This is a genomic window from Edaphobacter lichenicola, from assembly GCF_014201315.1.
GTDB lineage: Bacteria > Acidobacteriota > Terriglobia > Terriglobales > Acidobacteriaceae > Edaphobacter > Edaphobacter lichenicola_B.
The window spans coordinates 1-55408 of record NZ_JACHDY010000009.1 but is presented as its reverse complement, the minus strand read 5'-3'; the positions used below and the strand labels follow the sequence as shown (position 1 = coordinate 55408).

General features: G+C 55.3%; 45 protein-coding genes and 2 pseudogenes. 16 read left to right on the top strand and 31 right to left on the bottom strand.

Annotated elements, in window-relative coordinates; genetic code table 11:
* Window positions 1-105: 105 nt before the first annotated feature.
* From HDF09_RS20250 to HDF09_RS21425, 4 genes and pseudogenes are all read right to left on the bottom strand, one after another.
* Window positions 106-378: a hypothetical protein gene (locus HDF09_RS20250; RefSeq protein ID WP_183769289.1), complete on the bottom strand. Its 273-nt coding sequence runs from the start codon at window positions 376-378 to the stop codon at window positions 106-108.
* 49 nt (window positions 379-427) lie between these two features.
* Window positions 428-1996, bottom strand: a complete 1569-nt coding sequence (locus tag HDF09_RS20245) for a ParB/RepB/Spo0J family partition protein (RefSeq protein ID WP_183769288.1) — start codon at window positions 1994-1996, stop codon at window positions 428-430.
* 497 nt (window positions 1997-2493) lie between these two features.
* Window positions 2494-2929: pseudogene (locus tag HDF09_RS21430) on the bottom strand (SOS response-associated peptidase).
* Window positions 2820-3122 carry an SOS response-associated peptidase family protein gene (locus HDF09_RS21425; RefSeq protein WP_406705163.1) on the bottom strand — a complete coding sequence of 101 codons (303 nt, stop codon included), beginning with the start codon at window positions 3120-3122 and terminating at the stop codon, window positions 2820-2822. The pseudogene HDF09_RS21430 and the gene HDF09_RS21425 overlap by 110 nt, the downstream one beginning before the upstream one ends.
* 129 nt (window positions 3123-3251) lie before the next feature.
* Here HDF09_RS21425 and HDF09_RS20225 point away from each other — a divergent pair, with 129 nt between their 5' ends.
* The 6 genes from HDF09_RS20225 (at window position 3252) to HDF09_RS20200 (ending at window position 13940) form a co-directional block, all read left to right on the top strand.
* A complete protein-coding gene (locus HDF09_RS20225; RefSeq protein ID WP_183769284.1) occupies window positions 3252-3677 on the top strand; it encodes a LexA family protein in 426 nt (141 codons plus the stop codon).
* A gap of 4 nt (window positions 3678-3681) precedes the next feature.
* On the top strand, window positions 3682-4956 hold the full coding sequence (locus HDF09_RS20220; protein WP_183769283.1) for a Y-family DNA polymerase: 1275 nt from the start codon (window positions 3682-3684) through the stop codon (window positions 4954-4956).
* A gap of 76 nt (window positions 4957-5032) precedes the next feature.
* Window positions 5033-7819: a class I SAM-dependent DNA methyltransferase gene (locus tag HDF09_RS20215; protein ID WP_183769282.1), complete on the top strand. Its 2787-nt coding sequence runs from the start codon at window positions 5033-5035 to the stop codon at window positions 7817-7819.
* Window positions 7816-9882: a DEAD/DEAH box helicase gene (locus HDF09_RS20210; RefSeq protein ID WP_183769281.1), complete on the top strand. Its 2067-nt coding sequence runs from the start codon at window positions 7816-7818 to the stop codon at window positions 9880-9882. Before HDF09_RS20215 ends, HDF09_RS20210 begins: the two co-directional genes overlap by 4 nt.
* Window positions 9879-11081: a GIY-YIG nuclease family protein gene (locus HDF09_RS20205; protein WP_183769280.1), complete on the top strand. Its 1203-nt coding sequence runs from the start codon at window positions 9879-9881 to the stop codon at window positions 11079-11081. Before HDF09_RS20210 ends, HDF09_RS20205 begins: the two co-directional genes overlap by 4 nt.
* A gap of 60 nt (window positions 11082-11141) precedes the next feature.
* On the top strand, window positions 11142-13940 hold the full coding sequence (locus HDF09_RS20200; protein ID WP_183769279.1) for a TrlF family AAA-like ATPase: 2799 nt from the start codon (window positions 11142-11144) through the stop codon (window positions 13938-13940).
* Here the strand turns inward: HDF09_RS20200 and HDF09_RS20195 are convergent.
* Window positions 13937-14758, bottom strand: a complete 822-nt coding sequence (locus HDF09_RS20195; protein WP_183769278.1) for a hypothetical protein — start codon at window positions 14756-14758, stop codon at window positions 13937-13939. The two genes, HDF09_RS20200 and HDF09_RS20195, sit on opposite strands and share 4 nt — an antisense overlap.
* A gap of 207 nt (window positions 14759-14965) precedes the next feature.
* Between HDF09_RS20195 and HDF09_RS20555 the strand changes: the two are divergent.
* From HDF09_RS20555 to HDF09_RS20180, 3 genes and pseudogenes are all read left to right on the top strand, one after another.
* Window positions 14966-15136, top strand: a pseudogene (locus HDF09_RS20555) (recombinase family protein); the annotation flags it as partial.
* 22 nt (window positions 15137-15158) lie between these two features.
* Window positions 15159-15503 carry a hypothetical protein gene (locus tag HDF09_RS20185; RefSeq protein WP_183769277.1) on the top strand — a complete coding sequence of 115 codons (345 nt, stop codon included), beginning with the start codon at window positions 15159-15161 and terminating at the stop codon, window positions 15501-15503.
* Window positions 15475-15963 (top strand): HNH endonuclease, encoded by a 489-nt coding sequence (locus HDF09_RS20180; RefSeq protein WP_260181856.1) that lies wholly within the window; start codon window positions 15475-15477, stop codon window positions 15961-15963. Before HDF09_RS20185 ends, HDF09_RS20180 begins: the two co-directional genes overlap by 29 nt.
* 284 nt (window positions 15964-16247) lie before the next feature.
* Here the strand turns inward: HDF09_RS20180 and HDF09_RS20175 are convergent, their stop codons facing one another.
* From HDF09_RS20175 to HDF09_RS20105, 15 genes are all read right to left on the bottom strand, one after another.
* Window positions 16248-16982, bottom strand: a complete 735-nt coding sequence (locus HDF09_RS20175; protein WP_183769276.1) for a hypothetical protein — start codon at window positions 16980-16982, stop codon at window positions 16248-16250.
* Between the two features lie 52 nt (window positions 16983-17034).
* Complete coding sequence (gene mobF / locus HDF09_RS20170) at window positions 17035-20631, bottom strand: MobF family relaxase (protein ID WP_183769275.1); 3597 nt, start codon at window positions 20629-20631, stop codon at window positions 17035-17037.
* A gap of 18 nt (window positions 20632-20649) precedes the next feature.
* Entirely contained in the window at window positions 20650-22671 is a 2022-nt protein-coding gene (locus tag HDF09_RS20165) for a type IV secretion system DNA-binding domain-containing protein (protein ID WP_183769274.1), read from the bottom strand.
* A 1-nt stretch (window position 22672) separates the two neighbouring features.
* The gene (locus tag HDF09_RS20160) at window positions 22673-23068 is read right to left on the bottom strand and encodes a plasmid mobilization protein (RefSeq protein ID WP_183769273.1); all 396 of its coding nucleotides are present in this window, start codon (window positions 23066-23068) and stop codon (window positions 22673-22675) included.
* Window positions 23069-23355: 287 nt separating this feature from the next.
* Window positions 23356-23637 carry a hypothetical protein gene (locus HDF09_RS20155; protein ID WP_183769272.1) on the bottom strand — a complete coding sequence of 94 codons (282 nt, stop codon included), beginning with the start codon at window positions 23635-23637 and terminating at the stop codon, window positions 23356-23358.
* Between the two features lie 79 nt (window positions 23638-23716).
* Window positions 23717-24712 carry a TadA family conjugal transfer-associated ATPase gene (locus tag HDF09_RS20150; RefSeq protein WP_183769271.1) on the bottom strand — a complete coding sequence of 332 codons (996 nt, stop codon included), beginning with the start codon at window positions 24710-24712 and terminating at the stop codon, window positions 23717-23719.
* On the bottom strand, window positions 24709-25488 hold the full coding sequence (locus HDF09_RS20145; RefSeq protein ID WP_183769270.1) for a VirB8/TrbF family protein: 780 nt from the start codon (window positions 25486-25488) through the stop codon (window positions 24709-24711). The genes HDF09_RS20150 and HDF09_RS20145 overlap by 4 nt, the downstream gene beginning before the upstream one ends.
* Window positions 25489-25658: 170 nt before the next feature.
* Window positions 25659-26468 (bottom strand): hypothetical protein, encoded by an 810-nt coding sequence (locus HDF09_RS20140; RefSeq protein ID WP_260181853.1) that lies wholly within the window; start codon window positions 26466-26468, stop codon window positions 25659-25661.
* Between the two features lie 83 nt (window positions 26469-26551).
* On the bottom strand, window positions 26552-26797 hold the full coding sequence (locus tag HDF09_RS20135; protein WP_183769268.1) for a hypothetical protein: 246 nt from the start codon (window positions 26795-26797) through the stop codon (window positions 26552-26554).
* Between the two features lie 8 nt (window positions 26798-26805).
* The gene (locus tag HDF09_RS20130; RefSeq protein ID WP_183769267.1) at window positions 26806-27708 is read right to left on the bottom strand and encodes a TrbJ/VirB5 family protein; all 903 of its coding nucleotides are present in this window, start codon (window positions 27706-27708) and stop codon (window positions 26806-26808) included.
* A gap of 9 nt (window positions 27709-27717) precedes the next feature.
* A complete protein-coding gene (locus tag HDF09_RS20125; protein ID WP_260181852.1) occupies window positions 27718-28926 on the bottom strand; it encodes a TrbI/VirB10 family protein in 1209 nt (402 codons plus the stop codon).
* 50 nt (window positions 28927-28976) lie between these two features.
* Window positions 28977-29813, bottom strand: a complete 837-nt coding sequence (locus HDF09_RS20120; RefSeq protein WP_183769265.1) for a TrbG/VirB9 family P-type conjugative transfer protein — start codon at window positions 29811-29813, stop codon at window positions 28977-28979.
* Window positions 29814-29948: 135 nt separating this feature from the next.
* Entirely contained in the window at window positions 29949-32300 is a 2352-nt protein-coding gene (locus tag HDF09_RS20115; RefSeq protein WP_183769264.1) for a VirB4 family type IV secretion system protein, read from the bottom strand.
* On the bottom strand, window positions 32281-32550 hold the full coding sequence (locus tag HDF09_RS20110) for a VirB3 family type IV secretion system protein (RefSeq protein ID WP_183769263.1): 270 nt from the start codon (window positions 32548-32550) through the stop codon (window positions 32281-32283). Before HDF09_RS20110 ends, HDF09_RS20115 begins: the two co-directional genes overlap by 20 nt.
* Before the next feature lie 2 nt (window positions 32551-32552).
* Window positions 32553-32954, bottom strand: a complete 402-nt coding sequence (locus tag HDF09_RS20105) for a hypothetical protein (protein WP_183769262.1) — start codon at window positions 32952-32954, stop codon at window positions 32553-32555.
* Window positions 32955-33415: 461 nt separating this feature from the next.
* Here HDF09_RS20105 and HDF09_RS20100 point away from each other — a divergent pair, with 461 nt between their 5' ends.
* The 4 genes from HDF09_RS20100 (at window position 33416) to HDF09_RS20085 (ending at window position 36682) form a co-directional block, all read left to right on the top strand.
* Window positions 33416-33709 carry a helix-turn-helix domain-containing protein gene (locus HDF09_RS20100; RefSeq protein WP_183769261.1) on the top strand — a complete coding sequence of 98 codons (294 nt, stop codon included), beginning with the start codon at window positions 33416-33418 and terminating at the stop codon, window positions 33707-33709.
* Window positions 33710-33996: 287 nt separating this feature from the next.
* Window positions 33997-34572: a sigma-70 family RNA polymerase sigma factor gene (locus HDF09_RS20095; RefSeq protein ID WP_183769260.1), complete on the top strand. Its 576-nt coding sequence runs from the start codon at window positions 33997-33999 to the stop codon at window positions 34570-34572.
* Between the two features lie 23 nt (window positions 34573-34595).
* Window positions 34596-35333: a hypothetical protein gene (locus tag HDF09_RS20090; protein WP_183769259.1), complete on the top strand. Its 738-nt coding sequence runs from the start codon at window positions 34596-34598 to the stop codon at window positions 35331-35333.
* Window positions 35334-35416: 83 nt separating this feature from the next.
* The gene (locus tag HDF09_RS20085; RefSeq protein WP_183769258.1) at window positions 35417-36682 is read left to right on the top strand and encodes a S41 family peptidase; all 1266 of its coding nucleotides are present in this window, start codon (window positions 35417-35419) and stop codon (window positions 36680-36682) included.
* A 6-nt stretch (window positions 36683-36688) separates the two neighbouring features.
* On the opposite strand, the gene HDF09_RS20080 is transcribed toward HDF09_RS20085, so the two are convergent.
* The 4 genes from HDF09_RS20080 to HDF09_RS20065 all read right to left on the bottom strand — a co-directional run bounded on the left by HDF09_RS20080 (window position 36689) and on the right by HDF09_RS20065 (window position 42751).
* Window positions 36689-39283, bottom strand: coding sequence for a CHAT domain-containing protein (locus HDF09_RS20080; protein WP_221270240.1), 2595 nt, complete (start codon window positions 39281-39283; stop codon window positions 36689-36691).
* Window positions 39284-39424: 141 nt separating this feature from the next.
* The gene (locus HDF09_RS20075) at window positions 39425-40768 is read right to left on the bottom strand and encodes a hypothetical protein (RefSeq protein WP_183769256.1); all 1344 of its coding nucleotides are present in this window, start codon (window positions 40766-40768) and stop codon (window positions 39425-39427) included.
* A 94-nt stretch (window positions 40769-40862) separates the two neighbouring features.
* On the bottom strand, window positions 40863-41624 hold the full coding sequence (locus HDF09_RS20070; RefSeq protein ID WP_183769255.1) for a ParA family protein: 762 nt from the start codon (window positions 41622-41624) through the stop codon (window positions 40863-40865).
* Between the two features lie 569 nt (window positions 41625-42193).
* Window positions 42194-42751, bottom strand: coding sequence for a hypothetical protein (locus tag HDF09_RS20065; protein ID WP_183769254.1), 558 nt, complete (start codon window positions 42749-42751; stop codon window positions 42194-42196).
* A gap of 277 nt (window positions 42752-43028) precedes the next feature.
* Between HDF09_RS20065 and HDF09_RS20060 the strand changes: the two genes are divergently transcribed.
* The 3 genes from HDF09_RS20060 (at window position 43029) to HDF09_RS20050 (ending at window position 46682) form a co-directional block, all read left to right on the top strand.
* Complete coding sequence (locus tag HDF09_RS20060; RefSeq protein WP_183769253.1) at window positions 43029-44102, top strand: PDDEXK nuclease domain-containing protein; 1074 nt, start codon at window positions 43029-43031, stop codon at window positions 44100-44102.
* Between the two features lie 142 nt (window positions 44103-44244).
* Complete coding sequence (locus tag HDF09_RS20055) at window positions 44245-45099, top strand: tyrosine-type recombinase/integrase (protein ID WP_260181849.1); 855 nt, start codon at window positions 44245-44247, stop codon at window positions 45097-45099.
* A gap of 428 nt (window positions 45100-45527) precedes the next feature.
* A complete protein-coding gene (locus HDF09_RS20050) occupies window positions 45528-46682 on the top strand; it encodes a serine hydrolase domain-containing protein (protein ID WP_183769251.1) in 1155 nt (384 codons plus the stop codon).
* Between the two features lie 54 nt (window positions 46683-46736).
* On the opposite strand, the gene HDF09_RS20045 is transcribed toward HDF09_RS20050, so the two are convergent.
* The 7 genes from HDF09_RS20045 to HDF09_RS20550 form a co-directional block, all read right to left on the bottom strand.
* The gene (locus HDF09_RS20045) at window positions 46737-47465 is read right to left on the bottom strand and encodes an SOS response-associated peptidase (protein ID WP_183769250.1); all 729 of its coding nucleotides are present in this window, start codon (window positions 47463-47465) and stop codon (window positions 46737-46739) included.
* Between the two features lie 142 nt (window positions 47466-47607).
* On the bottom strand, window positions 47608-49533 hold the full coding sequence (locus tag HDF09_RS20040) for a DUF3560 domain-containing protein (protein ID WP_221270239.1): 1926 nt from the start codon (window positions 49531-49533) through the stop codon (window positions 47608-47610).
* 372 nt (window positions 49534-49905) lie between these two features.
* Window positions 49906-51912, bottom strand: coding sequence for an ATP-binding protein (locus HDF09_RS20035; protein ID WP_183769249.1), 2007 nt, complete (start codon window positions 51910-51912; stop codon window positions 49906-49908).
* A gap of 370 nt (window positions 51913-52282) precedes the next feature.
* A complete protein-coding gene (locus tag HDF09_RS20030; RefSeq protein ID WP_183769248.1) occupies window positions 52283-52654 on the bottom strand; it encodes a single-stranded DNA-binding protein in 372 nt (123 codons plus the stop codon).
* Window positions 52655-53026: 372 nt separating this feature from the next.
* Window positions 53027-53881, bottom strand: a complete 855-nt coding sequence (locus HDF09_RS20025) for a RepB family DNA primase (protein WP_183769247.1) — start codon at window positions 53879-53881, stop codon at window positions 53027-53029.
* A gap of 133 nt (window positions 53882-54014) precedes the next feature.
* Window positions 54015-54878: an ArdC-like ssDNA-binding domain-containing protein gene (locus tag HDF09_RS20020; RefSeq protein ID WP_183769246.1), complete on the bottom strand. Its 864-nt coding sequence runs from the start codon at window positions 54876-54878 to the stop codon at window positions 54015-54017.
* Window positions 54879-55184: 306 nt separating this feature from the next.
* Window positions 55185-55408, bottom strand: a 224-nt coding sequence (locus tag HDF09_RS20550; protein ID WP_221270237.1) for a hypothetical protein, incomplete at its 5' end; no start/stop codon positions are given.

Sequence of the window (55408 nt, the reverse complement as noted above, 5' to 3'; positions counted from 1 at the left end):
CCGCGTCCGCAAGGCCGCGTGTCCATTCGTGACTGGATAACTTCCAACATTCCGCGCCCGCAAAAAGCAAAGAGGGGCTGAACGCGCAGCCCCTCTATCTCAGTTCTAAGGGTGCAAGGGAGGTTCCTCGGTTGCGTCGGCGGCTTTCCTCTTTCGGGGTTCGCGTTGCCGCGCCCACGGTCCGGCTCGGCGAACAAACTCGCGCTGTGCGGCGTCAAGGGCGATGCGGGCCTGGTGCAGGTCGTAGAGCGAGAAACAGGTAGAGCAGCCGCCACGGATACCGGCGCGGCCATCTTTCACAGGATTGTAGCGGGGATGGCGGCTGCATTTGGCCTTGACCCGCTCGGTGAGTTTCAGCTTGTAGGTGAATTGCAACATGGTCTCCTCCGTGTGGAACAGCGGGGCCATTGCTGGCCCCCTCTGCGGGTTAGGCTGCGAGTTTCTTGGTGGTCTTCTTCTTGGCGGTTTTGGTTTTGATTGGCGTGGGTTTCTTCGCGGCCTTCTTGGGTGTGGTCTTCTTCGCCTTAGCCTTTTTGGGCTGCGGTGGAGCGAAGACAGCTTCGGCCTCGGCCAGATGGTCGATCTCGTTCTCGCGGGGAATATCTGCGTGGCCGGTGAGGGCGAGACGGAGAGCGAAGCTGGAGAGTTTGTCGTCCTCCAGTCCGTCCACGACGGAGAGCAACACTTCCTCTCCGGTCTGCTGGTTGTTCTCGTCGTCGCTGACGAAGTGCGCGGCTACATCGTCGGCGAAGTCGTAGGAGTCGATGTGGATGAGGGCGCGGAGCAACACACGAAGCTGCGGCGCGGTGAAGGTGGTGGGTGCGCTATCGAGGATGCGATTGAAGGTTTCGGCGCGTTGCTTCATGAGCCGCTTGCGGCGGGCCTGTTCCTTTTCGTGCTGCTTCTGTCTCGCCTCGGCGTCGGGGTCGATGGGAGCGACACGGCGGGGATGGTGGACGGGGCAGTCTGGGTCAGTGCAGACGGTGCGGGTGGTTCCTGCGCCTTCGCCATAGACGACGATGGCCGTCTTCGACGCCTCGCAGGGCGTGACGGGTTCGGAGTCCTCGTTCTCATCCTTGGGTGCGTCCACTTCGGTGTACTCGTTGCGGGAGAGGGCTTCGGGCTGCCGCTCCTTGGGGTTGCGGAAGGCCGTCTCGATCTGCACCAACTCAGGCCGCGCCAGTACCTCGCGGCGGACGTGCTCGTTGAGCTTGATGTGGTAGCAATTCCCGTCTAGGCACTGGTCGCCGCCAGTTACGTCCGAAAAGAGTGAAGTGTTGTATCCGCTTCGACGAGGGCAGTTGGAGCAAGCTCCAGAGTCGGCGTTGAGGGTGGCATCTTCTCGGTCGAACGGAGACTCGTCCAGGGGAAGATAGACGTTGTTGGCGATCCATGAGGAGAGGTATTTGGCGGGGAGTAGATGGGCTTCTTTGTCCTGATAGTCCTTGCGCCAGCACTGCGCGAAAGCCTCGGCCTGTTTCTCCTGCGGAAGTCGTGCGATGAGGTTGGCGTGACTGGCCGTGATGCGCTCTGTTTGGAACGCCTCGGCTACTTCGGGTATGAGTTGCAGCAAAGCAAGGCGGGCGTAGATGTGGCTGTCGCTTTTGCCTGTCTTCTCGGCAAGCGTGGCAACGTCATAGCCGGGAAGGTCGAGAAGCCGTTGATAACCCTGCGCCTCCTCGTAAGGATGCACATCAACACGCTGACTGTTCTCGATTATTTGCCATTCAAGACTTTGCTCGTCGGACAGTTGCACGATGCGAACGGGCAACTCTGTCAATTCCGCAAGGTGCGCGGCACGGAAGCGCCTTGCTCCTGCGACGATCTCGTACCCGTCACTGTTGGGACGAACGGTGATGGGCTGGATTAGTCCTTGAGTGCGAAGGCTTGCTGCGAGCTCGGCCAGCTTGCTCTCATCGAAAATGCGGCGGGGGTTGGTGGTGGACTCGTGGATGCGGGTGAGTGCGATGGTCTGGAATCCTGCGTTGTTCTTCATGGGTGGTTCCTCCGTTTTTGAATGGCCGTGCTGTGTTTGCTAACAAACACGCCTTGGCCCTGGCCCACGCCAGCAGGGGCGGCAAGTGCAAGAGGTGGGGTTCCCCACCCGGAACGAAGTGGAGGGCGGCCGTAGGCCCGGTCTGCACAAGCGCAGCGCGGAAGATTGGGGTGCCTCTTGTGCGCGCCAGGGACGGAGTCCCTCAGGAAGGCTTGGTTACCTTGCCTGGCGCGTAGCGCATGAATGCTTTGGGGGCGTTGCGGGGTGTCCCCGCAGCGGGGGTGACGGAAGAGGGGGCCGGTTCCTTTCGCCGGCGCACTCTGTAGGCAGGGGGATACTTCCCCCTTCAACGTCTTTAGAATTGAATTGCGAGGGAAGAGCCGCTGCGATGTCGAAAAGTTACACTTGAGGTCGTGGTGAACAAAGATGACTCTGAGGTCTTTGTACAGGCGCTGAATGGTGCAATGGACCCTATCGCAGCTCCGACAATCTAAGGTCTACTGGCTGTTCAACATCTCCGGGCCTTGATTGCGAACATTGCCAACCTTCGGATGCGCGTTGTGAATGAACATTCCAAAGTCATCGAAAGGCCGCAAGAGATGAATGGGTGGTCTCTCTACTTCCTGCCGATCCAACCACTCCTCGTAATCTTTGGGGTGCAGAATCGCAGGCATCCGATTATGAATTGACTGAGACCGTGTTTGGGTCCGTCGCAATGATCGAAAAGCTTTGGAGCCATTCACCTTTGGGTGATTTCCATGCGTTCCATAGACCTGCGACGCCAAAGATCTGATCGTCGCCTACGGTAAATCGGAACGCTTGCTTATCGGACTTGCGCCACTCGTAATAGCCACTCATGGGAATAATGCAGCGTTGCCGATGAAGCGGGCGTTGCCAAAGGGAGCTGTTCTCCAGGCCCTCGGCCCGTGCCAAAACCGACTAAACCCCATCTCATCGGAACGAGCTCGCGGCCGAAGGTTTCGCGCTCCTGGCGGAGGACTGGTTGGGTCGTCGTCGGAGCGATGTTGTAACCGGGAGCGTACGCGAGCGGATCTCCGGTCGCCTGGGCGCGTAGCGCCTCGGCGATCTTTTGCTTGTCAAACGTCCGGTAGTAGCGTCCGCACATAGCGTAAAGAATAGAAGAAAAGCCTATGTCGGAATTCTTCGCCACGGCTCTAAGCGAAAGAACGGCCCTCTCCGATTGTATTCGCTTTTTGTTCGCTCATCCTGCTATACCTGAGCACGGGGGTAGGGAATGAGTCTGGAACTTGTGGAATGGTCAGCGACCTGGCCGCTCGTGTTGCCGTATTTTGACGGGCACGTACCGGCTGGCTTTCCAAGTCCCGCAGAGGACTATTTGGAAACCCCTCTCGATCTGACAGAGTTCCTGATCGAAAATAAGGCGGCCACCTTCCTGATGCGTGTGGAGGGGGACTCGATGAAAGACGCCGGGATTCACGACGGCGATCTCCTGGTCGTGGATCGATCTGCAAAGCCCGTCAACGGTAGCGTCGTTGTTGTCGCTGTCAATGGGGAATACACGGTCAAACGGCTGCGCCGCGGCCCTGATTGCGTGTGGCTCGATCCCGCCAACCCGCGCTACCAACCCCTGCGAGTCTCCGTAGGAGAAGATCTGCACGTCTTCGGAGTCGTAAAACATGCGATTCACACGATGAGGTGAGCACATGGCCGAAGTCTTTGGACTCATCGACTGCAACAATTTTTATGTCTCCTGCGAGCGCGTCTTTCGCCCTGATCTGGAAGGCGTTCCCGTGATCGTGCTCTCAAATAATGACGGCTGCGCCGTCGCCCGCTCGAACGAAGCCAAGGCTCTTGGGATCAAGATGGGCGACCCCGAGTTCAAACTTCGCGCTCTGATTCAGCGCGAAAAGATTCAGGTCTTCAGCTCAAACTACGCGCTCTACGGCGACCTCTCGCGAAGAGTGGGCGACTGCCTCGGGTCGATGGTTCCGACCGTCGAGACATACTCGATCGACGAAAGCTTCCTGCATCTGACCGAGTTCCGCGAAAGGGAAGTGGGGGACCTGGCGCGCGAGTTGCGCGATCGCGTCCTGCGCTGGACCGGTATACCGACCTGCGTTGGCATCGCTCCAACGAAGACACTCGCAAAGGTTGGAAATTTCATTGCGAAGAAACGCCCGCAATTCCGTGGCGTCTGCGACCTGCGCTCACCGGAGGTTCGTGCGGAGCTGCTGGCCACGGTGCCGGTCGATGAGGTATGGGGCATCGGCGGCGCGTCCGCAGCCAAGCTGGGGAAGATCGGCGTCGCGACGGCGGCGGACCTGGCCGCGCTCCAGCCGGACGATGCGCGCGCGCTGATGACCGTAACGGGCGGCCGCGTCGTCTATGAGCTGCGTGGCATCTCCTGCCTGCCGCTGGAGCTGATAGAGCCGACCAGGAAGGGAATTGCTGTCACTCGCAGCTTCGGGGCTCCGGTCACGTCCTGGCAGGAGATGCGGGAGGCCATCGCGAGCTACGCGACGCGAGCAGCGGAGAAGATGCGCCGGTACAAGGTGGCCGCCGAAAACATCTTCGTCTTCATGCACACGAACACCTTCAACAATGATCCGTTCTACTCGAACGGCGCGTCGGCCCGGTTCTCAGAGACGACCAACGACACCGGAGAGGTCGTCGCCCTGGCCGTTCGCCTGGGCGAACGGCTCTGGCGAGACGGCTTCCGCTACTCGAAAACGGGCGTCATGATTACGGAGCTGCTGCCCGAAACGATCCGGCAACCGGCCTTGTGGGGCGAGCTGGACCGCGAGAAGAGGGAAAGGGCCTGGAAAGCGATGGACAAGCTCAACACGACCCTCGGGCGCGATACCGTCCGCATCCTTGGGGCTGGGCCAACGGATGCGGCCTGGAAGCTCAGGGCGGAGCATCGTTCGCCACGGTGGACGACACGATGGGATGAACTGCCGCGAGTACGATCCTGTTGACGCATTCATAACAAAGGAATTCATTGGTTATCGGGAGAGTTAAACACCGCGGATATGGCTCTGCGATACTTAGCCTATGAACGCAGTTGAGATTGAAGCGGCGGTATCGGATCTTGCAGCGGAGCAGTTCGACGCTGCGGAGTTTCCATTCCAGTTTCTGGCTGCCTTCGATAAAAAGGAAACCACGCTCAAGAGGCTTCGTAAAGGTGACTCCAACAAGAGTGATGTAGTCGGCGGCGTGCTGCTGCAGTCCAACATCCACCTTGCTGTCAGCCCGGTAGGGGAGACGCGGCAAACGCTCGAGCGCCTGAAGGCCAGTCCAAAGACCGCAGCGGCTAAGGCTAAATTCGTCCTCGCCACCGATGGCACGGTGCTGGAAGCTGAGGAACTCTCCACGGGCGAGGCCATCGCATCGGAGTATCACCGCTTTGCGGAACACATCGGCTTCTTCTTGCCGCTTGCGGGCATCTCCACCGTCCGCGAGATCAAGGACAACCCGATCGACGTCCGTGCGACCGGGCGGCTGAACAAGCTCTACGTCGAGTTGCTGCGCCAAAATCCAGAATGGGGCACCGAGGCGCGCCGTCACGACATGAATCACTTCATGGCGCGGCTTATTTTCTGCTTCTTTGCCGAAGACACGGACATCTTCGAAAGTCGTAGTCTCTTCACCGGCACGGTAGAAGGATTCAGCGAGAGCGACGGCTCCAACACGCACCACGTCATTGAAGCTTGCTTCGCTGCAATGAATCTGAAGCAGGAGAAGCGCAACTCGGACAACACGCCCGGCTACGCGGTTACCTTTCCCTACGTGAACGGCGGCCTTTTCGCGGGCTCAACGAATGTGCCGCAGTTCACACGCATCGCCCGTAGCTACCTTCTGCAGGCGGGCAGCCTGGACTGGCAGTACATCAATCCCGACATCTTTGGCTCCATGATTCAGGCGGTGGCAGACGACGAAGAGCGCGGCGCCCTGGGTATGCATTACACCAGCGTGCCCAACATCCTCAAGGTGCTAAACCCGCTCTTCCTCGACGATCTGCGAGCTGCACTGGAGGCAGCGGGCGACAATTCCCGCACGCTGCTGAACCTGCGCCGCCGTCTCAGCCGCATCCGGATTTTCGACCCAGCCTGTGGGTCAGGCAACTTCCTGGTCATTGCCTACAAGGAAATGCGTAGGATCGAGGCTGAGATCAACGCCCGTCGCGGCGAACACCTACGAGCCACTGAGATCAGCAAGAGGAATTTCCGTGGCATTGAGATCCGTGACTTTGCAGCGGAAATAGCGAGGTTGGCGCTGGTCATCGCGGAATACCAGTGCGACGTGTTGCACCGCGGTCCCCTGGCCGCGAAAGCGGAGTTCCTGCCGCTCGATGAAATGAACTGGATTGTTCGTGACAATGCTCTACGTGTGGACTGGTTGAAAGCTTGCCCGCCAGAGGACACCGAAGTCCGGGTGCGCGAGGATCGCCGGTTGCAATTCGAAGCGAGCTCCTCCGTCGAGATCGATTTTGAGAATCCAGGCGGCGAGACATACATCTGTGGCAATCCTCCATATCTTGGTGGGAAAAAGCAGAGTTCAGAACAAAAAGAGGAGATGAAAGGGATTTTTGGTCGAAACGAGCAACATAAGAACCTGGACTATATCTGTGGGTTCATAGTGAAAGCTTGTGAGTACCTGCAATATGGCACCAAGGCTGCGCTCGTCACCACAAACTCGGTCGCCCAGGGAACGCACGTGCCAGTGCTTTGGCCTATAGTTTATCGGCTCGGCTGCCAAGTTGAGTTTGCATATGAATCGTTCAAGTGGGCGAACAATGCTCAAGGTAACGCAGGCGTTATTTGTACGATCTTAGGGCTGACGAGCAAACCCGTTGCCGCGAAATATATCTATGACGAATCGTCTCGCCGTCAGGTAGCTAATATCAACCCGTATTTAGTAGATGGCGCGAACATCATCGTCGAAAGTAGGTCTACGAACACGAACTCACTGTCCCCGATGATCACCGGCAACGCACCGTACGATGGTGGCCACCTGTTTCTAGGACCCGAAGAGGCACGTAGGCTTCTCCGTGAGGAACCTGGGCTCAAGGGTAAGGTTCGGCGGGCTACAGGAACAAGCGAGTTTATAAATGGTTCCGCTCGATACTGTCTTTGGTTCGATGACTCTGACTTGCCCTACGCAAAAAGTCTTCCCGCTGTTTCATCTCGCATAGAAGCCGTTCTTGAATATAGGCGCGGCGGCGGCGAAGTAGCGTCTACTCTGACTGCTCGACCACATCAGTTTCGGTATCGCAATACGTGCACCTTCTCGCAATTGCTCGTTCCGCAGACTTGTTCTGAACGACGAGAGTATCTGCCTGCGGGACTGCTAAGCAAAGATTTCATCATCACTCACGCTGCCCATGCTATATACGATCCAACCTTGGTAGACCTAGCCGTGTTGATCTCAAGGCTGCATCTGGTTTGGGCTGCCACTATTTGCGGCAAGCTCAAGAGCGACATCAGATACTCCAGCAATCTCGGCTGGAACACCTTTCCGCTCCCGACGCTGACGGAGCAGAACAAAGCTGACCTTACGCGCTGCGCCGCAGACATACTGCTGGCTCGCGAGGCGCACTTTCCCGCCACGATAGCCGATCTCTACGATCCCGAGACTATGCCTGCCAATCTGCGTACGGCGCATGATGCCAACGATGAAACACTGGAGCGCATCTACATTGGCCGCTGCTTTCGGAATGACACAGAGCGGCTGGAGAAGCTATTCGAGATGTACGCGAAGGCGCAGGGTGCAGCGTCCAGGGCCCAGGGGCCAGCGAAGAAGACAAGAGTGAGCCGGAAGACGGCGGAGGTGGGTAAGTGAGCGCTGTTAAGATTCCCTCGGTCTCGATAGCGACCGGGCATACTGGCCGGTCAACGCATGTGAACGAGATGGGAATGCGCCCCATGCAGGAGCAGGTATACCAGCGTCGCGGTGAGCAGTTCCTCTTGCTCAAGTCTCCACCGGCCAGCGGCAAGAGCCGCGCCCTGATGTACGTCGCGCTAGACAAGGTGCGCCATCAGGGTGTGAAGCAGGCGTTGATTGTGGTGCCGGAGCGTTCGATCGGCTCGAGCTTCAGCGACGAACACCTAAGCCAGAGCGGGTTCGAGGCCGATTGGACGGTCAAACCACGCTGGAATCTATGCGCGATGCCGGGAGGCGAGGACGAGAAAGCGAGCAAGGGCAAGGTAAAGGCCGTCGGCGAGTTTCTGGCGAGCGACGACACCACGCTGGTCTGTACGCACGCGACATTTCGCTATGCCGTGGAGGCTCTTGGTATTGAAGCTTTCGACAACCGACTGATCGCGATTGACGAGTTCCACCACGTTTCCATCGACGAAACCAACGTGCTCGGAAAACAGCTCAAAGATTTATTGGCCCGCGAAAAAGTTCACGTCGTGGCCATGACGGGGTCGTACTTTCGTGGCGATGCGGCGGCGGTGCTGAGTCCGGAGGACGAGGCTCGTTTCGCCACCGTCACTTACACCTACTACGAGCAGCTGAATGGCTATCAGTATCTGAAGTCTCTAGATATTGGATACTGGTTCTACTCGGGAAGTTACCTGGAGGCGATCCACGAGGTGCTGGACCCGTCGCTGAAGACCATCGTTCACATCCCGAATGTGAACTCCAGCGCCAGCTCCACGGACAAGTACGCCGAGGTCAACGATATTATGGGCTCGCTCGGCGATTGGATTGAGCGAGACCCCGCAACAGACTTCCACCTGATTAGGGAGAAGGTAACCGGTCGCGTGTTGAAGGTCGCAGACTTGGTAGACGACTCGGACTTCAATCGCCGCAGCAAGGTGCTGGCTGCGTTACGCGATCCTGCGCATCGCAACAATCGGGACCACGTAGACGTCATCATTGCTCTGGGCATGGCCAAAGAAGGCTTCGATTGGATCTGGTGCGAGCATGCGCTGACGGTCGGCTACCGCAGTAGCCTGACTGAGATCGTGCAGATTATCGGTCGTGTGACGAGGGATGCACCAAACAAGGCGCGTGCTCGGTTCACCAATCTGATTGCCGAACCTAAGGCAGAGCAGAGTGATGTTGTGGAAGCGGTGAACGATACCCTGAAGGCCATCGCTGCCAGCTTGCTGATGGAACAGGTGATTGCACCACGGTTTGACTTCACGCCGAAGGACTCAGGACCGAAGGCTGGCTTCGATTACGGCCCAAACGGATATATAGAAGGGCAGACAAACGTCGGAGTGAATGAGGAGACCGGGACGGTCTCCGTCGAGATCAAGGGGCTGAAAGAGATGGGGCCTGAGGCCGCTCGCATCTGCCGCGAGGACCTGAACGACGTTATCGCGGCTGTTGTCCAAGATAAGGAGACCCTGACCCGAGCGCTCTTCGACACCGAGAACACCGTGCCGCAGGAAACGACGCAGCTGCGAATTCCCAAGATCATCCGAGACCGCTATCCGGACCTGACCGAAGACGACGTCGAGGCCGTTCGTCAACGAGCGGTTGCCGCGCTGACCTTGGTACAAACGGCGGTGAAGACCGAGGAGAAGGTGAACGCGAACCTAGGCCTCCTCCAGGGTGTGCGCAAGTTCGTTTTGCACGTTCGCGAACTGAGTGTGGACCTGATCGACTCCATTAATCCCTTTGGAGAAGCCTACGCCGTGCTTGCCCGAACTTTGAACGCGGACACGCTGCGCCAGATGCAGGAGAAGATCGCAGCGAAGAAGGTGAACATTCCAGAGGATGAGGCCTTGGCGTTGGCTCGGCGAGCGCTGGAGTGGAAGCAGGAGAGAGGTCGTGCTGCCCAGATCACTGCTGCCGACCCTTGGGAACGCCGGTTGGCGGAAGGCGTTGCGGCGTACACCCAGTACATGGCACGAAAGAAGGCCAAGGCCGCCGGAGGTGTGGCATGAAGAACGCACAAGAGCTGGAAGGCAACGATCTCCTCGATGCGCTCGAAATCGAAGTTGAGGAGCCGCTGATTGGGGGCTACACACCGCGGCAGGAGAGGCTCATCGCAGGCTTCGAGGACGTGCTGTCCTTTCGTGAAACGAACGGCACCGGCCCGGAACATGGGGTACACCGCGACATCTTCGAGCGCATCTACGCAGTGCGGCTCGATCAGCTGCGCAAGCAACCAGAGGATGATCTGGCTCTGCTGCGACCGTTGGACCGCTTTGATCTGCTGACGGTTCCTAACCCTAGTGCAGCGAGAGCCGTGGATACACTAAGCCCTGAGGAGCTGTTAGAAGCTCTTGCACAGGATGACCCCGGGGATATCGGCACGCTGGTTCATGTGCAGTCGGTAGAAGGAAGGCGCGAGGCGGCAGAGTACGTAGCTGACCGTGTGAAGTGCGAAGATTTTGACCTTTATCGATCTCTGTTCCAAGCGGCAGAAGCGGACCTAGCTGCTGGCCGGCGCTCAGCTAAACGCTTTGAAAAGGAAGTCAGTATTGAGGTAGGCGATTTCTTCATCCTGAGCGGACAGATGGTCTACGTAGCGGCGGTAGGCGAATCATTTCGAGCACCAAATGGCGGCCCAAACGCACGACTAAAGGCAATCTACTCGAATGGCACGGAGAGCAACCTGCTGCTCTGGTCTCTACAACGAGCGCTATACAGGGATGAAAACGGTCGGCGACTCACGAATCCAAGCCAAGGACCGCTCTTCGGAGACAGACTAGAGGATGGGGACGTAGCGAGCGCCACGATTTATGTTCTGAGAAGTCTCTCGAAAGATCCCAAAATCGTTGCGATGAGAGATGTTCTTCATAAGATTGGTGTGACTGGTGGCCGTGTCGAAGATAGGATCTGCAACGCCGAAAAAGACGCGACGTATTTGCTGGCTCCAGTCGAGATCGTCGCCACCTGGAAGCTAGCCAACATTCGCCACTTCAAGTTCGAGCAGACAATTCATCGCATCTTGGCGTCGGCCCAGCTGCAGCTTCATGTCCCTGACCGGTTTGGTATATCCGTAGAGCCAAAAGAGTGGTTTGTGGTTCCGCTTCCTGTCATCAACGAAATCATGGAGCGCATACAGAATGAGTCCATTACTGAGTTTGTGTACGACTCGTCGGCTGGTGGCTTACGTCGACTGGATGCGGCCCGCTAGAAGCGGATTACTACTCCAAACGGTTCATAGAACGTGCGGCCATCCGTCAATGCAAGAGAAATGCATTATCGTGGGTTAATGGATAACGGCGCACATTTCTTTGCTTGTGACTTCCAGGTACATAGTCCACGCGATCGCAATTGGATCGGTGCTTGCCCCGGTTCAGAAGAGGAAAGGGCGACATATGCTAAGAGTTTCATAGCGGCGTGTCGCACCAAGCAACTCGACGCTGTAGCTATCACTGACCATCACGACGTTGTCTTTGTCGAGTACATCCGAGCGGCCGCGCAGCAAGAAGTCGAAGCCAATGGCACTCCTGTCCCCGCTCACAAGCAAATAGTGGTGTTTCCCGGTGTCGAATTGACGCTAGCCACTCCTTGCCAGGCTATATTGCTGTTCGATCCGGAGTGTACGGCGGCAGAGCTTAATGCGGCTCTGACGATCCTCGGAGTAACACCATCCCCCGCTACTGAGCCGAAGACCTGCGAAACCAAGCGCCTCGATCCGAGCCTTACGTTAGGCGAAATATGTGAACGGCTATCGAACAACGCCCAGTTAAAAGGCCGCTTCATTTTGCTGCCCAATGTAAATGACGGCGGCGACGACACTCTCTTACGAACTGGATTTTTTCAGCACTATATCGATATGCCATGTGTTGGTGGCTATGTGGACGGCTCATTTGTTGGCCACAAGAAGAACCTCGTTGTTTCGGGAAAAGACACCCAGTGGGGATCGAAGAAAATAGGTGTTTTCCAGACCTCCGATAATCGTCAATCAGATCTTGTAAAGCTAGGGGAACATCGGACTTGGGTGAAGTGGTCACACCCCTCCGCTGAAGCTCTGCGACAAGCCTGCCTAGCTCCATCTTCGCGCCTTGGATATACCGAACCGTCGCTCCCGCAAAGCTGGATTAAGAGTATGAACGTCTCCGATTCCCAATATTTCGGTCCATTCAAAGTCGAGTTCAATTCGCAAACTAATATGGCGATCGGCGGCAGGGGAAGCGGCAAATCGACCCTGCTGGAATACCTACGTTGGGGCCTATGCGATCAACCGGTCAGCATCAATGAAGACGGATCTGAAGAGGTTCCGAACTACGAAAAGCGGCGGGGATCGTTGATCCGGTCAACCCTTCAGAAAAGTCACGGCACAGTAACAATCGAATACATGATCAGCGGCGTCAGCCATTTGATCAGACGAGATGCCGTTACAGAGAAAGTTTTTCTCGCGATCGAGGGCGAACCAGAACAAGAAGTGGCGCAAGCGGTCATCCAGGGACTCGCCCGCGTCCAGGGCTATAGCCAGAAGCAGTTGTCGAATGTCAGCGTTCGAAGCAGCGAGTTGCTGCGCTTGGTTACGTCACCCATCAAGGCAGATCTTGATTATTTGGCTGCCACCGAGCAAGAGTGCGCCTCAAAGCTTCGGTCGTGCTTTCAGAACAAGGTCGTGCATAAGGCTCTGACGGCGCAACGAGCTGCAACACTCACGGAGCTGACATCCAAACGCTCACAAGTCGATGCTCTCAACGCCGGCATCGGCGACCTACCCCCCGAACATAAGAGCGCCATCGAAGAACATGCAGCGTTTTTGACTGGGCAACGAACCGTCGAAAGCTATATCTCTACCCTCGATACCACTCTGAATGATGTTGGCGCTCTTTCTGAAACTTTAGAGGCGCATCGCCTTGGGCTTAAAGCGGTCGACGGTGCGCAGCCGGCCGACTTCGTAGCATCCTTGCGGCAGGAAGTCGCATCCGCTTTGGATGCTGCTAGGGCTGACATCCTGAAGGCAGGGGAGCGGGCAACAACTGCAAAAGCTGCAATGGCCGCCGTTCAGTTTCAAGCCAAAAACCTCTACGATCAACACGTAGTGCGTTATACCGCGGCGACTTCGCAAAACGCAGTAATTCAAGGCCGCTTGGATCAAATTCGCCAGACAACCACAGACGCCGATGCGTTGGTCGGTACGCTCGACAATCTCGACAAGCGCCTGGCCGATCTTGGCCCTGTCGAACTGGCGCTGACGAATGAACGATCCGCTTGGAAAGCTATCGGGGATAAAGAATTTGAGCTTCTTGCCGCTCAAGCAAGTGCTTTGACTGCCGCTTCAAAGGCTGAACTGAAGGTCGACGTCAGTAAGGGTAAAACGGTCGACCACCTCACCGATGCTCTTGCAGCCGCGATCCAGGGGGCAAACGTCACCCGAGAGAAGATTGCGGGATTGATCAAATCGGTTGGCAGCAGCGCAAGCCCGTTCGACGAGTGGATTGCGATCGTGGATGAGATTCTGTTGTTGGTTGAAGCGGAACAGGCCGGGACGCCCGCGATTACCCCAAAAATGGCCGCTGCCGGGTTCGGTACACCCGAGCTGAAGCGTGTCGCTAACAAGTTGACCGCAACGAGCGCTTTTGAGCTGTCCCTTCAACGTCCGACGACTCATCCATCATTTTCCTACCGGGTTGCAAATGCGAGCTACATTCCTTTTGAACAGGCTTCGCCAGGTCAACAGGCAAATGCTCTCCTATCGCTGCTTTTCGGTCAGGCCGTTGGGCCGTTGATCATCGATCAGCCCGAAGACGATCTCGACAATGCAACCGCCCTGCAAATAGCGGAAAGCATCTGGTCCGCTAAGGAAAAGCGTCAGCTAATCGTCGCATCGCATAACCCCAACCTGCTGGTCATAGGAGATGCAGAGCTGGTTTTACATTGCAGCCACTACAGCCCGCCGAAACCTGGGATACAGGTCGGGATTTCGGTGGAGGGTGGTTTGGATCGAAGTTCCGTACGTGACGTTGTCGCGAAGGTTATGGAAGGCGGAAAAGACGCCTTCCGACTCCGTATGAACAGATATGGCTTCTAATCTCGATCAGTATCGGTTGTAGTATCCAATGTCGAGCGTGAGGTCAAACGCGAAGCCTGCTCCTCAAATATGTGTGATCTCCAGACTTCTCGAAGTGCAGCTAGATCGGCGAGCGCCTTCGTCGATTTGCTTGAGAGAGCGCCTACATCTGTTTTAAGAAGAGACGCCCGCCGCCAAGATGGCTCTGAAAGAGAGCCATGTTGGAGCTGTTCATCGAGGTATTGCTCTACGCGGTTTGCTTCGCGAGCTACATCTTGAGATGTTCGGGGAAGCCACCCGACAACATCGCGGACCAGTTCACGGATTGACTCTGCGTCCTCCGGTGTGCCTGGATAATCGTCCACGGTCTGTCGATAGACTCGGGAGAATTCACTGTGAAGCAAGATGACCCAGAGGACCATCTTCTGGCCTTTCTCGTACCATTCGCTCTGTTTTGGTCCGAAGAATTCATGTTGGTAATGAAATGTTGAGTTTCTATAACGGCGCAAAGACGCGTAATAGCCTTCCTCATGAAAGAGCAGTGCGTCGATCTTGTCGTCAGAAAGAGATAATTCCCTCCAACCCTCTATCACAGGCATGAGGCTTGAGTGGTAGTAGGCAAACGCCGCATCCTTTTGCAGTCGGGCGCTTCGTTCAGAAGAGAGTAGTGGTGTGAAACGCGCAAAGGAACCTTCCTCTGCTAATTCGTCGGGCAGTTCAAGTGAGGCCTCGTACTGTTCACGAAGGATGTCCGCGAAGGCAAGATAACGTGCCCAAGACATGAAAGCCCAGAAAGTATCTCCAGTGAGAATGTCTGTGTTCGTTTTCAAGTTGTCCAAAACCCCCATCTCCTGCAGTTCGTTTGGGTATAGCCTAACTCAGCGGCACATACTCGTTTTCTTGAGGAAAACAGCTATAAGCGTTCTCTCTCTCCTGTGTGACATAAAGGTCTATGTCTTGCAAGCACGTGCTCCAGGCAGCTCGAAGTCGCTCGATCCCCCCGACCGAATGTGTCCGGTTCACTGAGATAGACGGGCCGCGCGCTTGCCGGGATGCTGGCCGTCTTCGCCGAGTTCGAACGCGAGATCCTACGAGAACGTGTAAAGGCCGGCATCGCTCAGGCCCGTGCAGACCGGTTTCGCGCGCGCGATGTCGCACTTGGGTATAGCTCAACGCTACGTCCGACACCAGGCGAAATTGGGTATATCTTTATTTAACTAGAGCAAGTGGAGATTGAGCATGATTCATCCAGGACTCGCGGCTTTAGAAAAGTGGGAGCCCCTCGAATATGCAGCCGGCTATCGGGCTCGCCTAGCTGCGATACCGGATTCAGAGATCGCACATCACTGTTGGCGTTGTGGCTGGGAGGACGCCGATACGGAAGCTCTTGAATTGGATCGGCACAAACTTGTCCTGGCCGATGGCGGGGAAGATGATTACGCAGAGACATGGGGCCTTCTGTTCGATGCCGGCGGCGATGCCCGGGCGAATGCAGTTCCGTTCGATGATGGCCGTACGCAACCATGGAAAGAAGGCTGGATCGCCGCGGACATCAATGTTGGGCTGGCAGGCATTGAAGACTAACCCTTCGAAGACCGAAGTACAGCGGGCGCTGCATTGCCGATGCGGACGCGAGAAGATTCTTGCACTCGGTCTTTGTGCAACCTGCTACACATTGAAACGGCAGGACGACGAATATTTTGGTGGGCTGCGAGAGCAGGTCCTGGAGCGAGATGGCTATTGCTGCCGTGTTTGCGGAGCTTCGGGGCGACGCAAACGCTCCATCGTTGTTCATCATCGCGTACCAGGAAAATCCTTACTCCATCTTATGATTTCGCTTTGCCCTGGGTGTCATGCGAAAGTGGGCCGCACAAAAGTCGTTCTTTCACAGATGCCGCCGCTTCTGCTCGAATTGTGGCGCGAACAACACCCGCACGGCCATGAGCAAACCGCATTGGACTTCAAGGCCAATTTCACAGCAGCTAAGAGCGCGCCTCTGTTCAGAGCTCCACAGGAAAGCCACCCCGACGAAGCCTTTCTCTAAAGCTCTGGAAAGCAATCTCATCGAAGTCTGATGATAATCAAATTCCTTTCGGTGACCAGCGAAGCGCAAGCATTGTGCGGTCATCGCTTGGTTGCGTACCATTGGTGAAGCCAATAATGCTGCGTTGGATTGTTTCCGCTGACACGCTCAACAATGCCGGAAGTGCTGTTCGCCAGTGATGGGTGAGTCACGGGCTATTCGAAAGTGACCCTCAGCGACCGGATTACTTCGTTCTGCCGACAATCTAGGGCTTCTTTACGAGTAGGTTTGCGATCTCTTTCGGTCTACTGAACGTCGGACACCTTAGAGTCTATGAAGACAATTTTCATGTCTTTATAGATGTAGACCTGCTTGGCTCCAAGATCCACGATCTTGTCCGGATTGCCGAGCGTCTTCTTAACTTCGTCCGTGCTCATGCCAAGTTTGACCGTTTTGCTCTCGACAGCAGACGCAACTGCTGGATCGGCGACAACCGTGTCGATCGTCTTTTTCACGTCTTCCGGCTTCATGCTATCCAGCCCTGGTAGCTTTACGTTTAGTTCAGCTCGGTAGCGGGTTCCCTGCCCATCCGCAAGCGTCGTAACGTCAACGGTGAGGAGTTCGAGCTGCACTGCATCGCGCTTCACAAGAACATCTGTGACGTAGACCTTCTCGTTGGGATTCAGCGTCCGTGACTTCCCTGTGTTGCTGCCGAAGGCCGCAGTAAAGCCCGTAGCCTGGCTCACTTGTCCGTTCGCAACATTCGTATTCACAATTGCGTCTTCGGTGTTTGCGACATCTGCATAAATACCAGGGACTCGGACCGCGAGAATGGCTCCGGGCTGTGTGATCCGGTTGTAATCGGTTCTGAACATGACGACACCCACCTTCGTGAGGGGGTAGTCCGCAACCAGAGCTTCTCGCAATGCTTTGCTATTCGGAGCACCGAAGGCAAGCAAAGGAATCGCTGACCACAACACTGAGGTGGCAAGCAGGATACGGGACGTGGAGGACGAACGGATCGAGGGGAGGATCGACATTTGAATTCCTTTCGGCTTCATTTGATATTGAATCATAAGAGTGTGAACCTGGTTATCGCCCGATGCTTCGCCGATGTTCAACGTGCATCGGTTCGGGTGCCACGACATTTGCGGGGGCTTCGCTCTGCTGTTGTTCAGGAAGAGCGATGGGGGCCTTTAGCGCCTGGTTAGAACCCGAGCCATCGGACGTGTAGAGACTCACCTCTCTTGCATTGCGAGAGAGTGAGGCAGGATCACCTTGGCCTTCGAGTGTTTCTTGCGTGATAAGAACCCGTTCAGGGGTTCCTGCTTTGAGGTTCTGAACGGCATAACCGTGCTCGATGTGGTGAGCTTGTTCCTTATTCAGTTGAACGCTCTTGCCTTTGTCGAGACGAATATCAAGATCGTTTGTGTCACTGATCGCAGTCACAGTGCCTAAATCTCCTTTGCGGATACCCTGCTTCGGATATGACTCGTTGATCTGGATGCGATCGCCTGAGGCAATCTCCCTCTGTTCTTCGCGGTAGACAGTGCTTTGCGCCGTCATATCTTTGGCGAGGTGCGGCCTGTATGTCACCTCATCGCCGGAAGAAGTCTGAACGGTCAACTGATTTGTTTTGGAATCAGTCGCGACAACAATAGCAACACTATCCTTGGCGATGCCCCCCAAGCTGAGACTGCCCAGTCGATACTGGATGCGGTCACCAGGTGTGTATTGTTCAGCGAGCCTCGGATTATTCAAGGTCTGTTCGATGTGCACAGTGAATGATTTGCTGTCCGGGGCTACTCGGCCTTGCGCCTGCAGATCCGCACGGATGAGCTGGTTTAGCTCCTGTCTCTCTGCTCGATCAGGAGCTATGATAACCGTGCTGTTGGGTCGTTCAGCATAGGCCGAAGCGACAGCGGCAATGCGATGGTTCGGGTCCGCATACTGGTTGATCGTTGGTTCTGATGCGTGGCGCTGAGTGTCGGGGCCGGGTTGACGGAAATCGACCGCGGCGGTCTTGCTGATGTCGGTCGCGAGTCGTGCTCCCAATGTCTCGGCGTTGTTCGTATAAATCCGGGCATCGTCAGAGGCTCGGGAAACGGCAACGTAGGCAAGCCGTGTATTGATAAGGCTGCGAGAGGATTCCGTGTCAATGTTGGCGATGACTCGGCCTTCTGTGAGTCCTTGCGAAACGTGCGAGGTCACTGCGTATCCATGATCGAAGTGTTGCATCTTGCCTGGATCGAAACTGACTGTGCGTTCGTCTTTTCCATCCAATCGAACGGTTATCTGGCCGGGCTCAAGCTTCGTAATGGTGCCCAGATCGCGATTGCTGACGCCCAGGTCTTTGTCTTTGGCAGTGAACTGGATGCGGTCGCCGGTCGCGAACTCTCGCGGGGCTTCTTGATAGGCGTTCACACCTCTTAGTCGGCGCGGGTCGTATGTGACGCTCTGGCCGTCTGCCCGTTCTACGGTAATGGTGTTGTCGCGGGCGTTTGTGGATAGCACCGTGGCAGAGCTGTCACGCTCGATCCCCTGAGTTTTACTGCCAGTTGTGTACTTCAACACGTCACCTGCTTTGTACCGCGCTGCCCACTCTCTGTCTGCGCCGGTCATGTCTGACCGGTGCGTCAGGGTGCGGAACTCGTGGCTGTCATTAGCCAGTGCGCCGCTCGCCTGCAACTCGACGCGAACGGCCTGATTGATGAGCTGCCGACTGCGGTTGTCGGGGGAAACGATAATGGTGTTCTCGGGCTGACCTGCGTAGTCCTTCGCTATGGCCTCAATGCGTTCCTTGGGGTTCGCCAGTTCTGTAATCCGGCCCTGCTCACCCAACATTCTGACCCCTTCGACGGTCTCTCCTTTTGCCAGATGCTGGACTGCTTTCAGCAGTTCGGGATCTCTTTGCCGCATGATCTGGTCAAGGCGAGAGGTACGCATCCCAGCGTCTTGCATTTGTTCAAAAGGACGGCCCGCGTCGACGCCTTGATGCTGCCGAGTATCCCCGATGACAAGCACTCGATCCTGCGGACCGATCTTGTCTAGGAACGCTCGCATCTGTTTCGTACTGGCAAGGCTCGACTCGTCGAGCATGTAGAGATGTTTGCTGTCAGGGTCGGGGGTTCCCTTCCCTTCCCCGCCCCGCGTAAGAAAGCTCTGTAGAGTCGTTGCGCTGATGCCCGACTCCCGAAGCTGGGCCGCCGCCCTTGATGTAGGAGCGAAACCTTCGACAACATAACCGCCATGCTCGGCCCCTTCACGGATGCTTGATAGGACCGTGGTCTTGCCGGTTCCTGCGAGTCCTTGCAGTCCGTGAATACGATCGGACGAAGTCAGTACATCCTCGATCGCCCCGCGTTGCGCTGTGTTCAGAAATGAGCGGCTGGTAGCCTGCGCGGTAGCCCGTTCGCGACTCATCATTGGCTCTACCGTGTCCTGTCCGCGCATGACATGAGCCACGTTAGCCCGCTCGTTAGCAATGGTCTCCGGGGTGGTAAAGCTGCGTCCGGTTGCGTGCTTGTCGCTTTCTACCAGGCGGAAATCGCCCCTCGTCCGTCGAGCATCAAACTCTGCTCGAACGTGGGCGAACGTCGTCTCTCCCATACCCCGCCGAAGAGCATCGCGGAAGAGAATACGCTCATCGTTGACTGCCTCTCGTTCAAAGTTACTGTTGCGGGCATAGGTAAGGGCCTCCTTCGCTTTCAACATCTCATCGGGTCCACGATCCTGGACTTGGGCGCGTGCGCGGGCCTCGGCTACGACCGTGGCAGGTTGATTTCCAAACGCAGTCGCCATCTCCCGATGGGCGGCTAGAACCTCCTCGGGCGAAAGGATTTGTTTGCTGTCGCGGGTCGCGTGAGCGGCAATCTGCGCAGCTTCGGCCCCGCTATAACCCGTCTTCTCAAGGTGCTCTTTGATCTGTTGAGACCGGGGACTGGATGCCTCTAGGTACTCCTGCGAGTACCCCTTGATCTCTGGAGCGCCACTCTTCCCTGCCTCGATCTCGTAACCGAGATTGCGAAGTTTATAGGTCAAGGCGGACTGGTAAACCGCCGTCGCATAGTTCTGGGATTCGAACATCCCGCGCTCCTGAAGGGCGCGGGTCGATCCGTCTGCCCTTTCCGTCACGTTGAAAATTACTGCGTGGGTGTGGAGCTGGGGTGCAGCGTACCCGTCCACCGGCCGGGCGGTATCGTGTTCGAATTTTGCCGCTATGAATTTGCCTGTGGTTTCGGCCGGATTATTCCCCCCGATTCGCGCCTGAGTGTACCGCTCCAGCTCAGTAAGAGCGGTCGCGACAGCGGCTCTATGGGCCTCCCGGACCCGCTCATCGCCGCCGACGAGTGCGGTCAACGAAACGGACTTCGGCGCTGAAAAAGTTGCATCCCATCCCGCCCGATGCTCTACGGCGTTGGTTGTCGTGCCGTTGGCGTTCGTATATTCCTGAGCCGCACGGTGCTTGACCATCTGCTCCTCAGTTTGCGGATGCCGCCCCTCGGAGAGTCGGGCGAAGTCCTCCGCACTCACTGCGCCGCTCAGTCCCATCTTCTCGGCAAGGCGACCCTGCCACTCGCCTTGCACTGCGCCGTCCTGCTTGTAATAGTTCTGCGTCTCGGAGGTGAATTCCAGCTTGTGATAGTTCTGCGCCTGGCTGGAGTTGAGGGCTTTGGAAATGCTGAGCATTGTTCGCCTTTCTCTGGGTTACAGGTCTGTGCTTGGATCAGTAATAGGGGTGAGATTGTTCGTTCCGAAGAGCGATCCGGTGATTGGTCGGGGCGAGGCGCCTGCCGGCGAGGAGGGCGAGGCAGATGGCAGGCGCGCCGCTGTTGGCGGGGAGTTCGCGGCGACACCAACAGACTCTTCGACTACCGGACTTTCGGGTTCTGGAGGAAGAGACCGAAGCCACATATCCTCTTCCGGGATATTTCGCGGAACGATCAACGGCGCGACAACCTTCCGGTCCATGTGGGGAAACGAGAACCGCGTGACGTAGTTCCCCAGCTTCATAAAGGCGTGCAGGTCGTCGAGACCCTCGATCTCCGACCCCATCACCAAAGGCTCGATCTGCCGATCCAGGGTGAAGCTCTTCCCTGCCCTCTTTCCATCGGCGACCGTCTCACGGACGCGCTCGATCTCGATCTCCCCAATCAGCTCGGAGGCCCACTTGGCGGCGGTCGGCTCAGAGGTCTTCATCACGATCTTGGTCGACGGCATGGACAACATGACCTCGGCCATGTGGCCATAGATCACTTCAAGCTGGGCCTTCCCCTGATAGCCGAAGATGATCGGGTTGTTGCTCTTCCGTCCTTTCGTAAGTGCGGTGTGGAACTGCGGAAGGCGCTGTAATGTTGCCAGCTCGTCGATGACGAACCATGCTCGCTTCTGGCCCTCCTTGGGAAGACTGAGGAGCCGAAGGATGAGTAGATCGAGCCAAAGAGAATGTAGGGGGCGCAGGGCTTCCTGCTGCGCCTCTTCGGCGGATGGGAGGAAGATCCAACCCTTGCGATCCTCGGCCCACTTCGTCGCGCTCCACTCTCTTCCCTTCGCCTGTTCCTTGGTCTTAAGGAGTCTCAAGCTGTCTGCGATGAGGCCCAACGAACCGAGAACGCCGTTCCGCTGATCGGGAGCATCCTTCGCGATCATGGACGCAATTTCAGTACCCTTCACGCGTCTGTCAATCTCCGCCGCGTTCGACATCCAATCGACCAAATCTTGCGGCGATGGCCGGTATTTCATCAGGTGAGCGAAGACCTTCTGCGGCGTGTCAGTGAAAAACTCACCCTTCTTGTTGTCGGTCGGCTGATACAGGGACGCGGCGATGGTTCGGGCCTCGGCGGGGTTGCGCAGCTCACTCGAAGGAGTCCAATAGGGCGACCGTTCATCGAAGGGGTTGAGGATGAAGTCGCCTCGTTTCTGGTTGTAGAACCGCTGCACGAACTCCCCTGCGGGGTCGTAAACGATGGCCGATTCCCCACGATCTTCGATCTGCTGAAGCATCTGTCTCAGCAGGGTTGACTTCCCTACCCCGGTGTCGCCCATGATCTGAATATGCTTCGGTTCGGAACTCAGCGGCAACCGAATGATGGTGCCCCTCTCGTCTGTTTCGAGGCCGAGGCCCTGGCCCTTCAGGCTCTTGTTGAACTCCTGCGGAGTCAGCATCTCCGGCCCTCTCAGGAGCCGCCCATACTTCAGACGTTTGCCGCGCTTGAAGTCCATCGGGACAGAAAAGCAGAGCATAAAAATCACGACGATGCCGGTCTCGATGAGCGCTGGCCCATAGCTGCTGAGGAGGCTATCGCCGCCGAAGACGGTCGACTGAAGCCAGAGATGGATCGTCGTATCGTCGAACTTCCGCCCGGGTCCCCGGAAGAGGGTCGTGTAACCCTGCGCCGTGGCTACCGGGGACAGCGCGACGCTGATCTCCTTCCCGCCTGGCAGCATCATAGAACCCGCTGTAAAGTCGTCCGGCACGGCTACCCGAGGAGCCCGCTTCCCTCCCGCGAGAAAGATGAGCCGGTAGGAACCGTGCATGTTGAACTCGGCTCCAGCAGTGGATTTGATGAACGCGCCGGTATAGTTCCGCGCCAGAAACGGCTTCATCATATACATCCCAAAGAACAGGGTAAGCGCGATTGGAATCGTCAGGATGAGCGTTCCGTAGGTGTAGATCGGCACTTGCGGCGGCCAGATAACCGTCTCTTTTCTTCCCCATTGACTCGCCATTTTAGTGCTCCTTTTGATCTACGGTTGAATACTGTTCCATCACATCCGTCGCCGCTTTGTGCTTCGTCGTCCGTACATTTGTGAGCACAGCGCTGAACGCTTCGGGTGTCATCACGTCGCCGCACGCGATGCTCTTGAGCACAAGGTTCAAGAGCATCCGTATTGCAACAATTTCTGTAAACTGTGCGTCCGCACGAGCGCTTCGCGCTTCGCTCAACAGCACCTCACGCGCCCACTCGCTCAGAGCTTTACCCTCTGACTTTGCTACCGCTGCAAGTTCTTCTTGCTCGGCCTGTGTGACCCTCGCATTCGCCATGCAATTCCGGCTAGAGCGTCCTTTAGAGCGCGTTAGGCGCTCCTCGAAATTGAGCGGCTTTGTCGGCTCAATGCTGTTCATTTCCCCTCCTGAAGGCCCGTAAACAGTTGCATACGAGCGGTATGCAACTGTTTACGTGGGCCTCTCAAGTGATTCATTCCATTGGCGTAGACAACTGTTTACGTCGAGCCTGTTCACACCACCCAAGAAGGGATGGAGTGTCATCGTTCTCCATGTGCGGAGCACATCCTGGGTTACAACCACTACTGCGATAGGACAACCAACCAATTCAAACCTGCTGATTATTCTTGTGTCGCGACATGTAACAGCCACGATTCATGCAAGGCGGATTGCTCCGCCTGAATGAATTAGTTTGCTGCAACGCTCGCAGGCTTCGGTCCCCGTCGCGCCCCTGTCGATACTGAAGCAGCCTTCTTCACACGCAGCGCAGAAGGAGCTTTCGGGTTCGTAGTGCGATATTTTTGGAACTCGGAATCCTTGCCAAACGCATACTGAAGTGCCGAGTTCACAACTTCATCAGGTGGTCTTTGCACGAATGCAGCGTACTGATCTACCTGAATCGCGGTTGACTCTTCAAGTGAGCAGATGACGGTGAGTTTCTTCGTTTCCTTGATGTCGAGCAGTGGCATTCTTGAGTTCCTCCCAGGACTGTTTCGGTTGCGTTGCGTTGATGGATAAGTGCTCGTTGTCGTTCTGAAACGCTAAGCGTCACAGATCCGGAGCAGGAATAATCTCCGCACGGTAGAGGTCCGCCGTGAGAAACGCTTGTGTTGCAAAGTCGTATCCAGTCACTTCGATCAATTCGCGAACTCTGCGTTTGCCGTTCTGTTCTCGCTCGCAATAAAGAACGAAATCGATTGCTTCTGCGGTCTCTGAACGGATGAAGCTGTGGTTGATATTTGGTCGTGCACTCAATGCCAGGTTCGACAGTCTACTGAGTGCGTCCCACGCTGATTTTGCGTGCAGTGTGGTGAGCGTGCCGCCGTGTCCTGTGTTCATCGCCTGGAGCAAATCATTCGCACATTCGTCGCGTATCTCGCCGAAGATGATGCGATCTGGACGATGACGAAGGGCAGCTGCTAGGAGTGCGCTCGGCAGGATCGCAACCTGTCCTGGGATGGCATCGACAGCTTCCCAACGAACCGCGTTCGGCTGAAGGATTCTCAGCTCAGCAACCTGCTCGATCACGATGAGCCGGTCGGTCAGCGGAACGTGATCCAGGATCGCCTTCATTAGCGTTGTCTTGCCTGATCCAGTTCCGCCGGCGATGATGCCGTTCTTCTTCTTGAGAAGAAAGGAAACTACCTGATCCCGCACCGTTAACGGCATACTTCCCGATTCAATCAACTCATCGGTGCTATACCAGCGGTTGAACTTTCGTATTGTGAGAGTGGGACCGCCAATTGCAGACGGTGCGCCTACAACAGCTACGCGTGATCCATCCGGCATCCGTGTATTGAGAATCGGATTCTGCAGCGTCAAGTCTTGCCCCATCATGCGGGCTACTCGCTGGATTGCTGCCTCAAGCCTCTCGACGCTGTATGAATTCCTGAGCGGAATATGCTCGACAACACCGCCTCTGTCTGCGTACACGCCCGTCGTCCCATTGATCATGAGGTCGCTAATTGTTGGATCGAGGATGAGTGCTTGCAGATCATCCTCGAAAAACGGCAACACTTTTTCCCATGCGTGCGCCGTGCTCATGGTCTTGTTTCCGCGTGGAATGTAGAACCGTCCGGAGTCTGGTCGACAGAGACACGATTTTCGTGAAATTCCGTGATCGTTACGCCGAGTGGATTGATGGTTTCGTACTGCGGATTGGTCTTCGCATGGTCGCTCACCTGAGCAGGGTTGATGTAGTACGTCACTGAGGCCATCCAGTGTTCTGTGCGGGGCTTCTGAGAGTTGCGGGACGAGTAGATAAGGTCGAATGTCATCAGAGCCGTTCCGCGCGAAACTACCGCGCCAGAGATCCGCTCCTGCGTCATTGATGTGATGGTGACGTTGTTTACCTGCACCTCACTCTGTTCGACCTGTCCGGCCATAACCTGAGTCGTGAGGTGGTTATTGTTGTCCGTATTGATGAGCTGGGAAGCCAGTTGAGAGGACAAGAAGTAGTAATTCATGGGGTACTTCTTCGCGATGGTTTCCCGGTTGATTGTGTGCCGGTAATTAGCCCAATCCGTGAGGTATGTGCGAATCTCACCCTCGCGTGGGCTGTAGTTCAAATCGCTGTATTGAATTGCCTGTGCTCGTCCCGCGTCGTCGATGCGAACGTAGCGAGTGAGAGCTGGGCGGCTGGAGACGTGAACGACCGTGGCCGTGAGTAGAAGTGAAACGCCGGCCAGTGTTCCGATTGCAATACGTGCGATGCGGCGCTCGCTGTAATGCGCTGCATATACCTCGTTAGCAATCTCGTCGGCTTGCACCCGCTGTTTTGGTGTGAGCTGGCTAGTGGGAAGTGCTACGTGTGTGGACATTCTTGTTCCTCTCCTGGATTGAGTGGGTTGCATCGAGTACGCGCACGATGGTTGCAATGAAGACGATTAGGAAGACCGCGAGCACAAGCAAGCGGATGAGGATCGGTGAGCGTCGATAGAGAAGCCAGAGATAGAGCATAGGGTCACTTTCTGTTGCGATAGATTTGAGATCACATCATGCTTAGGAAAGCAGCTCGTTCGGCAATTTCGGCAACCTTGCCCGACGCTCCTGCTCCCCCTCCAAAGATGATTTGAGTGATGGTCGGAACGAGGACCATGTTCAAGATGAAGGCTATGAAGATCGTCAGAAACGGGATCAGATTTGCAAGCCAGTTCGCGATGCTGTAATTGCCCTGGAAGGTCTGGTTGATAAAGCCAATTAGGAATTGGGACCAGACAAAGATGAACGCCGCGGCCACCGCGCGAATCATTGCGAAACTCGCCAGCACTTCGATGAAGTGGAGAAATTTTCCCCGGAAAGTCTCTGTCAAATAGAGGGGTATGAATAACGGACCAAACAGAGCAGTGACGGCATAGAAGATGAAAGAGCTGCAATTGAGCAGGAACAACACGCCCGACGCAATTCCGAGGAAGCCTTCAACGAAGAAGTAGCATATCGTTTCCATGGGCGCGAATACTGAAGGCATCGGCGTATTCTGACCCGCTGTATTGAGTAGCTGGGTCAACTGATTGAGCGAGTTCTGGTCAAGAATCTGTGCGATCGCGCCCGCCATGTAAGAGAACATGCGATTGAAACCGAAACTCGCACCCGGAAGATTGTTGACCCAGTAGTACTCGATCACAAGGCAGAACAGGAATCGGAACAGAAACACCTTCAGCTCATCCATGCTGATCGATCTGTGTCCGCCGAAGTGGGCTGACCACGAAGTCATCCGAACCGCAGCACCGATGAGCGTCATAGTCGCAATAAAGGTCAACAGAATCATGCCGAAGTTCGACAATGCGCCGCCGTTCTGCATAGTCAAGTCCGTAAGGCTCTGCGTGAATTGGCTGAGCCAGTCGATGGCTCCGGGTGTCGTGTTCATAGAGGGCTCTCGCTCGATTAGGGTGTGGGTTTCTTCAATGTGTCTGACTTGTTGACGGCGTCCGATTTGTTCGTTTTCTGTGCTTCTAGTTGCTTCCGGTACTCTTCATCGTCCTTCCGGATTTGCTCCTGGTCGTGAAGTCGTTTCGTCGCGATGGCAGTATCCAGTGTGTTGTGCTTCTCGATCTGGATAAGTACGGCGCTGAGTACCGTCAGCGCCGTAAGAATGGCTATCAGGAACTTCATGTGAACTGTGTTCGGCATCTCGTCCCCTAAAAATAGGTCGTCCACGTGTTCGACTCGTTACCTGCGTATGTTGGATTGCTGGCCTGTGCGGTGAGCTTGTAGGAAGCATCGTTGATGGTCAACGATGCAGCATTCCGCTTGTCCATGTTGTTGACGGCCGCTTGCGCGGCCAAGCACGCCTGAAGCTGTCCTTGTGCATGAGCCTCTTCCATCCGCTGTGAGTTGGAGATGTTAAGCAGGTTGAGCTGCTCCACCTCGCTATTGGTGGAGGTCGTCGTGTCGTAAATGGACGTGTTCAGAGCGCTATTCGCTGGCAGATTGGTTGTCCTGCTGGCGTTGTACGCTCCGACGGCACCGAGACATTGAGTCGAAGCCGCGTCCATCGCCTCGATGTGAGCAAGCGTTGAAAGCCTGTCACTAGCACCGACGATCTGGTTTCCCCAGAACGACGACGATGTGCCAGATATCGCGAGATTCATGATCTTCCAAACCGTACTCGCGTTTTGCGACTGACCATTCAACTGAGCCTGGAGGCCGCTCGTCTCGCCGTATGAATTCTGGACAGATGAATTCATGAGGGCGTTCTCTGCGGTTCTCCAAATCGACTTGGAATTGAAATACTTAAGGTTGTTGAAAATGGTGTTGTAGGTGGTGATGGACTGGTTGTAGATCTTCAACGCAGTCCCGGCCATCTGTATGTCCTGGATGAGCTGCTGGCTAAGCGTAAGGTTGGTCTGCGAGCCTTGCGCGATCCGGGTTGCTTGGTTGACGAGCCCCTTTGATTCGTTCGATATCTGGACTACGGCGTGGGCGGATTGAGTGGGGTCAAACACAACCCCACCGAACTGAGCATGGGCTGGGACGGCGCTTGCTAGGGCGATGAATCCGCCTGCAAGTGCGAGCCAACGTGCGGTCATTGCTGTTTTCATGATTTCTCCTTACAGCGTTGGGTTGACGCGGTGTTCCGCGTAGGAGGGAATGAGTATGTCTTTGCCGATGTAGACACGCGCACGGGAACCTTCCTTGAGCGTGATAATCGGTAGCTTGTTTAGGAAATGGTTGAGAATCTGTTCGCCCTCCATGCTGGTTTGCGAGGAGATGCCGTTGCGTATCTGGCTATTCGTTGTTAGGGCGCTCCCGTCGTTGCCGATCTGCGCGAGTCCTCCCAAACCCCCGACTGCGGCGGCGGCGGCAAATGCCTGGAGATAGCCGTGGTCAACCTTGGTTGCAAGCCCGGTCGTTCCGATCTGATCGAGACCCGCGTATTTGTCGATATCGAGCGAGAACCCATCTGGGCAAACGGCGCGATGGAATACTACCGCCATCTTGTGTTGCTGTTGGTTGTTGATGGCTTGAACCTGACCAATCAGCCGAGTGCCCTGGGGAAGCAAGAGCTGCTGATGGTCATGGGAGTAATAGTCCGTAGTGAGCATAATCAGGACCGGCCCGGACATCCCCGCATCAACGTGGTTGGTCACCACTCCCTCTAGGACGGTGCCCTCAAAGACGCGATACAGCTTGCCGCCGTATTCGTCGAAATCGTAGGCGGCCATCGGGTTCTTGTCCCGCTTGTCACCTGGTTTAGGCTCGTCCTCCTGATTTTCTGCAACATCCGTGATCCGCTGGTTAGCTACAACGCTTGGTCCTGAAACGCCTGGCCCTGAACTCGTTGGTGTACTTCCTGCTGGCTTTTCTTCATGCGTTTGGAAATCAACCGCGACGGTATCGCTATTGAGCGCGTCCAAGCGGCGTTTCTCCCGGTCCGCGGCCTTCTGCTTGGCTTGTGCCAGTGCTTCCGCCTGGCCGGAGGTCTGTCTTGGTGCGTTTGCGCTGCTTCCATAGATCGCCGCGCTCTGGGCAGCCGTCATCGGCATCGATGGATCTGCTTCGGGTGCCGGTATTCCCCGGTCCTGTGCTTGTAACGCTGCGATGGCTTGTTGCAACTGGGCTTGTTCAGCGTCGTTCTTTGCCATCAATTGCTGTTGCTTCTCGAAACCCGTTACCTGCTGTGGATCGGCGGTAGCAGGCCGCGTCTGGAGTGCGCTCTTCGCGGCCTCCTTCTTGCGGCTGCTGCCGGTCATGGCGTTGTACGCTGTCGAGATGCCAATGAGGAGTACAGCACCGAGGAGAACGAGCACAATGGGCATCGTCTTCCTAATCGGTGGCTTTGCGGTCGGCTGTTGGGGGACGGTTTCCATTAGTTGGCCTCCCCACGGTGAAACTCGACCTTTGCCTTACCGATCGCTACGTATCCGTTCTGGAGGAGCTTCGGAACTGTATAGAGCCCATTCGCGAAGTCAAAGTTGATAAGCGACCCCTTCTTGTCTTTCAGTTCGTAAACCACAGGCGGCTCTTCAAACTTGCCCTGGATGTATGTAAATTTCCCGTCATCCCAGATTTGCTTGACGCCAAGCGCTCGTGCTTTGCTTTGGTCCCAGCTATAGTCAAAGTGCAGATTGCTCGGATACGAGCTTGCATATTTTTCCTGAGCGTCTTGAGCTGCCTTCCGATCCGCGCTTGCTTTTGCCTGGGCATCGGCAACCTCCCTTTCTAGGCGGTTCTCCTTCTCCATCACCTCGGCAGCCGGCACGAAGACCGGCGCTTCGGCCATCTTCTTTTGAGCCTCTTTATCCGCAGGGATTAGGAATACGGTTGAGTCGAAGCTGGGGTTGGGGTCGCCGGACACCTCCTGCAATTCGAGGGTGTAATCGTTGCCGTGATCCGAGATGATGTGGACGTTGGTGCTGCTCTTTGCTGCTGCTGCTTTGGGCTTCACGCTGATGAAGCGGCTGGCAACATGACCGGCGTTGAAGATCCAGTCATCCGTGTTTCCGCCGAATACCGTCGCGACCTTTTCTTCGGCTGGAAGCTCCAAAAGGGTTGATTCGTTGAGGCTCGTGCGGATGATTGGCGGCTGAGAGGTCGTGCTCACTTCGACCGTTCGAGGGGCTTTTTGCTGCACTGTGGCCGGGGGCGCTGCGTGTGCGTTGACCGCAAGCAACGCACTTGCGGCGATGAGTAGAGGTGTTTTCATAGGTCGGTCTCCTAGTGAAGAATTTGCTTTAACTTCGTGCTGGTTCAAAGTTGTGAAGGTTGAAAAGCGAACACGGTGGAAAGCTTCGTGAATGTCGCGCAATCGCGTTTGCGGCAACGAGATCGCAGTTCAGCGTTATGCGTCTTCGCCGGAGACGAACTTCGTAATGCCCTCTTGCAGTCCCCACTTCGCAATCAGCCGCCCGCGCCTTGCTCGGTCTTTCGGCCGAGTTGAGAAGATGGCGTAACTGCGTGGATCGAGGTTTAGAGTCACAACCTTGGTGAGCCCGTCGCGGCGTAGGTAGAGAGCTTCGCGAGCTCCGAGACTCTCGAAGAGGTTCAACTGCTGATCCGTCATCTTGAAAAGCTCACCGTAGAATTTCCGGTTGAACGTTGCATCCGGGAGCAAAAGAATGGAGGTGCAGGAGTTGACGATGCTGTCGGCGTTCTCCCCGAGGTCGTTCGCCGACTGCCCAATCATCGTGACGCCACCAAGATTTTTACGGACCTGCTTGATGCTCGCAAGGGCGCCTTCGAGCAGTTGCTTGTTTTTCATGTTCGAGAAAATCTCCTCGATCACTACATGCTTCGGCACACCAAGATTTCTAGGGTCATACACAACGTCGTCGATCCTGCGTAGCAACCACACCATCAGAGGCTCGATGAGGTCCGAATAGTCCTTTGCCACTCCTGCGAAATCCCAGCACTGTATCCGGGAAAGGCTGAGCGAGTCCTCAACGTTGTCGAAGATCGCGTTGTAGACGCCTGTACCTACCCACTTAGCGAGATAGCGGTTGAGGTGCTTCGGCAGGAGCAGGTTGGAAAGCCTGCGGTTCTTCGGGTCTAAGAGGTACATACTCTGCACCTCTTTGAAGATCACGTCCTCGTCTTCAGGACTGAGGTCTGCGCCGCCGTTCGTGACCAGCAGCTTGACGAAGTTGTAAAGAAACTTGATGTTCTTTTCTGTCGGTTCGAGCGCAAAGGGATTCACTCGCGGCCCATCCAGGCCGATGCGGTCTACCCTCCCGCCGTACAGCTCGACCATGCTCTCGTAGCTGTTGCCGATATCGAAGATATATGTGAAGCCGTTGTATTTCCGCTCCAAGCCGAGCATTTGGTTGGTGTGTACGGACTTGCCTGTGCCTGGAGGTCCGATGATGAGCATGACCCGCACACCATTGACATAGACATCCTGAAAGAAGGGTGTTCCCTGCCTCGTCTCGAAGACGTTGAGGTATTCATTGTCGAGGTCATCCGACAAGGGATACCCGATATGCGGAGCGAACACAGGCGAAAGACGCGCATGATGGTCCTCGCCCAGCCACAGGGGGAACACGCTGAATTGGTTGTTGCCGGGAAACATCGCATAAAACGCCGATAGATTTCCGAGCGTCTCCTCGATGATGCTGGCCTGGGCATCAACGAAAATCCGATGCACCATCGGCGCGTTGTCTCTGAGCTCGTCGGCAGTCCGTGAGGAGAGGAGGAGTCGAGCGGTGTATTCTCCCTGCGCTTTTTTGCCAAGTTCCGTGACGACCAGACTGAGATCATCGACGCCTTCCGAAGCAGCCTTTGCTCCTGCGCCTTTGTCGAGCGCGGCGAAGTTTCTACCTGCCATCACCCGTTGGAAGATTCCGACTTTGAAGAAGTCGAGCCACTTCTCCTGAGCTCCAATCTCCTTACGTACCGAAGCTGCAGACTTGGGCCGCCATGTTGTGCATAGCACACTGTCACAGTTGAGGTTCGTGATGCCGCTGAATAAGCACGGCTGGGAGGCGACGGGCGTGCTCGTCATCGTGAACATCTGAACGTATCGCTTGCCTATACGAAGATGGTCAGATTCCCAAGAAACAGCGCTGCTGACAATCTGCTGATCCACGCCGGTATCGGCGATAAGCCTGGTCTCTCCCGCCCATTCCTCAAGGTTGAAGAGTTCGCAGAAGAATTGGAAAGTCTGCTCTTTCTCCAGAAGCTGGATACCGATGTGGGCATTCAGATGTGTTTCGAGAATCGACGCCGCTTTCTGCAAATCAGCTAAAAGCCTCGCGTTCTCGTTGGCCTTATCCTTCGGCTTCGCTGCGAACGGGTTGACCAGTTCCGGCTCAAATGTGAGACACCAATGGAGATCGATGCGCCGAAAATTGGCCGTCTTGTCGAGAAATGCGAGGCGATCTTCCACGAAAGACTGCGTGATGGGATCGTCATATTTGGCCTTGCGCGGAATGGCGAAGCCGGATGTGACTCGCATGTACTGATAGAGACATGCACCTTCCGGTAGCCCACGAAGCCCACCTTCGATCGCTCGTATCCTTGCATCAAGCTCCTGGTCTGTGAGACCTTCCTCGTCCACCCCGGTGACCGAAAATAGGCACCCATAACCACTGCTTTTAGTGGCAAAGACGGTCGGACTGACAAACCGTGCGATGGGCACGATACTATTCGCGGCCTTCGCGTCGGTGAACCATTGATTAGCGTTTACGCGGGTCATAGTAGCTCTTTTGCGTGAAGCTCAGGCCCCACAGTTGAAACATCTTTGGGTGTTTGCGAACGATCAACCAGCAGGCACCGGTGATCACAATGAAGATCGCGAGCGACAGTAGATAAAACCGAAGGAGGAGAACCAGGATCGACACAATCACGATGCCCATCCAGATAGGTAAGCTAAGCCCCAACTTTTCCCGAGGCTTATTGAGTGCTTGATTGATCGGTAACGGCTCTCCTCGCTTGGTCGTTTGCATGGTTAGGCCATCACCTTTGCAGCGTGCGTAACGACCATTGAAATGGTCTGTCCGGTGAGTGAGCTGACCCACTGGGGCGCGAAGCCGATGACGATGCCGGCAAACAGTCCGCCACCGATAGCCATGAATCCTCCAGCGATGTTCCGGCCCATGAACTGGAACACGCCGAAGACGATGCCGATGACGACAGCGATTGCGCCGCCGAGCATGGCTGTTTTCTCGACCGAGGACATTGCAGTCGTCACTCCGGTTAAATCCACCGTGCCCTGCGCATGAGCTGCGATAGGTGACACGGCCAGAGCGACAAGGATGGGTCCGAGCGTGCGACCAGCCATTCTCAGATGCTGCTTGGTGAAGGTTTTCGCGGCCATGGTCGCGAGGCGGGAAGTTATTTTCTGGCTCAAGGTTTGGCTCCTATGTTCTGCGTGGGTTAAGGTTCGAGTCGTGGCTCAGACTATGCAGCTTCAAGCATCGGTACTGGCCCAGGGGAGTGCAGTTAGGCGCTCAAACTGAGCGCGTTACACAACTACGTCGAACCACCCCCTTTCCAGATCAGCTCTCGCAACGTACACATATCTGTGTAGCATAGATATGTGATCTATATACACATCCTTATACTGCATAAATTCGTGCTTGTAAACACAATGCTGTAGGGCAGTGTTTTGTGTACCTGCTGCACATTTCGATGCCTCTGGAGGTTGTGAATGCACGAATCGGTGTGTAATGAAACGGGTTGGAACTAATCCATTGATAAAATTGCGGTGGAGAGTGCTCGACCAGGACGCTAGGATGGGGCTCTGACAAATCTCCAACAAAGAGGTTCGGCACAATCCGCATGCTCCGATACGATTACGACGAATTTCGCGTGGCGCTGGGAAAGCGGATAAAAGAGCTTCGCAAACAACGCGGTATGACGCATCGCGTGATGGTGAGCGACTATGGATTCCACCTGACCCAGATCGCGCGAATTGAACGAGGAGAATCTTTCTCCGTGCCGACGCTCCTTCGTTTAGCTGAGACATTTCAAGTGCCGGTCGGGGAGCTAATCTCCGGCATCGGTGAAATTGATGGGGACGAGCTGAAACCGAAAGCCGCCATTGACTCAAAGAGGTCAAAGGAAGTGAAGCCGCCCAAGGAAGCGAAAGCGTCAAAGAAATGACCTTGTCTGCTTGCAAAGAACTCCGGCGCGGATCTCGCTGGGGGGTATCTGCTCTGAATTTCGGCATCTACTAGCTAAGCGCGTTGACGGAGATGTTTTTTGACAGTCTGCTGACAATTTCTTTTCCACAGAGAGAATCACGGATGAATCAAACACAATTGCATTTCGTCCATGCACAAGGCCGATGTATTTCCTCCGCAGAGAGAGAACCTCGGGTGATACGAACGCAATTAAATGTCGTCGATGAAATGTGCAGTGCTGTGTCTCCAGCAGATCGAGAACATCGAATGAAACAAACGCAATTACATCTCGTCGATGCACAAGGCAGTGCAGTTTCCTCGACCGTGAAATCTGCCGTGGAAGTGGTATTTAGGTGGGTGCTTCGAGATTTTCCGCATGTTGATCCGGCGATGATTGCGGAGTGGGCAGAAGAAGTCGGCTGTGCAATGGAATCGAAAGGAAATCAAATCGTCGCGCACGAGCGATACGCCTACACAGCGTTGAAAGGCAAGGTACGTGACTGGCTACGGACAAAGACTGCCCAGGAAGAATCTGCCGGCATCGGTCAGGATTTAGAACGATTGGGGGGTGTCGATCGGTCATTTCAAAGGGAACTTGATCGAAAGTTGCTCTTTGAACAATTAAAGACAGCACTGAATGAGCGTGATCGTTATATTCTCGTTCTGCTCCTACAAGATGAAACGAGCCCAGCTGTCATTGCGACGGCCCTCGGCTTGAGCTATCCAGCCGCTGCTAAAGCTATTCAGCGGGTAAAGGAGCGTATTGCTGCATCACTAGTTGGTGTTTCCGGTAGGAATGATTTCGGCCACGGTTCACCACAATTCTGCGAGACGAAGGGTTAGGCCGTCACTTGGATTCCGAATTGATGAACGACTTTTTGCTTGAGGCATTCCCGAACCCGGAGCGGAAAGGCTGTCCTGATGAAAGCACTCTGAAGGCGCTCGCGGAGAACCGTTTGCCCCTCGAAGATCCGGCTGGACTCCATCTTGCTTCCTGCTCAGAGTGCTACGGAGAATATCGACATTACCGCTTGGACTGGAAGGAGGCCAAGGAAGCTGAATCGGCAAGCGTGACTTCTGTTTCAGGGTCGAACGATGCGAAATCTTCAGCCATTCATCTTGCTGCTAAGCGACCATCGTCTCGTTATAAGGGATCATTCCTTGCTGTTGCTGCATCTGTACTCGTCATTTGTGGTGCAGCGATTGCGTACAGATATCAGCATCAGACATCTACGGCTCCGGTGCAGATTGCATCTACCGCGCCTGTTGATGCCAAAGTGGATCTCTTCAATGCACCGACCTTGCGAGGTGTAGACGACGATGCTGCTCCTCTACAAGAAGTCTCTTTGCCTGCGGCAATTGTTCATCTGTCAGTAACTCTTCCACGTTTCAGCCAAAGCGGGCAGTACGAGGTTGTTGTATCGCAAGACCGCGGTGGGAGCCAGCGCGTCGCCAAGGGTTTTGGTACGGCGGTGGATTCGAACGGAAAAGTTGGCATGGACGTGACGCTTGATCTCAGAGCCGCGAAGGCCGGGTCCTATTTTCTCTCGACTGTTCGTGGCTCGGATAACGGTACGTACTACTACCCTCTTCAAGTCAAATAGAAATGGCTCTCGCGGTTCTTTCCGCTTCACCAGCAACGGCTTGACTGTCCTGAGTCGCAGGTCAAAGCATCATACGATTAGACATGACTACTTCCCCCGGCCAGGAAATGACCCTGACAAATAGCGCTAAGCGTGAAGTTCTTGAGCGAGTGCTCAAAGCTCTAGATTCGAAGTTTTACAAACCCGAACTGCTCGATGCAACGTGGCGGGATGCCATTGAAAGTCATCGTAAAGGGATTGAATCTGCTCCGACACAAGACGCCTTCGAGCTCGCAGTAACCGGTCTTCTACAGACTCTTAAAACCTCACATCTCGGGTTCTTTCATGGAACCGCGAAGAGAGCGTCAAGCCGTGCTGCTCTGAGCGCTACCTATCTTGCAGATGAAACCGCGAACGGATCGCGTTGGATTTTCCAAGACGTACATGACGGTGGTTCCGCAGCTCTCGCCGGCATTCAGCCAGGAAACATTCTCCTTCGCGTCGATGGTAAGGAGATCGTGCCGCCAGAACATCCGGTCTTCCCGATGGGTGCCAGTTCGACGATCGACTTCGTTGCGAACGATGGCCAGGAGCGGACGGCTTCTGTCGATGTGGCTCAGCCCAAAGGCAAGAAGCTACAGTTCGTTGAGCCTACCCTCGTGCAGTCCAAGTTGCTGAGCGAAGGTATCGGCTACCTCAAGGTCGCAATGTTTCCGGGGATGATAGGGGTCGAGGTCGCGAATTCGATGAGCAGTGCTATCGACGCGCTGGGCAACATTAGCCGTCTCATAATCGATCTTCGCGGGAATACAGGTGGAGGCGCAGGTGCACTGCGGCTTATGAGCCTCATGACGCCAAATCGGGCGCCAGTCGGCTTCTCTCCAGGTAAGCGATGGGCCAAACGTGACCTGGCTGCGGAGAAAACACGGTTTCCACGTCTTGGCAAAATCCCAGCTTCCAAAGGCGCTCTATGGTTACTCGGTCTTCAGTTCCTCCCGGCGCTAGTCACCAAGTCACCGATTGTGCTCGAAACGGAAGGTCTGGGAACTAAGCCCTATGACGGTAATATTGTGCTTCTGGTGGATCGCCACACGGCGAGCGCCGCCGAAATGGTCACAATCTTCGCGAAAGAAAACCATCTCGCTACGATTGTTGGGGAGAAGACGGCCGGTCGGCTTCTCTCAGCGACCTCCGTGAAAGTTGGACATGGCTTTCGTCTTGCGCTGCCAACAGGCGCGTACTTCACCTGGAACGGTACTGCGCTTGAGGGCAGTCCGATTGAACCCGATGTGATCGCCGATTTCGATTGGCAGGAACGCAGAAGTGGAGTGGATGCCCAGCTTCTGAAGGCGCTCAGTATCGCGGGTTAAATCAACTCAGAACGTGCCGTTTGGATCGCCGACAATCTGAAAGCTTGCCCAATAGTAAGGAGGTAAACCTCTATCTAACAGCTCCAATTGTGCTGTGCGAAGAGCTTCAACCTTGCGATTGTGGACGGCTAGTTTGGAATAAAACTGCGCCATCAGGTGCTCTGTTGTGTGATCTTCCAACTCCCACAGTGTCGAAACAACCGTATCAGCTCCTGCTTCAATGAAAGCATTGACCAGGTTAGCAACTCCGGCTTGTCCCACTGGGCCGACTCCCGTATTGCAGGCAGAGAGTGTAACCATCCTCGCTTTAAGATGGAGACCGCGAATCTCTCGAACCTGCAACAAGCCGTCTTCACCACTGCCTTGATCGGGCGCAAAGATCAATGCGGAGCGGTCCGGGTAGTCGATGTCGGCATATCCGTGTAGCGCCAGGTGAATCACATCGGTGCTTTCTGAGGAAAGCTTTTTGAAGCGAGACTCGGTGGCGTCCGCACCAAGCAAGATTGTGCTGGGATGTGGCAAGTCCTCTGCGATAGTCTCCACTTCCTGCTTGCTATCTGGAAGAGGAACGAGCTGGCTTCGTTGAGGACCGGTGATAGCCCGAACGATCGGATTCCGCGTGTCTGCTGGCTGGGTCCAAGCAGCAACACCGATGTAGGGCATGGAGACCACTTCCCTGCCCTGAGCCCTCTGTGCAATGAGGTCAAATACTGTGGCCGATGGCGCCACGTCAACGGTGTGCGTCTTCAAGACGTAGCCGGCCTTGTCTGCGAGTGCTGAGAAGGGCAAGAGATGGAGTGAACCATCTGGAACAATCACGAGGTCGGTCTTCTGGGCGTATTCTTTCATTGGCCCCAGCAGCTCAGCGAAAAGACGCTGAGCTAGCGCTCGATCTTCCTTCTCCCCTCGAATCTCTTTCCTGTATTGATTTGCATCTTCCTCGATCACGCTCTTTGAAGGCAGGCGATACGGTGTGACGGAATCATGAGTGATCGCAAACGCCTGAGAGTTTGGTTCTGCCAGAACGTATTCGATCAATAAGGCGTTCGGCGAAAGGCTGCGTTGTAAAACTTTTAGGTGAACCGGATGAGCAATAGTCTCTTGTGTGAGGGTACTTGGGTTGATTTGCAGCTCAGACGTGTAGATCGCGTTTGTGATTGATGCTCTAGCAGCGGGGTCATCGGTATTGATTAGCGCAATGTTGAGACGCGTAAGCTCGCTCTCTTCAGGAGTGGCCGGGTGAACTGGCTGGCTTGCGTGGTGTTCGAGCGCTTCAGATTCAACGCGACCTCGGACCTTTTCGAGTGCTCCCAACGCTTCTTCGTATCGTTTCTGTCTGCATAGAGAAGCAAAATATCCCGAGTAGACGTCGCTCATCTCGGCGAGCAAATATCGCTGAATATTTATCGTCGCGGCATGTTCAATCATTACGTCGACCAGGGCAATGCTCTTTCGGTAGAGTGCGTCAGACTCGTCCACGTGTCCCAGTTGCCCCATAATTCCAGCCTTGATGGCTAGATTACGCGGCACCAAATAGAGCTCGTCTGGAATCTTTGTGTTCGCTTCTATGGCGTCGTTGATCGCATTTAGTGCACCGGGCAGATTTCCCACGTGTTCATAGCTTTGTGCGAGAAGGCCGCCAGCGTCCGTTACTCCGCGGTAATTATCGATTTTCTTGGAAATGTTGATTGCTTGCTCATAGTCCGAGATCGCGGCGGTCCAGTTGCCACTCTCACGGCTGATCGAACCCCGAGAGATGTAGACCTGTGACTTGTGAGCTTCGTAAGTTGTTCCCTGGAGTCGGGCAAGCGACCGATTTGCTAGCGCGAGCGCCGGTTCGTATTGATGTAGTCCGGCAAGCGCCTCGATCTTTGCGTAAACAGCGATTGTTGGGTATGCGAGTCCTTTGGTCGAAGTAGCTATTTTGATCGCCTGATCGAGTGGGGTCAGAGCTTCCTTGTAACGATGAAGTTGAACCAAGCCTGCGCCAAAGACACTCGCATAGCGCACCGTGGCGGCTGGATCGCGCTCGACCTTTGAGAGGCCCCAGGCCCGCACAACCTGTTTCTTCGCGGTATCGGTGTCCCCCAAGATAAATGCGGCAATTCCCTGCTCGCCTTCAGCGCGAGTTGCCAGTTCGTAATGATGCAGCTTGATGGCGAGTGAAAAGACTTCTTGCCAGGTTGCGCGCGCTTCAGCAGCATCGTAATTGACCTGAAGCATTCCTCTAATTGTGAGGATTCTAAGTTTCGTCTCGGGGTCTTGTGCCTCTGGCTTTGCGAGATCCTGTGTCAGTCTCAGGATCGTCGCAGGAGCACTCACGGATTCATCAGCGGGAATCTCGCTCACGGCCGCATAAAGCGCTTTTGATGGCCGGTTTTGAAGTCTAAAGAGTTGTGAAGCCTTGGCATAAATCGGCTGCGCTTCAGCCCAGCGATTTCCCCATGAAAGAGTGTCAGCCTTGTCTAGCAAACCGTCTGCTGAGTCTGGGGGAGCCGATGAGTGGTGCGGGGTGACTGCAAAGAAGTAAGCGCCTCCCACAAGTGCGATTGCTAATCCAGTAACAGTGGCAGTTTTCCTGACCCAGGGGGAACTCAGCATCGCCTTATCTTAGCCGAGCATACACAAGTTTGTGTCAACAACCGGTTCCCTGCGTTGTTCAAATCAAGCGAGCGAAACACTACCAGATAGCGATTCGCTTACAGGTAGTGAATGGCCTACTAGCAACGGGCTACAGGAGTGCTAATTCTCTGTTTCGGGCTGCGAGTACCGGGCAATGATGTCTTCGGCTTCGGCCTTACGTTTCTCAGTAGCATTTGGATTCGCCAGCGTCTGTCTTGCATCTCGAACCATCCATTCTGTCAGCTTCCGATCTTCTTCCTCTTTTCGGAGCCTCTCCTCTTCCGCCAGTCTCTTTCTTTCTTGATGCCGCTGGCGGAAAGTATCGAATGAATATCCACTGAATGATTGCGGTACGGTGGCGAGAATTAGCCCGACGGGATTGGTGATGCTCCGATTGCTGCGCGTGAGGTCGAGCTTTTCGCGAACGAAGAAGGCTATCTCTTCGGCCTTGGCATCCGGTCTGACTTTTCTGCAGGCGCGGATGAGCTGATCTGTTGCCGCATCGTCAACGGTCCAATAGGTGTTCATAGCTTTCGAGACACAAGCCAAATCAGCCTGAATATCGAAATCGTATTCACTACCTGTAAGCGAATCGCTATCAGGTAGTGAATCGCTCATAGGTTGCGTATCGCTTACAGGCTGCGTATCGCTCACTGATTGAACGCTGTTCGCTGGTTTTGTTTTCCCCTTCTTTGCCTGTGCGAGTCCTGGCAAAGCAATCGGCACTCCGGTAGCGGTCACGAAGAGTACATTTTTTTGACGAATAACGTATTCAAGGCCCGCCGCGCGGCGACGCTCAAGGATCTCTTTGTACGACAAGACTCTGTAAGATTTTGCGATCATGTCGCGACTGCTGAACTCGCCACTTTGTTCAATTGCAAGTTTGGCTGTAAGGTTTGCTAGATTCAGCCTTACGTTGGCTTTGTGCATTCTCGCTCGATTCGCGAGTTCGGCATACCCGATGCGAACTATTCGCGAGCCCAGTGGATTTGCAGACGAGGGTTTACCTTCCTCCCACAGGATTCTGTATAGCGTCTCTTCGCCTGCAGAGTGCGCATCTTGAGAAAGCCTGCATTTCCGGATCTTTCGATTTTGAGAGGGAACTGAACCAAGTATAAAGTTAGTAAATGATGGCGATTCGCTCATAGGTAGCGTATCGCTAACAGGGTGCGATTCACTTACAGGTAGTGAGTCGCTTACAGGTAGCAGTTCGCTCTCAGGTAGTGTATCGACGAGTGGCGGGCCTTCGGGAGCTGTCGGCAGTGTAGCTGCTTGTGAGCGCTTGGGGCGCATTTCGATAACAGCTTTTTGTGTCGCAGGTTTGGTTTTCGTTGGGACTGTAGGCGTATCGCTACCTGTAAGCGAATCGCCTACAGGTTCGAGGCGTGAGTCCGGCTCATCGGGCACATCTTTGAAGTGACCGCTGCGAACTTCCTCGGGCTTGATGTCGAGAAAGGACATCATCCCTTTCAACGCGGGCGAGTTCGCGGTCTCAGCCCAATTGAGCGGCTCAATCTTGCGATTTCGACTTGTCTGCTTTGTTTGCCCGGCCATTCAGTTAGCCCTTAAGGATCTCTAGAATCTCATCTGCCACACGCTTGTAATCTTCAATGGCCTTACACTTTGGGTCGTAGTCAATCAAGAATTGCCCGGCGCGGGCCGCTTTCGTGACTGACTGGTCCGTGCGAATGACGTTGAGTAAGGGAATTGACATTCCCTCCGAAAGGCCCTTCAGGCCGTCGAGAATCGTTGTGGTCATTGCTAGCCGTCGATCTACCATGACTGGAAGCAATCCAATCGTTTGAATGCTTGAGCGAAGAAGCTGGTTGAGCGACTTCGCTGCCTCGATCGAGGCCATCGCACCTTGGAACGAAAGGGTGTCCATGCCGATCGGGATCAAGACTCGCTCTGCATAAACCATCGCGCACGTCTGAAGTAGTGTGATTGAAGGACTTACGTCGATAAGAACAACATCATAGTTCTTGTCGACCGAAGAAAATATCTGGGTAAAGGCGTGTTCGCGGGCGACATTCCCCATCAAAATCGTCTCGACCTTCGTTGTCTCTCGGTTGGAGCACATGACATGCAAATTATCGCTAACGCGGACAATGCAGTCGTCGAAGATCAGGCGCTCAATCACGAAGTTGTATAGCCCGTATTCGGGCTTGAGATTGAGAATGCTGCTGATGGACCCTTGAGGGTCTGTGTCGATGACCAGGACCCGTTTGCCGCGGTCGGCAAATTCTCTTGCAAGTGTCGTCGTGGTCGTTGTCTTTGAGACGCCGCCGCGCTGATTGGAAATCACAATTTTCAGGCTCATTGTCTCTCTCTTTCGAGTGCCTCACGAAGCTGCTGAACCTCAATGGGACGCCACATCCGGTAATTGTTCTCGGGGTCACGCATCGGTTCAGGCCAAATTCCGGCAGCAAGCCGGCGCAAAAGGGTGCGCTGTGAGATTCCCAGCACTGACGCAACCTCAGAAGTCAGCAGATTGTCAGATTTGCGTACTCTTTTGCGTGGTGACATCGTAGTGAGATCGTATGCGATCACGAGACCTGATACTAGCGCAAAGTACAAACCCATGACAAGGTGAACATAATTGGACAACAGGGCCTTTTCGGCAACACTAAGGACAAAGAGAACGTCGTCGTCGTTATCTATTTTTTTACTATTTTTCTTTTCTAAGAAACTTCCCTAAAAAGCTTACCTATTAAGCGTAAGCGACTCGCTTAGAGGTCCTGTCAGCAGTTCGCTCCCAGGTCCTGTAAGCGCTTCGCTTTCAGCCCTATACGCGATTCACTTACTCCCCCAGTGAGCGAAACACGTACTATAAGCGATGCGCTACCTGTAAGCGTATCGCTTGTGTAGGGCTGACAACGAAAATAGCTTTTAGCTTTGGTGCTGGCTTCGCAGCTCTGCGAGGAATGCCCGTAGATCATCATCTTCTACCTCGGGCGGTCTAGCAGGCGGCTCCAAAACCGCTTGCACCTGGGCGAGGTCGTTCTGCATCGCCTGCGCGAGTAGCGCCAAACTCTCAAGCATGGCGACCGTAGAATCGGCGGTAATCTCTAATCGCCCAGGCGAAAGGGAGATGTGTTCCGGCAGGTCTCTCAGCATGATGCTACGGAGGTCCGCAGGTAGAGCAACTCTCAATGGTTTAGGAGAGGGCGGTGCTTCGGCCTCGCGGACTCGGGATCGAAACGCCTGGTCGAAATCCTGCGCGTCAATCATGGCGTCCAGGAAGCTGAGCAGGAAATTGCGTTCCACAAAGTGGGCTCCGCCGACCGGCTGCACCTCTCCGATGGCCTTCATCAGCGTCTGGGCGGTGGCCCGGCCGACGCCGAAGAGCCCTTCAATATCCACGCGGCCCCATGTTTCGGTACGTGCGTGAGCGGCGCGCTCCCGGATGGAGTGCAGATCGCGGGACCATTTGACGGGACGACCCATCGAAAACCTCAGCTTTCTGACACCTTCAGGATACCGGGATTATTGGCACACCTGCTGAAAACCACCTCGATGGAACATCGTAAATCATCTACGATAATGTATATTGTCGTCGGCAATTTCGTGCTATCGTCAATTTTGCAGCAACTGCTGCAAAATTGGGCGCTGCTACCTTATTGATGGTGGAGGAGACGCAGGATGTGGAGTACAAGCACCGGCCACGACCGTTTGGGCCTACCAGAAGGGCAGGGAAGCGCTTCTGTCGAGGACGGAGGGCGCCGTGGCTGAACTAATCCCGCTCCCTTCGGGCTACCCAGCGCTGCTCGAAGATTTAAAAACCCGGATTCGCGCCGCCCAACTGCGCGCCGCCCTGACGCTCAACCAGGAAACCATCCAGCTCTACTGGTCCATCGGACAGGATCTCTCCTCCCGCTTTGCGGCTGAGGGGTGGGGAACGAAGGTGGTGGACCGCCTGGCCAAGGATCTCGGAACGGAATTTCCCGGCGTGGAGGGCTTCAGCCTCCGGAATCTGCGCTACATGCGTTCCTTTGCCGAGGCCTGGCCTGATCCCCAAATTTTGCAGCTTGCTGCAAAATTGCCCTGGGGACATCACATGGTCCTGCTCGACCGTCTCAAAGACGGCCAGAGCCGGGAATGGTATCTGCGGGCGTCCATCGAACACGGATGGAGCCGCAACGTTCTTACCCATCACATCTCGACCGGGCTACAGGAACGGGAAGGGAAGGCGCTCACCAATTTCTCCCGAACGCTGCCGGCAGAGGATTCGGATCTGACGCAACAGATTCTCAAGGACCCCTATTCGTTCGAGTTTCTGACCCTGAGCTCCAGCGCCAAAGAACGGGAGCTGGAGCGTGGGCTGCTCAAGCATCTCCGCGACCTTCTGTTGGAGTTGGGCCGCGGCTTCGCCTTCGTGGGAAGCCAGGTGCAGCTAGAAGTCGATGGGCAGGCCTATTTCATCGATCTGCTCTTTTACCATCTCCGGCTGCATTGCTATTTTGTGATCGAGCTAAAAAATGGGGCCTTTAAACCGGAATACGCGGGCAAACTAAGTTTTTACCTCTCAGCGGTGGATGCGACGATGCGGACGCCGGTCGATGGTCCAAGCATCGGAGTCCTGATTTGCGAAAGCCGCAGTGGTCCTACCGTGGAATACACGTTGCAGAACATCAATCGCCCGATCGGCGTTTCGACCTACCGAGCCACTCGCGAACTTCCCGAACCACTTCAATCTGAGGTTCCATCCATCGAAGACCTGCAAGAGGTGGTCGAAAAGTTACGCAAGGAACTGAACGAGACCCGCCAGGCGCAAGAAATGGATGTGGAGGAGCCATGATAAGACACTGGTCTTTGTCCAAAGGCGAATCGCTACCTGTAAGCGAATCGCCTACAGGGTCATGAGTACCGCACTGGTTCTGCGCGAGCAACCGGCAGGGAACTGGGCCGTATACGTTGCCGGCGTTGCTGAGCTGCGGCGAATGGTGCTGCTGAGCGTTGCTTCGGAACATTCGAAGCGAAACTACGCAAAAGCACTCGATGAGATATTTGCGCTTTGCGAGATGCGACAACAGCCACTCTCTCGCGCTCTTCTGATGGAATATCGTGCTGCGTTGGTGGAAAAGAAACTGAGTGCGTCGACGGTGAACGTCCGCCTTTCTGCGATTCGGAAGTTAGTCGGTGAAGCACAACGGAACGGCATTCTTGATGCGGAGCAAGCCGCGAAGATGACGGACGTACCAAACATGCGTCAGCAGGGGACGCGGTTGGGAAATTGGCTGACGCGTGACCAGGCTAAAGAACTGCTTGCCGTACCGGATCGATCGACCATCAAGGGCAAGCGCGACTACTGCATCCTTGCTCTTTTGGTTGGCTGTGCTCTGCGCAGAAAAGAGTTGTCCACACTAACGCTCGATGACATTCAGCTCCGAGAGGGCCGGTGGGTCATCGTGGACTTAGTTGGTAAAGGCGGCCGAGTGCGGACGGTGGCAATTCCGGTGTGGGTAAAAAACGCGATCAACGCCTGGCAAACGGCGGCCAAAATCGAAGATGGTCGTCTCCTGCGTCCGCTTTCGAAAAGCGGACGAATCCTGGGGGAAGAGTTGGGCGATTGGGCAATCTGGAGTGTGGTCGAGGCCTCCGCGAAGGATATCGGGATCGAGCACTTCGGGGCGCATGATCTACGGAGGACCTGCGCGAAGCTTTGCCGAAAGAATGGCGGCGACCTGGAGCAAATCAAATTTCTTCTCGGCCACTCCTCGATCCAGACGACGGAACGTTATCTGGGCTCTGAGCAGGACATTGTCATCGCGGTGAACGACAATCTGGGACTATAACAACGTCTAATGACGCAGCCCGCACACAAACGCCGGATCTGTTCCTACGATATGGCGGAGGTGTCTCCAGAGGGATATGTACTGGCAGAAGAGCAGGGAGAGATGTACTTCTGCGATGCACGTTGCCTCTGTCTATGGGCAGTGCATTTTGTGACGAATCCCCGGCGCTCCGAAGAACAGAAAAGGATTGCTTGCGAATTGACCATGCCCTCAGGTGAGCGGCGGAAATTTACTGACTTTATAGAAGCGGCTCAGTGGAGTGCTGCGAATGCCCTGCAAGGCGATTCGAACCCCTGGCGCGAAAATGGAATCAAGGTAGATTAGTGCTGGTTGCAATGGAATGCTGCCACTGAATGCAACGCAGCAATATAGATTTTGCGGTTGATGGAATCCCCGCGTTGTCCTCTACAGGTCGGAATTGTATAACCATGAAAGGAGCCGAATACACTATTCATATGTGCCTCTACGCTCGACAGTTCGACTTCCGGACCTATATTTCTCTTGTCTTTCTTACTGTGGGCACCTTGTCTGCCGTCGGCCAAGATTCAAAGACACAAGAAGCTCTCAGGGATGCAGACGCCTACATAACCTCGCAAACCGCTCAAGACTCTTTTCGAGGGGCGGTGCTTGTCGGCATCAATGGCAAAATCGAATTTGAAAAAGGCTTCGGATTTGCGGACGAAGAAGGGGGTACTCTTAACAGCCCAGCCACAGAGTACCGCATCTTCTCGATGACAAAGCAGTTCACCGGTGCTTGCATTCTGTTGCTTGGGGAACGTGGCTTGCTGAACGTGCAGGATCCAGTGTCGAAGTATGTCGCAGATCTTCCTGAGTCCTGGCGGCAAATTACAATTCATGAGTTGTTAACGCATACGTCGGGAATTCCGAATTATCCCGACATGACTCCTCGCGCCAAGGAACTGGACCGCCTAGGTGCGACTCCACGAGAGATGCTCGAGATTGCAGCGACTAAGCCCCTCGAGTTCAAGCCTGGAACCCAACTTCACTATTCAAATACAGGCTACATATTGCTGGGCATGGTTATCGAAAAGGTCTCTAGTCAAACCTATGCAGAATTTCTGAAGAAAAACATCTTCAAGCCGTTAGGAATGGAGAACTCCGGATATGACGATCAGGCTCTCATCCTCAGGAATAGGGCTGCGGGTTACTCCTTCCGTGACGGCCATGTAATCAACGCTACCTTCGGCGATATGACTGTTCCTTTTTCCGCCGGTGGGATCTATTCAACGGTCGAGGACATATTTCGCTGGAACGAAGCTCTCACTAAACCCGGCAGCCTTCTCACTGCTCGCTCGTTGGATCAGATGTTTGCAATCTACCCAGAAACGACTGCCTACGGCGGACAGAACTATGGCTATGGCGTTGTGATCGCTCACAAATTCGGAAAGCTTTTGTACTATCACGGGGGCGGCTGGTACGGATTCGGAAGCATCCTCCAGCGATATCCGAAAGAGCATGTCTGCATCGTTGTACTTGCGAACACTGACCACGCGAACCCTGGAGATATAGCAGATCACATCGGGATCGCTCTATTCGGTCAGCCTCTACCTGTCGCTAAATGAACCGATAGAAAATTCCAGAAGTGACGAGCTATAGGACGCAGAGGCTCAATGCTATTACTCGGGAAACAGTGATGGAGTGACTTGCATCGCCTCAAGTGGGTTTGTCAGTGGCTCCAGCAATTGCGGGCCATCGCCCTTCAACGGCGCTACTCTCCACGCCTTCATACTTTCAGAAGGGTATGTCCTCACAAGGTCAATCGGCAAGTGCGACGATTCGGCGGGCGCAAGCCAGCGGTCGTAGTCCTTCGGCTCAAGGATGAGTGGACAGCGATTGTGAAATGGCTCAAGAACCTCGTTCGGGTCCACAGTGACGATTGCGAAGCTCTCCAGCACGTTACCGCTTGCTCTATCCTTCCACCTATCCCAGATGCCGCCGAAAGAAAAGAGCCTGTCATCCGTGAGCGCAACCGCCCACGGTTTAGTAATCTTTCGTCTCTTGTCCTCTGGAGTGGGCACCTCCCACTCATAGAAGAACTCACCGGGAATCAGGCAGCGGCGTTGCTGAAAAGGCTTGATCCATGCCCCGCTAATGGTGAGCTTGTCATCGCGGGCACAATTCGAAATCATCTTGTGCATTTTCGACCAATACGGAACCAGGCCCCACTCCATCAGGCTCATCTCCCGCTCGCCTGTTTCTTCACTTAGGCGCACAACTGGTTGGAATGTGCCGGGGGTGATGTTGTACCCAGGTGGCATGGGCGGAAGATCGGCAATCTTGCGGCGCATGGCGTAGTGCTCTGCGATGTATTGCTTGTCGCTTCGTCGTCCGTATCGTCCGCACATAGGAACAGAATAGCGCCTGTCTCAGCGTTGTCCCCGTATAGCGGGAAAAGCGGTCAAGGGGAAAAACCGACGGGGTTTGTCCCCTTGCGCCCGCTTCGGAGGCCGCATCGCGGCGGTTTACTCTGAAGCGGGCGGCACCTGGTTATGCGTCCAGCATGAGGAGCACGGTGCGAACGCTTGTACCTGTGCTGATGAAAGTATCGGAAGGCAATTCTTCCCAGATACCGCCGCGCGCTTCAACGATGGGCCTTAGCTTGTCGTTCTGCCTCGGGCCGTTGGCACAGATGGCGACGAGTCGGCCTCCGGGCTTCAACATCTTCAAGGCGTGCATAATGTGCTTGATATCATCTGCGTTCGAAAACGGAGGATTCATAACAATGCGGTCGAATGTTCCTAGATCGCCGTTGCACTCCAAGAAATCGGCCTGCCGTGTGTCATCGACACAATCAATCGTGCGGAGCCGGTGAGCCATATTGCAATTCAGCTCAACCGCCGTGATCGCGTAGCCGTGAGCATTGCGGCGAATCGCATCAATGATTCGGCCTGTTCCTGCGGAGGGTTCTAAAACCTGTTGCCCTGGGCGAATGTCCGCAAGCGCGACCATACGGTCCGCCAACTCGGGTGGGGTAGGGAAGAGCTGCGGAGCAATGACAACCTGAACCCCTGCTGCTGCTGCTTTGCCCATCTCGTGTAGTTGCTCATAGCTGGGAATACGGTCATCCTTCGGAATGGCCGCGTGAATCGCGCGGCTCATTTCCATAGAAGGACTAACGTCGGTGCCTTGGCGCAAATCCTTCTCACGCGCGAAAACCTCGGGATCGGCAGGGGCAAGCGGCGCGGCGGGTGGGTCAACCCGCTTGGCGTCGGTGATGAAGATGTGACCGTATTTGTAGCCTGTGGTCATTGCATGACGTACCCGATGCCGCGCATGGGTCGCGGTCGCATCGACGGCGCGAGTGGTCTTGTAGTCCTTGTGCTTCTTGTCCCATTCGGCCTGTGTCATCTGTGCGAATCCCTCGCCGGGGTAGTTGCAAAGCGGGGGAAGTTTCGTTGCGGCTTTGACCTTCTCGATGTCGCCGGGTCCGGGTGCGCGGTAGTCCTTTACGCGCTCGATCTCGATTTTTGTGCTGCTGCCGTGCCAGTGACGAAGCGGGGTTGTGCTTATGCTGTTGAGCGTTCCGCCTGCTCTGTTGAGCTTCAACACCACAACCCACTCATCAGCGACTAGAACGCGCCCGCCCACTTCGATAGTGAACTGCGCGGCTGCGATACCTCCAGCCTCTCCAAGCATGGCCTTTTCATAGGCTATGCGGTTTTGTAGGTGCTCGATCCATCGACGGCTCTGCTGCTCAATGGCCGGTAAGCTACTCGACTTCGCCCAGCGTCCGCCACGGCTCCCGTTGGTTATCCAGACGTGCTCTTCGCCGTCCCACATTTGGGGCTTGGTCTTCGGGTCGGGGGTGAAAGAGTTCTGATATCGGCGAAGATCGGCTTCAAGTCCCTTGATGCGGCGATGCCGCACACCGGGAAGCTCTTTGTACTTTGCATGTCTCAGTGCGCCTTTGGCGCGGTCTTCCCAATACTTCGCCGTGTGCCACATCTTGACGGTCTTACGCATCCCGTTCTCGATCCGCTCGGCGTCCTTGCGGGCGTGGCGTTCGCTGTGGTGGCCGATAAGAATAGGTTGACCCAGCGGGATATTGTCAGCGATGCGTGAAACGGCTTCTTGTGCGCGTTCTGCGTCGCCAATGCGCTTATCTTTGTAATCGACAAAGCGGTCTGCTCGCTCCTCAGCACGCTCGACTAGGCTTGTGTCTTCGTCGTCAATCTCGCCGCACAATTCGATGAGGAGGTCTTCGCGTTCGGGTGTCCACATCGGCGCAACGAAAAGCTCCTGTTTCGGCGCATAGATGAAACCTGCGCCCCTCACGCGGGCGTATAACTCGCGGTCTAGGCGCGTGGAGCTGTATAGCCTGAGTTTGTTGTCTTCTGGTGAGTATGTCGCGGTGTAAGTCATGGGGTAGTTCCTCCGTTTTTGAATGGCCGTGCTGTGTTTGCCAACAAACACGCCTTGGCCCTGGCCCACGCCAGCAGGGGCGGCAAGCGCAAGAGGTGGGGTTCCCCACCCTTGAAACGGAGCGATCAGCGGAGTGGAGGGGGCGTAGCGCAGCGGAGGTCTGCACAAGCGAAGCGCGGAAGATTGGGGTGCCTCTTGACGCGCGCCAGGGACGGAGTCCCTCAGCAGGCTTGGTTTCCTTGCATCAGCGTGAAACGCAGGGATTGCTTTGGCAGTTGTTCTTCGGGCGGACGTTGTGGGCAGGAATAGGGCGCGCAGCGGTCGATGGAGCGGAGACATCCGTGGACACTGGCCGACTAATCGGTACTTGGAAGGAGTTAGACAGTGATGCGTTGGAGCGGATAAGGCAATTCGGCTCGAGAGCTATGAGATGCCCAACTTGTGGAAGAAGATACGGTTTCGAAGCCTTGCGTCCCGAAGGATTTTGTCCCAAGACAAGACCTCGATGTATAGATTGATGTTTTCATACCAGAGAAACCAACCGAGACGGTCCGGCATCACTTTGAAATTCTTCTCGCGCAATAACCACTCTTCTACTTTGCTGGTGAGATCGCAGACCACGTAACCATAAAACGGTGTATTCGTTTCGACCAACATTTTCTTACCCTTCGGCGTTTTATATTTGCCGTCTCGAATGCTATTCACGTACCGAATTATCTGCTGTATAGGATCGTCTTTGGACGATGGGTTAACAAAGTCGTCTCGCTGTGGTTTCTTAAATTCGAAGATAGTGATCGGATTACTGGCCTCGTTGTCGCCGCGGAACAAAATTCTTTTGTCGTACACAGCCAGATCGGGGCGTTCTGACTTTCCGCCGTTTAGCGGAATGTCCGACGAGACGTAGCTCGAAAAATTCAGCCGCTCGTCGATGATCCAAAGATTGTGATCATTAAAGGCCGTTATTTCAGTGTCACCCTTACGGGGGAAAATAATGTCGTGCACCAAGCCTTCGCTCTGATATGCGCCGCCGTCATCGAGCTCAAGACTCTTGCCAAAGAGTTCTAGTATGTTTCGGCGCAACGCAATGTAATGCACCAAATCGTTCTTGCCTGATTCAGAAATTGCTTCGACTACTCGGGCAACATTTGGTCGCAAGTCTCCGAGGGCTGCTCCCGCAAGAATCTGATCGACATCCTTGCGCAGTTGTACTTCATGTCGATATTTCTCCCTCTGTAGACGCATCTCTATTTCTTCTGCGGAGGGGTTGTACGGCATGCTCGTCAAGTCGAGGGATTTAACGACATATTTATGCCACGGGGCCAGGTCGTCAACATATGTCTGTACATCCTCTTGCTTCTTCTGCTGACGGATCAAAATATCGGAACCGAGTGCCTCTTTTGCAATTTCCGCGGCTGACGTTTCTATGTCGTCTTGAGTGATCTTGTAAAGCGGTTCCCCGCCAGCAGATAAATCGAAGCTCCCACGTTCCAGAGATACATGGCGATCGAGGAACCGGCCAAAAACATATGCTTTGACGATGTAGTTTCTTGCAGCACCTCCGTCAGGGCCGGGTGTCCTTTCATAGAAGTCTTCTGAAAATTCAGGGATGTATCCATGCAGCACGGAAGAGGAAACTTCACGTTTATGAGCGACGAGGCTGATGCGGCTCTTAAGGTTTTTTGGAAAGAAGAACTTGAAAAGTCGAATGTGGAACTGTTCTATAGTCTCGTCGAACGTCAGCTCGAAGGAATCTTTCGTGAGCGGGATCTCCTGAATCACGGATGAAATCTGATTGCTGACAAAGTCGTTAAGCACCACCGCGTCAGAATCGTCCAGTTCTGACAGAACAATCTTGGGGCAGTTGTAGTTGGCAGTGATGAAATACGGCAGGAGCTTCTCGGCGAGATTCCGAGCGATGGTCTCCAGCCGCTTATCAAGCGACTTCATCTTCTTGATCCACTCGAGGCGGACAATTGTTCTGGACGCCGAGGCTTTGGACGGACCGTTCGATTCATCAACGATGATCTCTTTGCCTTTGCCCATCCGGAACGAACGATGAAAGAAGCTATCCTGCGCCTTGTAATCGCTCTCCACCTGGAGACGGTCGAAATATTTGAGACAGATAAAGCGCCCGAACCCTTTTCCTCCGTCGCTAATCTTCAGGTCTGTATAAAGTGTGTCGAACGAATCGCGGTTTTCTTTTGTAAACCCAATTCCGTTATCCTGGATCTCAAACCCTGTGATGTCGGGAAGGCTCCCATCGGCTTCCAATTGAGCGCTTCGTATTGCCCTAATCTTTACTTCTCCGGCCTGAGAGCTATTTTGCTCGGTTGCCTGTATGGCGTTCACGATGACTTCGACGATCGCGGTGTAGACCGTTGTGACGCCACGAATATTCTCGATAACCCTGCTGACGTTTACGTTGCTCATCGAAACCGGCGACCTCTGCAGCATTGTTTCATATTCGCTTTACCTTCGCCTCGTCTAAAAGACGACCTTCGAGATATCTGGATGCTGACCACCGTCAAAAACCGCACGTCTCAACTGACGTAGCAGTCGACGGTAAGGCTCTGGTGGGCAAGCAGATCATCGCACGTCTTGCAGGTCGTGTCAGTCTGACGCAGAGAGTCCCCATAAACGCCCATGCCGCCAGGAATGATTCTCGGTTGATGCAATGGTGCAAAACAAGCAACGCTGACACTGAGACGATCTGAGTCTACTCGATCTCACTGACAGCCTCTATGTTGACAACAAATGGTGGATGAGACTTTTTCTGTCTCATCCACCTGAAAGCCGGCGATTACTCGTCGCCGGCTCCGTCTGCTGGATCATCAGCGGTCTCGATCTTCGAGAGTCGCTTCATGCTGATGGCGTGGATCTCCGCGATCCGGTGCTTGAACGTGGTGCCCTCAATCTCATCCTCGACCTCGCGATACCGCAAGGTGCCTTCAAGAGTGATGAGCTGCCCCTTCTGGAGAGTTTTGGCGAATTTCGAGAGATTCCTCCACGCATAGACGCGATGCCATTCGGTGCGGGTTTCGTAGTCGCCTTTGTCGTTCTTCCAGCTCTCCTGGGTTGCGATGTTGAGGATGACGTACTCTTTGTTGTTCTGAGCGGTTTTGGCTTCTGCGTTCTGTCCGAGGCGGCCGATGAGAATGACTTTGTTGAACATGGTGTTTGGCTCCGTTTCTTTTGGGTTGTCCGCTGTCTGCGGTACATGCTTGCCCAACGGGTGTGCCGTCGCGACCCACTCCCTCGGCGACTGGACGGAATCTGCGGAAGGGGACCACAGCTTGCCTGGGGTAAGGAGTCCGCACCTTGCAGAGGCGCGTAGCGGATTTTTGGGAAGGAGAGCGTGCGTCCGAAGGGCGGGGGTGCTTTGAGCGCGGCACGCTGAACGCAGATAGAAAGGCAAACCGGAAGGGAGCCACCCTGTTCAACGGCCTTCCCTCATGACGCTAGTTGCAAAAGCCAGCTCAGAAACTCGAAGAGTCAATCACAATACAACAGGGGAAGAACGACAACGGGACTTGAAGCAAGGATGCTATCGCTCGGCCCATCTCCTCGCCTTCTCCATAGTTCTCCGGATGTAGGCAGCTCGCTTTGAAGTGCTGGGATCGCGCGATAGATAGTCGTCTTCAAGGGCGCGTTCGATACGGTCTCCGGTCATGCCATTGGCATAAGCGGCGACACAGAAGGCAATGTCAGCAGCGGCGGGCCGGTCCTGGTACTTGGTGGAGGTACGGAAGCGTTCGAGAGACAGATTCGATAACCTCGGTCCCCGTTGGGGAGAAAGAGACGCCTGTATGCGTCGGTCCTCTCGCTCCTGTTCTCGTTCTTCATAGAGTTTCGTGATTTCCTGTACGAAGGCCTCTGCCATCGGATACTGCTCGCCACTATTACTCTTGAGCCGAACGAAAGGGAATAGACCATCGGGCTTGCGGTACTTGGGTTTGCAATTCGTGAAGCCGGGGAGCCGCCCGAACCGCCTCCAGTCCGCCGCGCTTGGATCGGCATCGTATCGTCCGGCAAGCGTCTGTGCGGCGAAAGTTCCGATGAGTTTTGGAAACACATCGGGGTGCTTCAACCAGGCTTGGAAGTTGCCGGCACTTGTCTCAACAACTGCGCAAGGATTGAAGCCATCCGCCGCGAGCCGCGCGAGCGTGGCCTCGTTGAGGTCGTCAAGTACGGTGAAACGATGCTCACCTGAAGGACGGATATAGATATGGGAGCCGCGAACGTTGCGATACTTGAGTAGCGAAAGCCGGTCGAGCACCGCCGCGGCGGGAATGCCGTCGAGGCCGGGAAGCATCCCGCGATCACTCAGGACACCGATATCGTAGAGCGGCGCCTCAATAGCTGTGAGCATGTTGCGAACTGTGGATTCGGTCTTGTCCATCGACGTCACCCTTCAAATGTATTTCACGGTGGGAGGGGCGCCGGGGAGGGAACGGCCCCGGCAAAAGGGGTTTGGGCGACCCTTTCCCTTGGTGGGAAGGGTCGCCGCGTTTGCTCGCGGGCAGGGAGCGCGTCTAGGCGGGGATGGCGAGCGGGGCGGGGGGCTGTTCGCCCTCGCCCTCCTCGATCTGTTCGCCTGAGTCCTCAATCATGCTGATAATCTTCTTCGCAGCAGTGCCGATGGTCTGAAGGGAAGCGGTCAGCATCTCGGCGGTTACGTCATAGGTTGCAAGATAGAAGCGGCTTTCGGAGTGGATGCCGAAGTGAGCGAGGACCGCATAGGATACGGACTCGGCCTCAAGCTCTCTCTGCTGACGTGTGGTGCCCTCGCGGTTGGTTCGGTGCATCAATTCGTGGCCGATTTCATGGGCGATTACTCCGCAACGTGCGGGGGTGTCTAACGTCTCCTCGATCTCGATCAATCCGCCCTTGCTATAGCCTTCTGCGTTACCGGCGATAGCCTTGTAAACGAGCGTGATGTTGAGGTGGGCCGCTGCCTTCTCCAACAGCGGGAGAAGGGTTTCACCTCCTTCTGTGGCGTTGGTGTTCAGTTCGGGGAGTGGTTGGCCGTCCGTCTGTTCCTGAGCGAAGACCGACACGGAACGGAAACCAAAGGGCCGGGATACCTTCTCCGTGGTGCCGTCTTTCTCCTCGTCCACCTTACGAACGATGGGAGCAAGAATGCGGATGCCGGTCTCGCCCTTCTTCACAAATCGGCCTAATGATTTCCAAGTGTTGAACCCGGCAACGCGGGTTGCCTCTGGCGCTTGCGTCCAGATGAGAAGGCAATTACCGAAGGAATATTTGTAAAAGCGGCTCACGGTGGACAACCACGCGAGATAGATTTCTGACTGCTTCGCAGCGTCGGTCTCGGCGCATAGTGCGGTGATAGATTCGTTGATCTTTGCGGTGAGTTCCTGTGCTCTGTCGTTACTCATGTTTGTTGCTCCTTGGCTCTTGAATGGTTTGGCTGTGGCTGTTCTCACAGACACGCCTTGGCCCCCGGCCATCCGGGTGTGGGTAGCAAGCGCAAGGGGAGGGGAATCACCCATCCTTGTCGGCGGAGCTGAAGGCGGAGACGCTAGGGCAAGCGCAGCGAAGGTCTGCACAAGCGCAGCGCGGAAGACTGCGGGAAACCCCTTGCACGCGCGGGGAGCGAAGCTCCTTAGCGGCTTTGGCTGTTGCGGTTGTTGCGGCGTCTGGCGTGAATCGACGGCGTAAACGTCGAGGCCGGAGGCCCGCCCCTAGCGGTAGCGTCCTGGGATTGCTGTTGCGGAGTCGGGGAAGAGGACGAGGCCGGGTTTCATTGCCGGCGTCGTGTCCCCGTTTGGCAGTTTCCAAGAAGGAGGGGTGCAGGGGAGGGAACGGCCCCGCCGCGTCCGCAAGGCCGCGTGTCCATTCGTGACTGGATAACTTCCAACATTCCGCGCCCGCAAAAAGCAAAGAGGGGCTGAACGCGCAGCCCCTC

Bases quoted from the DNA above. Each gene is read 5' to 3' on its own strand.
- HDF09_RS20110 (WP_183769263.1), bottom strand. From the start codon at position 32,550: ATGCAAACGACCAAGCGAGGAGAGCCGTTACCGATCAATCAAGCACTC.
- HDF09_RS20045 (WP_183769250.1), bottom strand. From the start codon at position 47,465: ATGTGCGGACGATACGGACGACGAAGCGACAAGCAATACATCGCAGAG.
- HDF09_RS20150 (WP_183769271.1), bottom strand. From the start codon at position 24,712: ATGAGCACGGCGCACGCATGGGAAAAAGTGTTGCCGTTTTTCGAGGAT.
- HDF09_RS20020 (WP_183769246.1), bottom strand. From the start codon at position 54,878: ATGAGTAACGACAGAGCACAGGAACTCACCGCAAAGATCAACGAATCT.
- HDF09_RS20075 (WP_183769256.1), bottom strand. From the start codon at position 40,768: ATGATGTCCTTTCTCGACATCAAGCCCGAGGAAGTTCGCAGCGGTCAC.
- HDF09_RS20055 (WP_260181849.1), top strand. From the start codon at position 44,245: ATGGTGCTGCTGAGCGTTGCTTCGGAACATTCGAAGCGAAACTACGCA.
- HDF09_RS20095 (WP_183769260.1), top strand. From the start codon at position 33,997: ATGAAACAAACGCAATTACATCTCGTCGATGCACAAGGCAGTGCAGTT.
- HDF09_RS20135 (WP_183769268.1), bottom strand. From the start codon at position 26,797: ATGCCGAACACAGTTCACATGAAGTTCCTGATAGCCATTCTTACGGCG.
- HDF09_RS20140 (WP_260181853.1), bottom strand. From the start codon at position 26,468: ATGCAGAACGGCGGCGCATTGTCGAACTTCGGCATGATTCTGTTGACC.
- HDF09_RS20030 (WP_183769248.1), bottom strand. From the start codon at position 52,654: ATGTTCAACAAAGTCATTCTCATCGGCCGCCTCGGACAGAACGCAGAA.
- HDF09_RS20165 (WP_183769274.1), bottom strand. From the start codon at position 22,671: ATGGCGAGTCAATGGGGAAGAAAAGAGACGGTTATCTGGCCGCCGCAA.
- HDF09_RS20080 (WP_221270240.1), bottom strand. From the start codon at position 39,283: ATGCTGAGTTCCCCCTGGGTCAGGAAAACTGCCACTGTTACTGGATTA.
- HDF09_RS20130 (WP_183769267.1), bottom strand. From the start codon at position 27,708: ATGAAAACAGCAATGACCGCACGTTGGCTCGCACTTGCAGGCGGATTC.
- HDF09_RS20160 (WP_183769273.1), bottom strand. From the start codon at position 23,068: ATGAACAGCATTGAGCCGACAAAGCCGCTCAATTTCGAGGAGCGCCTA.
- HDF09_RS20205 (WP_183769280.1), top strand. From the start codon at position 9,879: ATGAAGAACGCACAAGAGCTGGAAGGCAACGATCTCCTCGATGCGCTC.
- HDF09_RS20085 (WP_183769258.1), top strand. From the start codon at position 35,417: ATGACTACTTCCCCCGGCCAGGAAATGACCCTGACAAATAGCGCTAAG.
- HDF09_RS20155 (WP_183769272.1), bottom strand. From the start codon at position 23,637: ATGCCACTGCTCGACATCAAGGAAACGAAGAAACTCACCGTCATCTGC.
- HDF09_RS20035 (WP_183769249.1), bottom strand. From the start codon at position 51,912: ATGAGCAACGTAAACGTCAGCAGGGTTATCGAGAATATTCGTGGCGTC.
- HDF09_RS20220 (WP_183769283.1), top strand. From the start codon at position 3,682: ATGGCCGAAGTCTTTGGACTCATCGACTGCAACAATTTTTATGTCTCC.
- HDF09_RS20125 (WP_260181852.1), bottom strand. From the start codon at position 28,926: ATGCCCATTGTGCTCGTTCTCCTCGGTGCTGTACTCCTCATTGGCATC.
- HDF09_RS20250 (WP_183769289.1), bottom strand. From the start codon at position 378: ATGTTGCAATTCACCTACAAGCTGAAACTCACCGAGCGGGTCAAGGCC.
- HDF09_RS20120 (WP_183769265.1), bottom strand. From the start codon at position 29,813: ATGAAAACACCTCTACTCATCGCCGCAAGTGCGTTGCTTGCGGTCAAC.
- HDF09_RS20175 (WP_183769276.1), bottom strand. From the start codon at position 16,982: ATGTCGATCCTCCCCTCGATCCGTTCGTCCTCCACGTCCCGTATCCTG.
- HDF09_RS21425 (WP_406705163.1), bottom strand. From the start codon at position 3,122: ATGTGCGGACGCTACTACCGGACGTTTGACAAGCAAAAGATCGCCGAG.
- HDF09_RS20025 (WP_183769247.1), bottom strand. From the start codon at position 53,881: ATGGACAAGACCGAATCCACAGTTCGCAACATGCTCACAGCTATTGAG.
- HDF09_RS20050 (WP_183769251.1), top strand. From the start codon at position 45,528: ATGAAAGGAGCCGAATACACTATTCATATGTGCCTCTACGCTCGACAG.
- HDF09_RS20215 (WP_183769282.1), top strand. From the start codon at position 5,033: ATGAACGCAGTTGAGATTGAAGCGGCGGTATCGGATCTTGCAGCGGAG.
- HDF09_RS20180 (WP_260181856.1), top strand. From the start codon at position 15,475: ATGTTGGGCTGGCAGGCATTGAAGACTAACCCTTCGAAGACCGAAGTA.
- HDF09_RS20115 (WP_183769264.1), bottom strand. From the start codon at position 32,300: ATGACCCGCGTAAACGCTAATCAATGGTTCACCGACGCGAAGGCCGCG.
- HDF09_RS20065 (WP_183769254.1), bottom strand. From the start codon at position 42,751: ATGGGTCGTCCCGTCAAATGGTCCCGCGATCTGCACTCCATCCGGGAG.
- HDF09_RS20070 (WP_183769255.1), bottom strand. From the start codon at position 41,624: ATGAGCCTGAAAATTGTGATTTCCAATCAGCGCGGCGGCGTCTCAAAG.
- HDF09_RS20090 (WP_183769259.1), top strand. From the start codon at position 34,596: ATGAACGACTTTTTGCTTGAGGCATTCCCGAACCCGGAGCGGAAAGGC.
- HDF09_RS20200 (WP_183769279.1), top strand. From the start codon at position 11,142: ATGCATTATCGTGGGTTAATGGATAACGGCGCACATTTCTTTGCTTGT.
- mobF (WP_183769275.1), bottom strand. From the start codon at position 20,631: ATGCTCAGCATTTCCAAAGCCCTCAACTCCAGCCAGGCGCAGAACTAT.
- HDF09_RS20225 (WP_183769284.1), top strand. From the start codon at position 3,252: ATGAGTCTGGAACTTGTGGAATGGTCAGCGACCTGGCCGCTCGTGTTG.
- HDF09_RS20145 (WP_183769270.1), bottom strand. From the start codon at position 25,488: ATGTCCACACACGTAGCACTTCCCACTAGCCAGCTCACACCAAAACAG.
- HDF09_RS20245 (WP_183769288.1), bottom strand. From the start codon at position 1,996: ATGAAGAACAACGCAGGATTCCAGACCATCGCACTCACCCGCATCCAC.
- HDF09_RS20185 (WP_183769277.1), top strand. From the start codon at position 15,159: ATGATTCATCCAGGACTCGCGGCTTTAGAAAAGTGGGAGCCCCTCGAA.